Genomic DNA, 53,439 nt, shown 5'->3' with positions numbered 1-53,439 from the left:
TTTTCAGAAGTTTTCAAGGAAACCTTAACAACTTCAACCACTTGCGCTTCAGATCTCTCATCAGCGGGAGGCGAATTCTACAGCGTTACACGCTGCTGTCAACACCTCTTTTTCAACTCCTTGGCGCTTCGATGAACTGAAGCAACCTGCTGCCGAAAACTTCGTAACTCATTGTTTACCAAGGAGTTTTCCGTTTCGACTGCGCCGGAAGTGGGGCGAATTATAGGCTTCCAGAATCTGCCGTCAACCGCTATTTTCACAAAAGTGTCATATCGGTAAAAAAGCCCACAAAACAAAAGGCCGACCCTATGGGTCGGCCTTCTTTACCCTTCTACTTACAAGCTAGGGAAAGCGAACTGCGAAGCTTCATGGCTCGCACGCTGCGGCCAGCGTTGAGTGATGGCCTTGCGACGGGTGTAGAAACGCACACCATCCGGACCGTACGCATGCAGGTCACCGAACAGCGAACGTTTCCAGCCACCAAAGCTGTGGTAAGCCACCGGCACTGGCAACGGTACGTTGACTCCGACCATGCCCACTTCGATCTCGTCGCAGAACAAGCGTGCCGCTTCGCCGTCACGGGTGAAGATGCAGGTGCCGTTGCCATACTCGTGATCGTTGATCAGCTGCATCGCTTCTTCCAGGCTGTTGACCCGTACGACGCACAGCACTGGCCCGAAGATCTCCTCCTTATAGATACGCATTTCTGGCGTGACGTTGTCGAACAGGCAACCGCCCAGGAAGAAACCTTCCTCGTGACCATCAACGGTCAAGCCACGACCATCCACCACCAGTGTCGCACCGGCGGCTACGCCGTCTTCTACATAACCGCTGACCTTGTCGCGCGCCTGGCCAGTCACCAGCGGGCCCATGTCCAGGCCGCAGCTGGTACCTGCACCGATTTTTAGTGCCTTGATCTGCGGCACCAGCTTGGCAACCAACGCATCCGCCACCTGGTCGCCGACGCACACGGCCACCGAGATCGCCATGCAACGCTCGCCGCAAGAACCGTAGGCCGCGCCCATCAGTGCGCTGACGGCGTTGTCCAGGTCTGCATCCGGCATCAGCACCGCGTGGTTCTTCGCCCCGCCCAAGGCCTGCACGCGCTTGCCGCGCTTGGTACCTTCGCTATAGATGTATTCGGCAATCGGCGTAGAACCGACGAAGCTCAGCGCCTTGACTTCCGGTGCTTCGATCAAGGCGTCCACCGCCGTCTTGTCACCGTGCACCACACTCAGCACGCCTTTAGGCAGACCAGCCTCCAGCAGCAATTGCGCGATCAGCAGCGTAGAGCTTGGGTCACGCTCGGACGGCTTGAGGATGAAGCAGTTGCCGCAAACGATCGCCAGCGGGTACATCCACAGCGGCACCATGGCCGGAAAGTTGAACGGCGTGATACCGGCCACAACACCCAACGGCTGGAAGTCGGACCATGCATCGATATTCGGGCCAACGTTGCGGCTGTATTCGCCCTTGAGGATTTCCGGTGCCGCGCAAGCGAACTCGACGTTATCGATACCGCGTTTCAGTTCACCTGCCGCGTCTTCCAGCGTCTTGCCGTGTTCTTCACTGATCAGTTGAGCGATACGCGCTTCGTTCTGCTCCAGCAGTTGCTTGAAGCGGAACATTACTTGGGCACGTTTGGCCGGCGGCGTGTTGCGCCAAGCCGGGAGTGCAGCCTTCGCGGCATCGATAGCGCTCTGGATGGTTTCGCGGGTGGCCAGCGGCAGCTTGTGGATCGCCTGACCGGTGGACGGGTTGAACACATCAACCGCGCGACCGTTCTCGGTGACCAGTTCGCCATTGATCAAATGTGGAATAACGCTCATGGAAGCTCCTGAAAAGTTGTCCACAGGCGCGCCCAAATCGCGCACCCGTTTTTTGTAGGTATATAGAAGAAGAAATCAGTCGATCTTGCCCAGCACTTCGCCGACCGCGTCGAACAGACGATCCAGGTCCTGCGGCTTGCTGTTGAACGTTGGGCCGAACTGCAGGGTGTCGCCGCCGAAACGCACGTAGAAACCTGCTTTCCACAAGGCCATGCCCGCTTCGAACGGGCGCACGATGGCGTCGCCGTCACGTGGCGCGATCTGGATCGCACCCGCCAGGCCAAAGTTACGGATGTCGATGACGTTCTTGGTGCCCTTGAGGCCATGCAGCGCGTTTTCGAAATGCGGTGCGACTTCGGCGACGCTCTGTACCAGGTTTTCCTTTTGCAGCAGGTCGAGTGCCGCCAGGCCCGCTGCGCACGCCACCGGGTGCGCGGAATAGGTATAGCCGTGGGGGAATTCCACCGCGTATTCAGGCGTCGGCTGATTCATGAAGGTCTGGTAGATCTCGGAGCTGGCAATCACCGCGCCCATCGGGATGGCACCGTTGGTGACTTGCTTGGCGATGCACATCAGGTCTGGGGTAACGCCAAAGGTGTCGGCACCGAACATGTTGCCGGTACGGCCGAAACCGGTGATCACTTCGTCAAACACCAGCAGGATGCTGTGCTGATCGCAGATCTCGCGCAGGCGCTTGAGGTAACCCTGTGGCGGCACCAGTACGCCAGCGGAACCGGCCATGGGCTCGACGAATACCGCCGCGATGTTCGAGGCATCGTGCAGTTCGATCAGCTTGAGCAGTTCGTCAGCCAGGGCGATACCGCCCTGCTCCGGCATGCCACGGGAGAACGCATTGCTGGCCAGCAAGGTGTGCGGCAGGTGATCGACGTCCATCATCGCCTGGCCGAAGAGCTTACGGTTGCCATTCACGCCACCGAGGCTGGTGCCGGCGATATTCACGCCGTGATAGCCACGGGCACGGCCGATCATCTTGGTCTTGGTCGACTGGCCTTTGAGGCGCCAGTAGGCTCGCACCATCTTCACTGCCGTGTCGGCGCACTCGGAACCCGAGTCGGTGAAGAACACGTGGTTCAGGTTGCCCGGCGTCAGGTCGGTGATCTTTTCCGCCAGCTGGAACGACAGCGGATGGCCGTACTGAAAGCCTGGCGAGTAGTCGAGGGTACCCAGTTGCTTGGCCACCGCCTCCTGGATTTCCTTGCGGGTGTGCCCGGCGCCGCAGGTCCACAGGCCAGATAGCGAGTCATAGACTTTGCGGCCCTTGTCGTCGATCAGCCAGCTGCCCTCGGCGCCAACGATCAGGCGCGGATCGCGCTGAAAGTTGCGGTTGGCGGTGTACGGCATCCAGTGGGCATCGAGCTTGAGCTGGCTGGCCAGGGATGTCGGGGCGTTTTCAGGCAAGTTCATGGGTGAAACCTCGCAAGGCAATAAGCGCGTAGGGATTAAAAACCACTGTTGCAGCTAAGTTGCCACGGGGATAAAGTCGGTGAAATCCAACTTTTCTAACCTTCAGTCAGCCCTTCACTAAACTATCGAGTAAGCGCATGAGCAGCCGCCGCCCCGATCCACTGGCACAAGTCAGCGACTTCGATATACGCCTGCTGCGGATCTTTCGCAGCGTGGTCGAATGCGGCGGCTTCTCCGCGGCTGAAAGCGTGCTCGGCATTGGTCGATCAGCGATCAGCCAGCAAATGAGTGACCTGGAACAGCGCCTGGGTTTGCGTCTGTGCCAACGCGGGCGCGCCGGATTTTCCCTGACTGAAGAGGGTCGCGAGGTTTATCAGTCGGCGTTGCAACTATTGAGCGCACTGGAAAGTTTCCGCACCGAGGTCAACGGCCTGCACCAACATCTGCGCGGCGAGTTGACCATCGGCCTGACAGACAACCTGGTGACGCTGCCGCACATGCGCATTACCCATGCCCTGGCGCAATTGAAGGAGCGCGGACCGGATGTGCAGATTCAGATCCGGATGATCGCGCCCAACGAAGTGGAGCAAGGCGTTCTCGACGGTCGACTGCACGTCGGTGTGGTGCCACAGGCGAGTGCGCTGTCCGGGCTGGAGTATCAACCGCTCTACAGCGAACGCTCGCTGCTGTATTGCGCGGTGGGCCACCCGCTGTTTTATGTCGATGACAGGCAACTGGACGATGCACGCCTCAACAGCCAGGACGCGATTGCCCCGACCTTCCGTTTGCCGGCGGACATCCAGGCTCATTATCAAGCGCTCAATTGCACCGCCAGCGCATCGGATCGTGAAGGCATGGCCTTTCTGATTCTGACCGGGCGCTATATCGGTTATCTGCCGGATCACTATGCGAGTCTTTGGGTGCAACAGGGACGCTTGCGGGCGCTGAAAGCCAATACGCGTTTTTATGACCTGAGCCTTGCCTCGGTCACGCGTAAGGGGCGTCGTCCGCACCTGGTGCTGGAAAGCTTCCTGGAGAGCTTGGCCGCGACACGCTGACAGGGGTTTTTCTTACCGGGACTTGTCTGGAACCTGTGGGTGCGCTATCAACGTCAAGGCCCGCAACCCCTCTTGATCGGAAGTGCCCATGACCTTTGAAGTCCCAGCTCACAGCGGCAAGCCCGCCAGCCGCATTCGTCAGAAAAACGAAGAGACCATCATCAAGGCCGCCGAGGACGAGTTCGCCCGTCACGGGTTCAAGGGCACCAGCATGAACACCATTGCCCTGAATGCCGGCTTGCCCAAAGCGAACCTGCATTATTACTTCACCAACAAACTCGGTTTGTATGTGGCGGTGCTGAGCAACATCATCGAGTTATGGGACAGCACCTTCAATACCCTGACCGCGCAAGACGACCCCGCCGAAGCCTTGACCCGCTATATCCGCGCGAAGATGGAGTTTTCCCGGCGCCAGCCGCAAGCGTCCCGAATCTTCGCCATGGAGGTCATCAGTGGCGGCGAATGCCTGACCGAATATTTCAACCAGGACTATCGCACCTGGTTCCAGGGCCGTGCCGCGGTGTTCCAGGCGTGGATTGACGCTGGCAAAATGGACCCGGTCGACCCGGTGCACCTGATTTTCCTGCTGTGGGGCAGCACCCAGCATTACGCCGACTTCGCCACGCAGATCTGCCGGGTCAGCGGACGCAGCAAGCTGACCAAGCAGGACATGGAAGACGCCGGCAATAATCTGATCCGTATCATTCTCAAAGGCTGCGGCCTCACACCTTCCCTCTAAGACCACTATGCCTTTTACCCTCAGCGACTTTTGCGAATACCGCGAAGAGATTCGCAAAAGCCGCTTCATCACCTTTGCCGCACCGATCGGCAGCCCCGCCGACGCCCAGGCTTTCATCGCCCAACACAGCGATCCGAACGCTACGCACAATTGCTGGGCGTGGAAGCTCGGTGATCAATACCGCAGTACCGACGACGGCGAGCCTGGCGGCACGGCTGGCCGACCGATTCTGGCGGCCATCGAGGCACAGGATTGCGATCAGGTCGTCGTACTGGTCATTCGCTGGTATGGCGGCATTCAACTGGGCACCGGCGGACTGGCCCGGGCCTATGGCGGCGGTGCCAACAAGTGCCTGCAAGCGGCGCCAAAGGTTGAGTTGATCAGTCGGGTGCCGGTGCGATGCGCTTGTGCGTTCAGTGAGCTGGCGTTGGTCAAGCTGCGTGTCGCGGAACTCGGCGCACTGGTGGTGCAGGAGGATTTCATGGCCAATGGCGTTGAATTGCAATTGGCGGTGGGTGCGGGGCAGATCGCCACATTGCAATCTCTACTCGCCGACTTAAGTCGTGGACGGATTTTGTTGCAGCGCTAGCAAGATCAAAAGATCGCAGCCTGCGGCAGCTCCTACCGGGAGAACGCTATCCCCTGCAGGAGCTGCCGCAGGCTGCGATCTTTTGGAGCATTGCGCTTTTTCACTTAGCCCCTAGTTGCCCACATCTGCTGTGCACCCGCCTGTGGATAACCTGAGCACATACCGCTGTAACCCTTCTGTCATGCGGCTTTGCGGGCTTTGCTCATTTTTCGTCCATTTCCTCTTTAAAATTGCTAAATACAAATAAAAACAATCAGTTAGGTCGGTTTAGCACTTTTAGAAGAAAGCCGCCCCGCGCTTATGCCCACCCTTCGAGCTTGCGCACAAATACTGTGGAACAATCTGTGGATAACCCGTTCATGGCTGGCTCGGCTGCATATCGGGCATGGCTTGCGGACATGTGCTCATTTTTTGATCAAAGGCAGATGCGCAAAACGGGAGCGGATCAACGGCTTTGCACTCAAGTGGTGCCTGGCTCGCGATCAACTCAAACCCGGCACCGAGCGCAATGCCCTGACACACGGATTCCCAGAATATTTCCTGACCTGATGGCCAGAAAATTGCTTTATCCACAGGCATCAATTCAATCGAATCGAGCCTGTCATGCCCACCGCCGATCCAATGCCCCGTCTGCAACTGAGCAACATCAGTAAACGCTACCCCGGCTGCCTGGCCAACGATGCCATCGACCTGACTATCGCCCCCGGTGAAATCCACGCGTTGCTCGGCGAAAACGGTGCCGGCAAAAGCACCTTGATGAAAATCATCTACGGCGTCGTCCATGCCGATGCTGGCGAGATTTTCTGGCATGGCCAGCCCGTGAACCTGCGCAATCCGGCCCAGGCGCGCGAACTGGGGATCGGCATGGTGTTCCAGCACTTCTCGCTGTTCGAAACCCTGAGCGTGGCGCAGAACATCGCACTGGCCATGGGGCCGGCGGCAGGCTCGCCCAGCCAGCTTGAACGCAAGATCGATGAAGTGTCGCAACGCTACGGCATGGCGCTGGAGCCTCAGCGACGGGTGCACAGCCTGTCCATCGGCGAACGGCAACGGGTGGAAATCATTCGCTGCCTGATGCAGGACATCCGCCTGTTGATTCTCGATGAACCGACTTCGGTGCTGACTCCGCAGGAGGCCGAGGACTTGTTCGTGACCCTGCGTCGACTGGCCGCCGAAGGCTGCAGCATTTTGTTCATCAGCCACAAACTCGCCGAAGTGCGCGCGCTTTGCCACAGCGCAACCGTGTTGCGCGGCGGGCGAGTCGCGGGGCATTGCGTGCCGGCCGACTACTCGGATCGGCAACTGGCGTGCCTGATGGTTGGCGAAGCGGCGGAGTTGATCGACGATTACACGAAGGTGGCCGGCAGCGATGTTTTTTTGAACATCCAAGGTTTGTCGTGGCACAACCCGGATCCGTTCGGTTGCTCGCTCAAGGCCATCGACCTTGCCGTGCACAGCGGTGAAATCGTCGGCATCGCCGGTGTCGCCGGCAATGGTCAGGATGAGCTGCTGGCGTTGCTCAGCGGCGAAGAACGACTGCGTCGCAATGAGGCTGCAACCATCAGCTTTGGCGGCGAACCGGTTGCGCATCTACGTGCCGATGCCCGTCGCCAACGCGGACTGGCTTTCGTTCCGGCCGAACGACTGGGGCATGGCGCCGTGCCGGATCTGAGCCTGGCGGACAACGCCCTGCTCAGCGCATTCCAGCACGGTCTGGTGAGCAAGGGGCTGATCCAGCGCAGCAAGGTCCAGGCGCTCGCGCAAGAGATCATTCGCCGCTTCGGGGTCAAGACTTCCGGCCCCCATGCACCGGCCCGCAGCCTGTCAGGCGGTAACTTGCAGAAATTCATTCTGGGCCGGGAAATACTTCAACAACCGAAATTGCTGGTGGCTGCGCACCCGACCTGGGGCGTGGATGTCGGCGCGGCCGCGACCATTCACCGGGCGCTGATTGCTCTGCGCGATGCCGGCGCGGCAATCCTGGTGATTTCCGAAGACCTCGAAGAATTGTTCCAGATCAGCGACCGCCTCGGCGCCTTGTGCAGCGGCCGGTTATCAACGCTCAAGGCCACAGTCGACACTCGCCTGACCGATGTCGGTGGCTGGATGGCCGGCCAGTTCGACGCCCCTCAATTGCCTGCCTACGCCACCCGCTAACGGAGTTCTCATGCTGCTTTCTCTTGAACCGCGTGGCCAGCAATCGAGGCTGATGCTGTGGTGCTCGCCGTTGTTGGCCGCGGTCCTGACCCTGGGCAGTGGCTCATTGCTGTTTATCGCCTTGGGCCACGATCCATTGCTGACTTTGCATACGCTGTTGGTTGCGCCTATCAGTGACCTGTACGGCCTCTCCGAGTGGCTGGTCAAAGCGTTACCGATTCTGCTCTGCGCGCTGGGCCTGGCCGTAGCCTACCAGGCGCGGATCTGGAACATCGGCGCCGAGGGCCAACTGCTGCTCGGCGCCTTGGCCGGCAGCGTGCTGGCGGTGAACTTCATCGAGGTGCAAAGCCGCTGGGCACTGTTCGTGATCCTGCTTGCCGGAACCCTGGCCGGTGCCGCGTGGGCGGGACTGACAGCGTGGTTGCGTACTCGCTTCAACGCCAATGAAATCCTCACCAGCATCATGCTCAACTACATCGCCTTGAACCTGCTGTTGTATTGCGTCCACGGTCCGCTGAAAGATCCGCAGGGTTTCAATTTTCCCCAGTCGGCGATGTTCGGTGACGCCAGCCGCTTGCCACTGTTAATGGAGGACGGCCGAATTCACGCTGGCGTGTACTTCGCCCTGCTCGCCCTGGTGGCGGTGTGGGTGCTGCTGCACAAAAGTTTCGTCGGATTCCAGATCAAAGTGCTTGGGCTGGACAAGCGCGCGGCCGGTTTCGCCGGCTTTCGAGAAAAACGCCTGGTCTGGCTGGTGCTGTTGGTCAGCGGTGGCCTCGCGGGCTTGGCGGGGGCATGTGAGGTGACCGGGCCGATCGGGCAACTGGTACCGCAAGTGTCCCCGGGCTACGGCTACGCGGCGATCACCGTAGCGTTTCTCGGGCGCTTGAACCCGGTTGGCATTCTGGTTTCCAGCTTGTTGATGGCGTTGCTTTACATCGGTGGCGAGAGTGCGCAAATGAGCTTGAACCTGCCGCAAGCGATCACCCAGCTGTTCCAGGGGATGATGCTGTTTTTCCTGCTGGCCTGTGATGTGCTGATTCTCTACCGACCCCGCTTGAACCTGCGCAGGAAACGCCGTGCACCCGCCATCGCCGTACCACAACAAGTAGGGGCCCTGTGATGGATATCGATCTGCTGAGTAACATTTTCTACGCCATGGTTCGCTGCGGTACGCCGCTGTTGCTGGTGGCGCTGGGCGAACTGGTCTGCGAGAAAAGCGGCGTACTCAATCTGGGCCAGGAAGGGATGATGCTGTTTGGCGCGGTGATGGGGTTCATCATCGCGTTCAGCACCGGCAACCTGTGGCTTGGGGTATTACTGGCGATGTTCGCCGGGATGCTGTTGTCATCGTTGTTCGCTCTGGTGGCGCTGGTCTTCAATGCCAACCAGGTCGCCACGGGGCTGGCCCTGACGATTTTCGGCGTGGGGTTGTCGAGCTTTGTCGGCGCGGCGTGGGTTGGCAAACCGCTAACGGGCTTCGAGCCGGTGGCACTCCCTTATTTGAGCCAGATACCACTGATTGGACGGATGCTGTTCGCCCAGGATCTGCTGGTGTACCTGTCATTCGCACTGTTTGCGCTGGTGGCTTGGGTGACGCTGCAAACCCGCGTCGGGCTGATCATCCAGGCGGTCGGGGAAAACCCGGATGCGGCCAGCGCAATGGGTTTGCCGGTGTTGGCCGTGCGCGCATTGGCGGTGTTGTTTGGCGGCGCGATGGCGGGACTTGCCGGCGCCTACCTGTCGCTGGCCTACACACCGATGTGGGCGGAAAACATGAGCGCCGGCCGGGGCTGGATTGCCTTGGCATTGGTGGTATTCGCCAGTTGGCGGGTATGGCGCTTGCTGCTGGGGGCGTACCTGTTCGGACTCGCCAGCATCCTGCACCTGGTGGCGCAGGGACTGGGACTGGCGATTCCATCGAGTTTGCTGGCGATGCTGCCGTATGTGGCGACCATTGTGGTGCTGGTGCTGCTGTCCAGGGACAAGGTGCGCACGCGGTTGTATGCGCCGGTTTCATTGGGGCAGCCGTGGCAGGCCGGGCATTAGTGCTCGGCTGCACCGGCCTCTTCGCGAGCAAGCCCGCTCCCACATAGGCGCGTGCGCCGCTATTAATGTGTCTGGCGCAGTCCCTGTGGGAGCGGGCTTGCCCGCGAAGAAGCCCGCACTGGCAACACTTGAGCAATGCCCCACATCAATTCAAACACCAGAAAAATCACCAGCAGCGAACTCCCACCATGGATCAGGGCATAAGCCCGCGCACCAGGTGGCGATACTGTTTTGAAGTCCACATCGATATTGCTCCATCAATTTCCGGGAGCAACCAGGCTAAAGCCTGGAGTATGCTCCAGGGTCAAGCCCTCGAAGAGACGTGATGATGCGCATCGGGGAATTAGCCCAAGCCAGCGCCGATCCGGACAGTGCCGTCACACGATTGCTGCAAGACAAGCTCAAACTGATCGAAGCGCGCATGGCCCGCATTGCGCGATGAGTTGCAACAACGGCTTGGACAAGATTGTCCATTGAATCCACGTCCCTGAACCTCAAGGAAGCCACACATGTCCAGAACCGCACTGATCATCGGTGCCTCCCGCGGCCTTGGCCTCGGCCTGGTGAAAACCCTGCTTGCCGACGGCTGGCAAGTGACCGCCACCGTGCGCAATCCGCAAAACGCCGAGGCCCTCAAGGCATTGGGCAAGGTGCGGATCGAGAAACTCGACATGGACGATCAGCAAGCAGTGATCATGCTGAGCCAGAAACTCAAGGACGAAGTGTTTGACCTGCTGTTCGTCAACGCCGGGGTGAAAGGCCCTGAGGTGCAGACGCCAAACGGTGGCGCGACCCTGGCCGAAGTTGGCCAACTGTTCTTCACCAACGCCGTGGCGCCGATCAACCTGGCGCAACGCTTTGTTGGGCAAATCCGCCCGGACAGCGGCGTGCTGGCCTTCATGAGCTCGGTGTTGGGCAGCGTGACCATGCCTGACGCGCCGGAACTGGCGCTGTACAAGGCCAGCAAGGCTGCACTCAATTCCATGACCAACAGCTTAGTCACGCAGTTGGGCGACACCAGCCTTACCGTGCTGTCGCTGCATCCGGGCTGGGTGAAAACCGACATGGGCGGTGAAGGCGCTGACATCGATGTGGACACCAGCACACGCGGGCTAATTGACCAGGTGAATGCGTATGCCGGCAAGGGCGGGCATCACTTCATCAACTACAGGGGTGAAACCATTCCCTGGTAACCACTGCCGCCCAGTGTAGGAGCGAGCCTGCTCGCCATGGACGCCAGAGATGACGCGGGCTTTCTGCAGGCCCGCGTTGTCTGGACGTTTTTCGCGAGCATGCTCGCTCCTAAAAGGGTTTTACGTTGTCTGGTCGGACCGGGCTTGCCCGCGACACCGTTTTGATTAAAACTTGGCACCTCGCCTCCCCGGCGACCCTGGATCAGCAGACAGGGCAACACTGAGCTGGCAACCCTGAACCCAACTTTCAGAGGAGCCGGCCAACATGCCTGCGACCCGTACCTGGTTAAAAAATCCCCTCGCCATTTTTACAGCCAACGACCTCGATGCCCGTGGCGGCCTGGTGCTGCAAGACGGTCTGATCGTCGAAGTACTTGGCCTCGGCCAACAGCCCTGCGCACCGTGCAATGAAATATTCGATGCCCGCGAGCATGTGATCCTGCCGGGGCTGATCAACACCCATCACCACTTCTATCAAACCCTGACCCGCGCCTGGGCTCCCGTGGTCAACCAGCCGTTGTTTCCGTGGCTGAAAACCCTGTACCCGGTCTGGGCACGCCTGACTCCGGAAAAACTCGCCCTCGCCACCAAAGTCGCCTTGGCTGAACTGCTGTTGTCCGGTTGCACCACGGCCGCCGACCACCACTACCTGTTCCCCGAAGGCCTGGAAAATGCGATCGATGTACAAGTCGAGAGCGTTCGCGAACTGGGCATGCGCGCCATGCTGACGCGCGGCTCCATGAGCCTGGGTGAAAAGGACGGTGGCCTGCCGCCGCAGCAAACCGTGCAGGAAGGTGAAGTGATCCTGGCCGATAGCCAGCGCTTGATCGCCGAGTACCACGAACGTGGCGAAGGCGCGCAAATCCAGATCGCCCTGGCGCCCTGCTCCCCCTTCTCCGTCACCCCGCAAATCATGTCTGCCAGCGCCGAACTGGCGAACAAACTCGACGTGCGCCTGCACACCCACCTGGCGGAAACCCTCGACGAAGAAGATTTCTGCCTGCAGCGCTTTGGCCTGCGCACCGTCGATTACCTGGACAGCGTCGGCTGGCTCGGACCGCGTACCTGGCTGGCACACGGCATCCACTTCAACCCGGATGAAATCGCCCGCCTTGGCGCCGCCGGCACGGGTATTTGCCATTGCCCGAGCTCGAACATGCGCCTGGCCTCCGGCATCTGCCCGACCATCGAGCTAACCGATGCCGGCGCGTTGCTCGGTCTTGGCGTGGACGGTTCTGCCTCCAACGATGCGTCGAACATGATGCTCGAAACCCGTCAGGCGTTGTACATCCAGCGTCTGCGCTACGGTGCCGAGAAAATCACACCAGAGCGCGTACTGGGCTGGGCGACCAAAGGTTCGGCCAGTTTGCTTGGACGCAGCGACATCGGTGAAATCGCCGTGGGCAAACAAGCTGACCTGGCGCTGTTCAAACTCGACGAGTTGCGCTTCTCCGGCAGCCACGATCCGGTATCGGCACTGCTCTTGTGCGGCGCGGACCGTGCAGACCGAGTGATGGTCGGCGGCAAATGGCGAGTGATCGACGGGCAGGTCGAGGGGCTGGACCTCAAGGGGTTGATTGCCGATCACAGCCAGGCGGCTCGGCAGTTGATCGCGGGCGTCTGACCCAACACCGACCCACTGTAGGAGCTGGCGCAGCCTGCGATCTTTTGATTTTGCTTCTAAAAAACAAGATCAAAAGATCGCAGGCTGCGCCAGCTCCTACAGACCCAACAACGACAACATGATAAACGTCGCAAACAGCACAAAGTGAGTCATCCCTTCGATGGCGTTGGTTTCGCCATCGTTGAGGTTGATCGCACTGACGATCAGGGTGATGAAGATCATCACGGTCTGCACCGGGGTCATGGCCATCTGGAACGGCTGCCCGGTATAGAGCGCCATTGCTTCCATCACCGGCACCGTCAGGATCACCGTCGACAGCGACGCCCCCAACGCGATGTTGACCACCGACTGCATGCGGTTGGCCAACGCCGCACGCAACGCCGTCAGAATTTCCGGTGCGGCCGAGATGGCCGCCACCAGAATCGCCGTGATCACCGGCGGTGCGCCCGTCCCTTCCAGCCCCAGGTCGAGGGTCTTGGACATCACTTCGGCCAGGGCACCGATCACCACCACACCGAACACCAGGATGCCGATCGACAATGCCAGGCTGATCGGTGCCGGCTCCTGCTCCAGCGGTTCCTTCTTGCGGCGTTTTTCCGGGTAGCTGTAGCTGAAAAAGTAACTGTGCGGCCCGACCTGCATCCGCAGGAACAAGGCGTAAAGCACCACCATCGCGCCGATGGTGAACGCCGAATAGAGCTTCCAGTCGCCTTTGGGAATGAACTCCGGCACCACCATCGACACACCCATCGCGGTCAGGATCATCACGCTGTAGCTGCGCGCCGAATCGTCGTTGTAGGACTGTTCGCCATGCTTGAGCCCACCCATCAACGCCGCCAGGCCGAGGATGCCATTGATGTCGAGCATGACGGCTGAGTAAATCGTGTCGCGCACCAGCGTAGCCGACGCTTCGTTGCTCATCATGATCGCCAGGATCACCACTTCCACCAGCACCGCGGCCAAGGTCAGGATCATCGTGCCGTAAGGGTCGCCGACCTTTTCCGCGAGCAGTTCGGCTTGGTGGGCGACACGCATGGAGGCGGCGACGATGAATGCGATCAGCACCAGCCCGCCAGTCAGCGCGACCGCCTGGCCGCTGTGCAGCAACCAGTGCTCCAGCGGGAAAGCCACGAGTGCGGCGATCAAGGCCAGTAGCAGAAAGGTTTCTTGCTTGAGAATCGTGAGCATGTCGGGCCTTTTGCCGAGGAGGTGCGATATGCGACTGACTGCAACGCGGCGATAACGTTTCGTTTCACCTTAGCGCACCAGTGGATGGCGCCTCTTTAAGGTCATGCACTTTTTTCGACCTTGCAGCCCTCATCGCGAGCAGGCTCGCTCCCACAGGTAATCGCGTTTCCAACCATCACACGGTTTCCCTGGCATTTGTTGTCCGGTTGGTCAGGCTTTTGCATTGACCCTCTCCACACACAACAAAAGGGAGTTCGAATTCATGCAAATACGTCCACTGCACACACTGCTGTGCGCCGCCATCGGCCTCGGGATCAACCTCAGCGCCTTTGCCGCTGAGCCACTGAAAGTAGGCTTCGTCTACATCGGTCCTATCGGTGACCACGGCTGGACGTACCAGCATGAACAGGGACGCCAGGCACTGGCGCAACAGCTTGGCGACCGAATCACCACCAACTATGTGGAGAACGTTGCCGAAGGCGCGGACGCCGAGCGAGTGATCCGCAACATGGCCAAGGACAAGTACGACCTGATCTTCACCACCTCCTTCGGCTACATGAACCCGACACTCAAGGTCGCCAAACAGTTTCCCAACGTGACGTTCGAACACGCCACCGGCTACAAGCAGGACAAGAACCTGGGCACCTACCTGGCGCGCACGTATGAAGGTCGCTACGTCGGCGGTTTCCTTGCGGCAAAGATGACCAAAAGCAAAAAGATTGGCTACGTCGCCTCGTTCCCGATCCCGGAAGTGATCCGCGACATCAACGCCATTCAACTGGCCCTGAACAAGTACAACCCGGGCACTGAAATCAAAGTGGTATGGGTGAACTCCTGGTTCGATCCGGGCAAGGAAGCCGATGCCGCCAACGCGCTGATCGACCAGGGCGTGGACGTGGTGTTTCAGCACACCGACAGCCCGGCGCCGATCCAGGCCGCTGAACGTCGCGGCGTGTATGCGGTGGGCTACGCTTCGGACATGGCGCACTTCGGCCCCAAGGCGGTGCTGACCTCCATCGTCAACGACTGGGCGCCGCATTACCTCCAGGCAACCCAAAGCGTGATCGACCACAGCTGGAAAACCCAGGATTACTGGGGTGGCCTCAAGGAAGGCACCGTTGAACTGCCGATCAGCGACCTGGTACCGGCGGCGGTGAAGACTGAAGCGGAGCAGATCATCGCCGACATCAAGAGCGGCACGTTGCAGCCATTTACCGGGCCGATAAAGGACCAGGCCGGGGTCGAGAAAATACCGGCGGGGGTCAGCGCGACGAATACGGAATTGGCGTCGATGAATTATTACGTGGAAGGCATGAAGGCTGACATGCCCAAGTAGTACCCCACCCCGTGTAGGAGCTGCCGCAGGCTGCGATCTTTTGATTTTTTATCAGATCAAGATCAAAAGATCGCAGCCTGCGGCAGCTCCTACAGGGATTTTCAACGCTCTCAGGATTGTGTATGAACAGTCTTCCCATCATCGATATCGCCCCCCTCTACACCGACGACCAAAGCGCCTGGGCAACCGTGGCAACGCAAATCGACCACGCCTGCCGCGAATGGGGCTTTTTCTACATCAAGGGTCACCCGATCAGCGCCGCGCGCATCGACGCCGTACTCGACAGCGCCAAGCGTTTCTTCGCCCTGCCTGCGGCCGAGAAGCTCAAGATCGACATCACCCAGACCCGCCACCATCGCGGCTATGGCGCCATCGCCACCGAACAACTGGACCCGAGTAAACCCAGCGACCTGAAAGAAACGTTCGACATGGGCCTGCACCTGCCGCTCGACCATCCCGAGGTGCTGGCGGAAAAACCGTTGCGCGGCCCCAACCGCCATCCATCGATGCCAGGTTGGGAGGCGCTGATGGAGCAACACTACGTCGACATGCAGGCACTTGCGCAAACCTTGTTGCGGGCAATGACGTTGGCACTCGGCATCGAGCGGGATTTTTTCGACACGCGCTTTCGTGAACCGGTCAGCGTATTGCGCATGATTCACTACCCGCCGCGACACACCGCCACTTCCCGGGAGCAGCAAGGCGCCGGGGCTCACACCGATTACGGCTGTATCACCCTGCTCTACCAGGATGCCGCCGGGGGCTTGCAAGTCAAAAACGTAAAAGGCGAATGGATCGATGCCCCGCCGATCGAAGGGACGTTCGTGGTCAATCTCGGTGACATGATGGCGCGCTGGAGCAACGACCGTTACCTGTCAACGCCGCACAGGGTGATCAGCCCGTTGGGCGTGGATCGTTACTCGATGCCATTCTTTGCCGAGCCGCACCCCGATACCCGCATCGAATGCCTGCCCGGATGCCAGGATGAACAGCAGGCGGCGAAATACCCGGCCACCACTTGCGCCCAGTTCCTACTCTCACGTTTCGCCGATACCTACGCTTATCGACGGGAACAGGAGGCGGTGGAATGAACCGCCTGGTCAGGTTTTATCAATTGTTGCGACGAGCATCTGTAGAATGGCGCCATTGCACCTGATGAGAACAGAATTATGTACGACTGGCTGAACGCCCTGCCCAAGGCCGAACTGCACCTGCACCTGGAAGGTTCGCTGGAACCCGAACTGCTGTTTGCCCTGGCCGAACGCAACAAGATCGCCCTGCCGTGGAGCGATGTCGAAACCCTGCGCAAGGCCTACGCCTTCAATAACCTGCAAGAATTCCTCGACCTGTACTACCAGGGTGCCGACGTGCTGCGCACTTCCCAGGATTTCTACGACCTGACCTGGGCCTATCTCTTGCGCTGCAAGGCGCAGAACGTGATTCACACCGAACCGTTCTTCGACCCGCAGACCCACACCGACCGTGGCATTCCATTCGAAGTGGTGCTCAACGGCATCGCCGCAGCGTTGAAGGACGGTGAGCAACAACTGGGGATCACCAGCGGTTTGATTTTGAGCTTCCTGCGCCATTTGAGCGAAGAGCAGGCGCAGAAGACCCTCGACCAGGCGCTGCCGTTCCGCGATGCGTTTGTCGCCGTGGGCCTGGACAGCTCCGAGATGGGGCACCCACCGAGCAAATTTCAGCGCGTGTTCGACCGCGCCCGTGGCGAAGGTTTCCTGACGGTCGCCCATGCCGGTGAAGAAGGCCCACCCGAGTACATCTGGGAAGCCCTCGACCTGTTGAAAATCCAGCGCATCGACCATGGCGTGCGCGCCATCGAAGACGAGCGCCTGATGCAGCGCATCATCGATGAGCAGATCCCGCTGACCGTGTGCCCACTGTCCAACACCAAGCTCTGTGTGTTTGATCACATGTCGCAGCACAATATTCTCGACATGCTCGAGCGTGGCGTGAAAGTGACCGTGAACTCCGATGACCCGGCGTACTTCGGCGGTTACGTCACCGAAAACTTCCATGCCCTGTATACAGACTTGGGCATGACCCAGGACCAGGCCAAACGCCTGGCGCAGAACAGCCTGGATGCCCGGTTGGTCAAACCCTGATATCGCAGCTCCTACAAGGCCATTTCAAGCTCGGTCTGCCTGGCGAAACGGTGAATTTCTTTCTGCCCGGCGGCGGTAAGCTGCAGGGCACGAGAATCCACGGGCAAGTTCAGCCAACCGGACTGCATGAACAGCTGCAGCAACGCCGCACCCAGGGCACCGCCCAGGTGCGGGCGTCTTTCGCTCCAGTCGGGACACGCACAGGCAACCTTGCCGCTGCGATGGGCCAGCGCCTGAATGAAGACTCCGCGTGACGCCAGCTGTGTCGAGCCCTTGAGGGTGATCGTGACCCGCTGGTCGAACTGCTCGATCCATCCCGCCTCCAGCAGGCGCTGGTATAGATCGGCGGCCAGGGTGCCACCCAAATGGTCCTCACACAGCCGCGCACGCAACAGCGATGAACCCCTCGGCTGAGGTTTGGCCAAGGGGGCGGCACGTTTGAATATGTCCGGGATATCCTGCGGTGTGCTGGCCAGCGTGGCGCTGGCCAGGGCTTCGATCGCGGCACCGATTTCGGGGGCTGCCAGGCGGAAGAAGCGCTTTCGCCCACGGGCTTCAACTTTCAACAGGCCTCCGGCGGACAACCGCCCCAGATGCGCACTCGCCGAAGACGGTGACAGCCCGGCCATCAATGCCAATTCTTCGGTATGTCGCGCCGATCCGTCCATCAAGGCCCACATCATTGCGCTGCGCTTCGGGTCAGCCAGCAACGTGGCTATCTGGCTGATGCAAGGTGCATGTTCCATGTATTCACTCCCTGTTGAATCGTATCGTCCTGCTGCTCAGAGATATCTTGACCCGTCATGTGCTGTCGGCCAAACGTGGAAACTGCCATAAACCGGGCTCGCCCTTGCGACCGACGGTGCGTTCACCAGGCAAGCATCAGTATAGGCCGGTTGACCGCCAGATCCTGCCCCCCGCAAACCGCCGATGCTGATAGTTCCTGAGGGAAATTTCGCTTTTTGCCTGAGACTAATGATCAATACCCGATAATCCCGGAAAATGACTACTCAAGCGTGCGCATCGGCTGGCAAGCATTTCCCGCAAAAGGTTCACCGGCTTACTCAATTGTGCGCGATGGGCGCACAACAAATTCAGCGGTGCGCGCTCACAGAGCAGTTCCGGCATCAGCACTTTCAAGCGCCCCGTTAACACATCGTTGGCCACATCAAGCCAGGATTTGTAGGCGATCCCGGCCCCTGCCAGCGCCCACAGGCGCACGACATCGGCATCGTCACTGAAACGATCGCCACCGACGGTCAGGCCGACCTCGCGCTTGCCGTCATGAAAACTCCAGTGATCGTGAACCCGGCTGCCCAGCATGAACAGCAGGCAATTGTGCTGGGCCAGTTGCTCCAGTTGGCGCGGCTCGCCACGCCGGGCAAGGTATTCGGGCGCGGCACACAGCACTCGACGATTGTGTGGGGCGATGGGTAGCGCCACCAGGCTGGAATCTTCCGGTTCGCCGTAGCGCAGGGCGATGTCCACTGGCTGGCGGAACAGATCGGCGATGCGGTCGCCCAGCAGCAAGCGCACAGTAAGCTTGGGGTGCTCGCGCTGAAACTCATCCAGCCAGGGCAACAGCAGGTTGCGCCCAAAGTCCGATGGCGCGGACAACTGCAAGACGCCGCTGACCTGATCCTGTCCGCTGGCCAACAGGCGCCGGCCTTCATCGAGATGACTCAAGGCCGCCCGGGCGTACTCGAGAAAACCTTCGCCTTCTGCGGTCAGGCGCAGGCTGCGGGTCGAGCGGGCCAGCAGGCGGGCCCCCAGTTGCTGTTCGATGCGCTTCAGCGCTGCGCTCGCCACTGCTGCCGACATGTCCATGCCCCGTGCAGCTGCGGACAGGCTGCCCAGGTCCGCCGCACGGACGAACAACTGCAAATCATCGAACCGCAGCATGTGAGCCTTCATTATCAAAAAAACATTGAAAGAGACTGCTCTTTTAGCGGGTTTTATCTTCCTTAGAAATAGCCAATCATCCATCCCATCGAATCTTAATTCAGAGAGTTATCTGGGAGCCTTCCAATGAAAGCCGTTGCCTACTACGCCTCGTTGCCGATCAGCGATGAAAACGCCCTGCAAGACATCGAACTGCCGGAGCCAGTCGCTGGCCCCCGCGACCTGCTGGTGGAGGTCAAGGCCATCTCGGTGAACCCGGTGGACACCAAGGTCCGGCAGAACGTCCAGCCTGAAGCCGGCGCGGCCAAAGTGCTGGGTTGGGACGTGGCCGGCGTGGTCAAGTCGGTTGGCAGCGAAGTGACATTGTTCAAGGCTGGCGACAAGGTCTTCTACGCCGGCTCCATCGCCCGTGCTGGCGGTAACAGCGAGCTGCACGTGGTTGATGAGCGAATCGTCGGCCATATGCCGAACACCCTGGGTTTCGCCGAGGCCGCCGCCCTGCCGTTGACGGCCATTACCGCGTGGGAGTTGCTGTTCGAGCGCCTGCAGGTGCGCGAAGGCAAGACCGATGAAGGCCAGAGCCTGTTGATCGTCGGTGCGGCCGGCGGCGTCGGTTCGATCCTCACGCAACTGGCCAAACAGCTCACGGGCTTGAAGGTGATCGGTACCGCTTCGCGCCCGCAGACCCAAAGCTGGGTGAAAGCGCTGGGAGCCGATCAGGTGATCGACCACAGCCAGCCACTGGCCCAGGCCCTCAAACAGGCCGGCATCGATCAGGTGACCCATGTCGCCAGCCTGACCCAGACCGATCATCACCTGGATCAACTGGTCGAGGCGTTGGCACCACAAGGCAAGCTGGCACTGATCGACGACCCGAAAAGCCTCGACGTGACCAAGCTCAAGCGCAAGAGCCTGTCACTGCACTGGGAGTTCATGTACACCCGCTCACTGTTCGAAACCGCGGACATGATCGAGCAGCACAAACTGCTCAACCGGGTAGCCGAGCTGATCGACGCCGGCACTCTGAAAACCACGGTCGGCGAACATTTCGGCATCATCAATGCGGCGAACCTGCGGCGTGCCCATGCACTGCTGGAAAGCGGAAAATCCAAGGGCAAGATTGTGCTGGAAGGGTTTTAAGCGACAGCAGGAGCTGCCGAAGGCTGCTCTCGGACTGCGATGTTTTTTGTTACAAACCGTCAGTCCGAGAGTTGAGCCTTGTCACAATAGCGCTCGTATTCGGGTCTACAATCGAAGCCTCTGCGAGAAATCTTTTACTTGAGGAGGTCAGTAATGAAGATCCTGATAAAAGAATTGGCAAAGTCCCAGTGGCAGGTCCGCCTGGATCAACATGCCGTCACCTTCCGCAGCGAAGCCGAAGCCCGCGCCTTCACCAATACTCTTGAAGCGCGCCTGCACGCCCCGCACCAGATACCCGACCGCCAACAGCGCGCTGTTGGCTGAGTCAGTCCTCAGACCTGGGCTTGCACCAACGCCCGGGCATTTTGTAAACGTCGGGTGAGCAGCGCTGCGCTCACCACCAGAATCCCGCACAGGCTGATGACCATGGCCATCGGCATGGCGCTGCCATCGTGCAATACACCGACCAGCGCCGCAGCGCCTGCCGCGACACTGAATTGCAGGCATCCGAGCATGGCCGAGGCACTGCCGGCGCGGGCACCCTGGCCGTTCATCGCGCAGGCCGAGGCATTGGGAAGAATGCAACCGAGGCTGGCGATGCAGACAAATAATGGAATCAGCAGCGGCCAGAGCTGTGCGGTGTGCAGCGCACTGACGGCGAGCAACGCCAGGCCGGCACCGAGGTAGATCCATACTGTGCGTGTCAGCAGGAACGCCGGACCACGCTTGGCCAACAGTCGCGCGTTGACTTGGGCCACGAGGATGAACCCCGCCGCGTTGGCACCGAAGAACCAGCCAAAATGTTCGGCCGGGACGCCGTAGAGCTTGATGAAGATAAACGGCGACCCGGCGATGTAGGAGAACATGCCAGCGATGGCGATACCGCCCGTCAGGGCATGGCCGAGGTATACCGGGTCCTTGAGCAAACGTGCGTACTGGCGCAATGCACCCGCCAAGGGTTGGCGTGGCAAATGGGCGGGCATGCTTTCTGGCAGGCCCAGTGCAACGGCCAGCCCTGCCAGGGCACTGAAACCGGTCAGCGCGAGGAATATCGACTGCCAGCCTGTGGTGTTGACCAGCAAACCGCCGAGCATCGGTGCAAGAATCGGCGCCAACCCCATCACCAGCATCAATTGCGAAAAGACTTTTGCCGAGCCCACCGCATCGCATTTGTCGCTGACCACTGCCCTCGAGATCACCATCCCTGCGCAACCGCCCAGTGCCTGGATGAACCGCGCGCCGATCAGCCACTCCAGGCTCGGTGCATACGCGCACGCCAACGAAGCGGCGGTAAACAGCCCGACCCCGATCAACAACGGCATGCGTCGCCCGAAACGATCAGCCACCGGGCCGTAAGCCAGCTGACCAATGGACAAGCCGAGGAAATACGCGGCCAACGTCAGCTGAACGTGTTTTTCGTCGGTGCCGAAGGCGAGCGCCATTGCCGGGAACGCCGGCAGATAAAAATCGATCGCAAGCGGACCGAAAGCGCTCAAGGCGCCAAGAATCAGGATTGTGCGAAAATTCATCAGGCATCCAATGGGACAGAAGTCGGCAGCCCGACAGTCTAGCCGCGCATGGACGCCTTGAACATTAAGTTAGCTCGCTAACTATTAAAAAATTCAGGCCAGCTTCACGCGGTAGCCTTCTTCACTGATGGCCTCGATCACTTGCTCGGCGCTCAATGCACTTTCTACGCCGACTTCCCTGGCCGCCAGGTCGACCCGCACACTCGCGGCCGGGTCCTTGGCCTGCACAGCCTGGGTGATCGCCTTGACGCAGTGACCGCAGGACATGCCTTCAACGTTGAACACTTGCATGGATGACTCCTTTACTGAGGTGTTTGAATGAGGTGAGCTACAGTCTCGAGCTTGCCACCATGGCAAGGTCAAGTTCCGAAGTAACCTGCCGGGCTGGCAATCGGCTTCGCGCTCGGCCAAGCTGCGTGCATCTACGTCTTGATCCCAGGAGATTCAGCCATGCGCTGGTCAGCTTTCAGCCTGTTAGGCCTGCTCAGCCTTTTCACCGCCACAGCCCCGGTCAATGCCGCCGGTGAGGATTATGGCGTGCTGATCATTTCCCGCGAGCGCCTGGAAGTCGCAACCAGCTGCGAAATCGGTGTGTATATCCAGGACCAGCTGGCGGCGCGGCTGTTCCAGGAGCAAAGCACCTCGTTCAACTTGCCACCGGGCAATGTGTCGCTGCGCTTGAAGTTGCTGCCGGGCCAGGCGCCGGGGTGTAACCCGGGCATGTTGGCGCCGGGTTCGCAAGACATCCAGCTCAGGGCCGGTGATGTGTTGAAGTACCGGATTGCGATGACACAGGATGGGATGTATCTCAAGCGCGCAGGCCTCGGATACTGAAACATCCCCCTGTAGGAGCGAGCATGCTCCGGGCGGCGTTCCGACGAAGGTCGTCAACGATAACGCTGGAAACCTGACACCCCGCGGCGCTCTCGGGTTCATCGCGAGCAGGCTCGCTCCTACAAGGTTGATATCGCACTTTGATCTTGGTGCTTGACCTTGCCAGCATGGCAAGGTTGATCCTGTAGGCAACTACTACAGGGAGCGTGACCGATGTCCGAATCCATTACTTTCGATCTGCCAATTGCCGGCATGACCTGTGCCAGCTGCGCCGGGCGTGTCGAGCGCGCCTTGAGCAAAGTCGTCGGCGCCAGTGCCGTCAGTGTCAACCTGGCCACTGAGCATGCCCGGGTTCAAGCGCCGGTCGACAGTCTCCCGGCCTTGGTGGAGGCCGTGCAAAAAGCCGGTTATAGCGTGCCGCAGCAGCGCCTGGAATTGAGCATCGACGGCATGACTTGCGCCTCCTGTGTCGGCCGGGTCGAACGGGCACTGAGCAAGGTGGCCGGGGTCAAGGGCGTCAGCGTTAACCTGGCCAATGAACGCGCTCATGTGGAACTGTTCGGGCAGGTCGATCCGCAAGCCCTGATCGGTGCCGTGGCCAAGGCCGGTTACGCCGCCAGCGTCTGGCAAGACGATCAGCCACATATCGACACACAGCAAACTCGACTGTACCGCGAGCGCTGGGCCTTGATCGCAGCCATCGCCCTCGCCTTGCCCCTGGTTTTGCCGATGCTGCTGCAACCGTTCGGCGTGCACTGGATGCTTGCGGCCTGGGTGCAGTTTGCCTTGGCCACGCCGGTGCAATTCATCTTTGGCGCACGGTTTTATGTGGCCGCCTGGAAAGCCGTGCGTGCCGGCGCTGGCAACATGGATCTGCTGGTCGCGCTGGGCACCAGTGCCGGTTATGGCTTGAGCGTGTACGAATGGGCCACCGCCGCCGGGCGCATGCCGCACCTGTATTTCGAAGCCTCGGCTGTAGTGATTGCCCTGGTGTTGTTGGGCAAGTACCTGGAAAGCCGCGCCAAACGCCAGACTGCCAGCGCCATTCGCGCCCTGGAAGCGCTTCGCCCGGAGCGGGCGATCCAGGTCGTCGACGGCCGTGAGCAGGAAGTCGCCATCAGTGCCTTGCGCCTCAATGACCTGGTACTGGTTAAACCCGGCGAACGCTTTCCGGTGGACGGTGAAGTGGTCGACGGCCAGAGCCATGCCGACGAAGCGCTGATCAGCGGCGAAAGCCTGCCGGTGCCCAAGCAACCCGGTGACAAGGTCACGGGCGGCGCGATCAATGGTGAAGGTCGCCTGCTGGTACGCACTCAGGCACTTGGCGCGGAAACGGTGCTGGCGCGCATCATTCGACTGGTTGAGGACGCTCAGGCGGCCAAGGCCCCGATCCAGAAACTGGTGGATAAAGTCAGCCAGATCTTCGTGCCGGTTGTGCTGCTGCTGGCACTTGCGACCCTGATTGGCTGGTGGCTGTACGGCGCGCCACTGGAAACCGCGCTGATCAATGCCGTGGCGGTGCTGGTAATCGCCTGCCCTTGTGCCCTGGGCCTGGCCACGCCGACGGCGATCATGGCCGGCACCGGGGTGGCGGCGCGGCATGGGATTCTGATCAAGGACGCCGAAGCGCTGGAACGTGCCCATGAAGTCAGTGCAGTGGTGTTCGACAAAACCGGCACCCTGACCTCTGGCACCCCGCGCATCGCCCACTTGAGCGCCATCGACGGTGACGAAACCGCCCTGTTGCAACTGGCCGGCGCCTTGCAACGTGGCAGTGAGCATCCGCTGGCCAAGGCTGTGCTGGATGAGTGCGCACAACGCGGTCTGATCGTGGCCGATGTCAGCGACAGTCAGTCCCTGACGGGGCGCGGCATTGCCGGTAGTCTTGAGGGCCGTAGGCTGGCGCTGGGTAATCGACGTTTATTGGAAGAAAGCGGATTGCGCCCAGGTGAATTGGCCGATTCTGCAACTGCCTGGGAAGCCGAAGGCCGGACCCTGTCCTGGCTGATCGAGCAAAGCCCTGCACCGCGAGTACTGGGATTGTTCGCTTTCGGTGACACGCTCAAGCCTGGCGCGCTGCAAGCCGTGCAACAACTCAGTGCTCGCCATATCAGCAGCCACTTGCTGACCGGCGACAACCGAGGCAGCGCCAAGGTGGTCGCCGATGCACTGGGCATCACCAACGTACACGCCGAAGTGCTGCCGGCAGATAAAGCCGCCGAAGTCGCCATGCTGAAAAAAACCGGTGTGGTAGCGATGGTCGGCGATGGTATCAACGATGCGCCGGCACTGGCCGCGGCGGATATCGGCATTGCCATGGGAGGCGGTACCGACGTGGCCATGCACGCCGCCGGAATCACCCTGATGCGCGGCGATCCGCGATTGGTACCCGCGGCGCTGGAAATCAGCCGCAAGACCTACGCGAAGATCCGCCAGAATCTGTTCTGGGCCTTTGTCTATAACCTGATCGGCATTCCGCTGGCGGCCTTCGGTTTCCTCAACCCGGTGCTCGCCGGTGCGGCGATGGCGTTGTCGAGTGTGAGCGTGGTGAGCAATGCGCTACTGTTGAAAACCTGGAAACCCGAGGACCTGGAGGACAACCGATGAACATCGGCCAAGCAGCCCGCCATAGTGGCCTGAGCGCAAAGATGATCCGTTACTACGAGTCCATTGGCTTGCTCAAGGCGGCGCATCGCACCGACAGCGGTTATCGGGTCTACAGCAACGACGACCTGCATACGCTGGCGTTCATCAAGCGCTCTCGGGACCTGGGGTTTTCCCTGGAAGAGGTCGGCAAGCTGCTGACCCTCTGGCAGGATCGCCAGCGGGCCAGTGCCGATGTTAAGGCCCTGGCCCGACAGCATATCGACGAGTTGAACCAGAAGATCCGTGAGCTGGGGCAACTGCGCGATACGTTGCAGGATCTGGTCGAGCATTGTCAGGGCGATCATCGGCCGGATTGTCCGATTCTCAAGAGCCTGGAGTCAGGGTGTTGTGCAGAACCGGTGCGTGCCTGACACATTAGTGTTGAGTGTGCTGACGCTTTCGCGGGCAAGCCCGCTCCCACAGGTTTTGTGCCTGAGGCACCATTTGTGACCAACACGATACCCTGTGGGAGCGGGCTTGCCCGCGAAGGCGGACTGCCAGGCGACATCAATCTTGAATCCGCACCCACAAAAAAACCGGCCGAAGCCGGTTTTTTTGTTATCCGATGATCACTGCATCCAAGGCGGAGGCGGCTCTTCGGTTTTGCCCGGTGGCGTGTCGTCTGCGGCACGCGCCGCTTGCTTGCGCTCTTCATCCAGGCGCGCGGCCTCGATCTCGCGCATGATGCCGCCGACGTCGGCCAGCTCTTCCGGCTCGTCGAATTCGCCAGTCAGGACGCTGGCCGGGTGCAAAGTGCCCGCCTCGTACAAAGCCCACATTTCCTTGGCGTACCGGGTCTTTTTCAACTCTGGCGCAAACCGTCCGAAATAGGACGCCATGTTGCCCACGTCCCGCTCCAGCATGCTGAACGCGTGGTTGTTGCCCGCGGCGTCTACCGCTTGCGGCAAGTCGATGATCACCGGGCCGGTCGGGGTCAACAGCACGTTGAACTCGGACAGGTCACCGTGCACCAGGCCGGTACACAGCATCAGCACGATCTGCGAAATCAGGAACGCGTGATACTCGCGCGCCTGGTCCGGTTCCAGCACCACGTCGTTCAGGCGCGGTGCCGCATCACCGTACTCGTCGGCCACCAGTTCCATGAGCAGCACGCCCTCAAGGAAGTCATACGGCTTGGGTACCCGCACACCGGCATTGGCCAGACGAAACAGCGCCGCCACTTCGGCGTTCTGCCAAGCGTCTTCGGTTTCCTTGCGACCGAACTTGGAGCCCTTGGCCATGGCCCGGGCTTGCCTGCTGTTGCGCACCTTGCGGCCTTCCTGATACTCGGCCGCCTGACGAAAACTGCGTTTATTCGCCTCCTTGTAGACTTTCGCGCAACGTAACTGGTTGCCGCAGCGCACCACATAAACAGCTGCTTCTTTACCACTCATGAGTGGGCGCAGCACCTCGTCGACCAGACCGTCCTCGATCAGGGGTTCAATGCGTTTTGGAGTCTTCATCAGCTTTTATTGTGGGTCCTTTATTACCAAACACGCGAAAGTCCTTCGTTATACGGCAATCCATCCATTCGGGGGAGGGGGGGCCGACGTACCGTTCGTGTCATTTTTCAAAACAGCCCTCAATTTCCGCAGGCAACAGCCGAAGTCCTAAGTGACAAAGTGATTTGTCCGACAATCGTTTTTACAACAATAACGATGCCGCATTCAGGGAACAGGGATCCATTACGTTTACGGCTGCCAAAAACCGCGAGTCATCTGCACTGCGTGGGCCTACAAGAAAATCTGGAGCGCGGATGAACATCAAACAGAAACTGACTTGGGCGTTTGCAATCATCGCCTGCTTGCCGGTGGTACTGGTCGCCACCCTCGTCGTGCTGAACTTGCGCAGTGATGCCAAGGACGAATTCGTCGACAACAGCGGTCGCGAAATCCGTCAGGTCAGCAATGCCATGCAACTGTTTTTCGACGGCATCAGCCAGAACGTCGAATACCTGGCCAGGCAACCGCTGATCACGAACTCCGACGACAGCCTCAAGACCTACATGAACGCCAACGCCGCCAGCATTCCCCAAGGGGAAATGGACAAAAAAGTCTTCGGCTTCCTGCAGGACCTGGGCAACGCCCATCCGTCATACGCCTACGCCATCCTCGGCACCGCGGCCGGTGGTTACGTGTCGTGGCCGGACGATGCCAAACTGGCCAACTACGACCCGCGCCAGCGCCCCTGGTACAAGGCCGCCCAGGCCAAACCGGGCAAGCCGTTCCGTACCGAAGCCTATTACTGGGCCGAAAACGATACGTCCTACGTCAGCACCGTGCGCACCATCGACAACAAGCTGGGCACCAACGGTGGCGTGGTCAGCATTGACGTGTCGCTCAAACAGCTCACCGAACTGGTCAAGCAGATCAAGCTCGGCGAAACCGGCTACCTGATGCTGCTGGAAAATTCCGGCACCGTGCTGGTCGACCCGAAACAACCGGAACATAACTTCAAAGCCCTGGGCAGCCTCGGCGAGGGCTACGCGCAACTGGCCAAGGCCGGCAAAGGCCTGGTCGAGGTCGAACTCAATGGCGAGCACTACATGGCCAACGTCTGGCCGTCCGAGCAGTTGGGCTGGACCTTCATCGGCTTGATCAAGCAGAGCGATGTGATGAGCACCGCCACCCAATTGACCTGGTTGATCGCCATCATCGCCGCGGCACTGGCCGTGGTTTTCGCCGTTGTGGGGGCCAGTTTCGCCAGCGTCATCGTGCGACCGATCCGCAGCGTGGCTGACGGCCTGGAAAACATCGCCCAGGGCGAAGGCGACCTGACCAAGAGCCTGCAAATCCGCGGCAGCGATGAAACCGCGCAACTGGCCAACTGGTTTAACCAGTTTTTGACCGCGATTCGCAACCTGATCCAGAGCATCGGTGGAGCCGCGACCAGCATCCTGGCCACCTCCAAGAGCTCGACCCAGGTCTCCAGCGACATGGCCGAAGCCGCTGGGCGCCAGCGTGAGGCGGTGGACATGGTGTCCACGGCATTCCACGAAATGGTCGCCACCGCCAACGAAGTGGCGCGCTCCTGCAGCCAGGCGGCCGAGTCCGCCGACAGCGGTCAGCGCCAGGCCCGCGAAGGCCAGCAACAGATTGACGCGGCCGTCAGCAGTGTCGATCGCCTGAGCCAGGAAATCGAACAGTCGGCGCAGTCGATGCAACAACTGGAACGCGACAGCAATGATATCCAGTCGATCCTGGGGACCATTCGCTCAATCGCCGAGCAAACCAACCTGCTGGCGCTGAACGCGGCCATCGAAGCGGCGCGGGCCGGTGAACAGGGTCGTGGTTTTGCGGTAGTAGCCGATGAGGTACGCGCGCTGGCCAAGCGTACGGCCGACTCCACCGCAGAAATCGACGGGCTGCTGGGCAACCTGGCCAAGCGCACCAGCCAGGTGACCCAGCAGATGCATGCGAGCCTGGAGGTGTCCCAGCAATCGGTGACGCGCATCGGCGAAGCGCGCAACAGTTTCGGGCAGATCCGCGAGTCGGTGGATGTGATCCGCGACATGAACACCCAGATTGCCACGGCGGCGGAACAACAGCATCAAGTGGCCGAAGACATCAACCGGCACATCAGCCAGATCCATGGGGATGCGCAATTGGTGGCGGAACTGGCGAACTCGGCGCGCCTTGATTCCCAGAGCCTGGCCGGGTTGTCGAATGAACTGGATGGGTTGGTGCGCCGCTTCCGTACCTGATATCCCTGACACAACAAATCCAGTGTGGGAGCGGGCTTGCTCGCGAAAGCGTCCTGTCAGTCAGCGATGATGTCGACTGACCCACCGCTTTCGCGAGCAAGCCCGCTCCCACACTGGATCGGAGGTATTACTGTCGGAACAGCTCGCCAGGGGTAAATCCGAACAGGCTCTTGAACGCCGCAATAAACGCTGACGTCGAGTCATACCCACAGGCCAGCGCGGCATTGGTCACGCTGTCGCCCTCCTCCAGCAGACTTAACGACGACAACAGCCGCATGCGCTGGCGCCAACCGCGGAAACTCAACCCGGTTTCCCGCTGAAACAGGCGCATCAGGGTTTTCTCCGATGTACCCAGGCGCTCGGCCCATTCGTGCAGGGTCACATTGCGCTCGGGATTTTCGATCAGCTCGTTGCACAACCCCAGCAATCTTTCATGACGGGGCAACGGCAGGGAAAACCCGACTTCCGGCAACGTCGCCAACTGATCGAGCAATACGCTCACCAGCCGCGCTTGCGGGCTGTCGCCCTGTGGATATTCCACTGGCAGCAGGCAAAAACTCTTGATCAGCTCCCGGGCCAGCGGCGTCACTTCCAGTACCCGGCAACGCCCGTCCGCCCACTCGCAATCTTCGCGACGCACATACAGGCTGCGCATCTCGGCGCGCATCGAGGTCACGACCTGATGATCGAGATCCGCCGGAATCCAGATTCCCCACTGGGGCGGCGCGAAGAAACTGCCCTCGGCGGTGTGCACCCCGAGTACACCACTGATGGCATAGGAAAACTGCACCCAGTCGTGTCGATGGGACGGCGTCCACGACCCGGCATTGAGGCTCTCCACCCGGGCATACAGCGGACGTGGCAGTGTGGTGAGCGGTGGAATGCTGCGTTCCAGGGAAACCTGTCCGTTAGTCGGCATTGAACGGCCTTGTGTTGCGAGATGACTTGATGGGGCGACGTTAGGCCATGCCTCGGATCTATTCAACACTAAACCTGTCTGCAGGAGCCGGCTTGCTGGCGATGGCGTCCGTGAGATCGCCATCGCCAGCAAGCCGGCTCCTGCAGGTATCGTCAACGTTCGATGATGGCGGTTACCCCCTGACCACCGGCGGCGCAGATCGAGATAAGCCCACGCCCCTTTCCCGCCGCATCAAGCAACTTGGCCAGGTTGGCGAGGATGCGCCCGCCCGTGGCTGCAAACGGGTGCCCGGCCGCCAGTGAACTGCCTTTGACATTGAGCTTGCTGCGGTCGATGGACCCCAGCGGTGCGTCGAGGCCCAGCCGGCTTTTGCAGTACTCGGGGTCTTCCCAGGCCTTCAAGGTACAGAGCACTTGCGCGGCGAACGCTTCATGGATTTCGTAGTAATCGAAGTCCTGCAAGGTCAGGCCATTGCGCGCCAGCAACCTTGGCACGGCATACACCGGCGCCATCAACAAGCCCTCGGCGCCATTGACGAAATCCACCGCCGCGGCCTCGCCATCGCGCAGGTAGGCAAGGATCGGCAAGCCACGTGCCTTCGCCCACTCTTCACTGCCCAGCAGCACCAGCGAGGCGCCATCGGTCAGCGGCGTGGAGTTACCGGCAGTCAGGGTGCCTTTGGCGCTTTTTTCGAAAACGGTCTTGAGTGAGGCGAGTTTTTCCAGGGTCAGGTCCGGGCGCAAATTGTTGTCGCGGGTGAGGCCAAGAAACGGCGTCATCAAATCATTTTGCCAACCTTCGGCATAGGACGCGTCAAGATTCTGATGGCTCAGCAGGGTCAGCTGATCCTGCTCTTCGCGAGGAATGTTCCAGGTTTGCGCCATCAACTCGCAATGCTCGCCCATGGACAAACCGGTGCGCGGCTCGCCATTGCGCGGGAACTCCGGAATCAGGTGCCGGGGGCGCAACTGCAGGAAGGGCTTGAGTTTTTCAGCGGTCGTGTTGGCGCGATAGGCTTGCAGCAAAATCTTGCGCAACCCTTCGTTGACGCTGATCGGCGCATCCGAGGTGGTGTCGACGCCACCGGCAATGCCGCAGTCGATTTGTCCCAAGGCAATTTTGTTAGCCACCAGCAGCGCCGCTTCAAGCCCGGTGCCGCAAGCTTGCTGGATGTCGTAGGCCGGGGTAGCGGGCGACAATCGCGAACCGAGCACGCACTCGCGCGTCAGGGCCATGTCCCTCGGTAACTTGAGCACAGCCCCGGTGACCACTTCGCCAAGGCGCAGGCCATGCAGGTTGTAGCGTTCGATCAGGCCTTCGAGCGTGGCTGTGAGCATGGCCTGGTTACTGGCGGTGGCGTACGGCCCGTTGGACCGAGCGAAGGGTATCCGGTTACCGCCGATGATCGCGACGCGACGCAGCTGAGTCATGAAAAGCTTCCTATTCTGTGAAGGCCATTACCCGCAAGCGTAGGCCTTTTCCAGTGAATCGAACGACTGATTGCCATTCATGGTCCACACTTTGAACCTCATCTGCTGGAGCGCGTTCCATGTCCGACCGCTATATCGACTTCGCCAACTCGTCCATCGGCCATCGAATGGTCGCAGCCCTGGGTCTTCCTTCGCCGGTACGCCTGGAGCGCTGGCAAGCGGGCCGATTGCGCCCTGTCGAAGGTGCTTTGCTGATTGGCGGCGGCCCATTGGCGGAAAAGGTCAGTGCCTTCGCCAACCGCCTGACGGACGCGATCTACACCTACGGCACCGATCCCTCGATGGCGGCCGCGTGGATTCCCGGACATGGCCCGAAACTAAAGGCGGTGGTATTCGATGCCACTGATCTTGTGCAAGCCGACCAGCTCAAGCAACTACGCGAATTCTTCCAGCCACTGATGAAAAATCTCGACCACAGTGCGCACCTGGTGATCCTGGGGCGTGACCCGCGGACCTTGAGCGACCCATTCGCCGCCAGCACCCAGCGCGCCCTCGAAGGTTTCAGTCGCTCGCTGGCCAAGGAACTGCGCAGCGGTGGCACCTTGCAGCTGATCCATGTTGGCGAAGGTGCAGAAGATCAACTGGAAGGACCTCTAAGGTTTTTCCTCTCACCGAAAAGCGCCTTCGTATCCGGGCAAGTGATTGGCCTGCAAGCCTGCGACACCCAGGTGACGGACTGGACGCGCCCGCTGGCCGGGCGCAAGGCACTGGTTACCGGCGCTGCGCGTGGCATCGGCGCCGCCATCGCCGAAACCCTGGCCCGTGACGGTGCCGAGGTCATCCTGCTCGACGTGCCTGCGGCCAGGACCGATCTCGACGCCCTCGCCGCACGCCTCGGCGGGCGTGGTATCACCCTGGACATCTGCGCCGAGAATGCCGCGACGGAGTTGGTGGAACAGTTACCCGACGGCATCGACATCGTGGTGCACAACGCCGGCATCACCCGGGACAAAACCCTGGCCAACATGACGCCGGAGTTCTGGGACGCAGTGCTCGCCGTCAACCTCAACGCCCCGCAAGTGCTGACCAAGGCTCTGCTCGACAGCGGCACCCTGCGCGACAATGGCCGGGTGATCCTGCTGGCGTCGATCAGCGGCATCGCGGGCAATCGCGGACAAACCAACTACGCGGCGAGCAAGGCCGGGCTGATTGGCCTGGCACAGGCGTGGGCGCCGCTGTTGCATGGGCGGGGCATCAGCATCAATGCCGTGGCCCCGGGCTTCATCGAAACGCAAATGACCGCGCACATTCCATTCGGCCTGCGCGAAGCCGGGCGACGCATGAGCTCGCTGGGCCAAGGTGGCCTGCCGCAAGACGTCGCCGAAGCAGTGGCCTGGCTCGCGCAACCGGGCACGGGCGCATTCACCGGCCAGGCATTGCGTGTCTGCGGGCAAAGCGTTCTGGGAGCCTAGGCATGATCATCGACTGGCACACACTCAACCGCGAACCCAGCCTGCCGGGGCTGTATTTGCAGGCGGCGACGCGGCGCAAAATCACCGGCACCACCCTGCCCCATTCGGGTTTGCGCTGCTGGCTCGATGTCGACCCAAAGCGCCTGGCGGCCTATCGCAAGGTCTGCGGCTTCGCCGACAACAGCCTGCTGCCACCCACCTACCCGCACATCCTTGCATTCGCCTTGCAGATGCAATTGCTCACCGCCCGGGACTTTCCGTTCCCGCTGCTGGGGCTGATTCACCTGAGCAATCGCATTCGCGTGCTGCGCCCCATGGGCGGGGTCCACCGGGTGCGGGCCAGCGTGTGCGTGGAGAACCTGCAACCCCATGCGAAGGGCGCGACCTTCGATCTGGTGACGACGCTGGATGATCAACTGGGACCGCTCTGGGAGGCGCAAAGCCAGATGCTGTGCCGGGGCGTGAAGCTTGAAGGCGAGCCCGTCGAGGAGGTACTGGCCTCGACGCTGGCACTGACGCAAGTTGCCCAATGGACAGCGCCCGCGGACATCGGCCGGCAATACGCCAAGGTATCGGGCGACTACAACCCTATTCACCTGAGTGCTGCCAGCGCCAAAATGTTCGGTTTTCCATCGGCGATTGCCCATGGTTTATGGAACAAGGCCCGCACCCTGGCCGCCCTCGCCGAGCATCTGCCGGCCGCGAATGTCGAGATCGTGGTGCAATTCAAAAAGCCGGTGCGCCTGCCCAGTGAGGTGACCTTACTGGCCAGCGCCGCAGGTTCCAGCGGGGATCTGCAACTGGTCGGGGCTGGTGATCTGGAGCACATGGTTGGCCACTGGCGGCCGATTGCCTGACCCTGGCGAATGTACCTCGCTCCTACAGGGCAATGCGTTTACCAAGCTACTTAGTGCCTGCCAAACTCCCCCAGCGGCTGCGGGAACAGGTTATTGAGCGTCTCCAGCAACCGCACGTGATAGATCGGCTTGCGAAACAGGTCCAGCACCTGCAACCGCAGCATGTCACTGACATCCTCCATGTCGGCATGCCCGGACATCACGATCACCGGCAAATGCTGGCGCGCCGTGTGCTCGCGCAAGCGCTTGATCAACGACATCCCGCTCTCCTCCGGCATGCGCAGGTCGGTGATGACCAGCGCTATATCCGGATGACGTGTCAGGTGCTGCAGCGCCAGCTTGACCGAGGTCGCGGTGAAACAATTGAAACCTTCACCCTCCAGCAATTCCGCCAGCTCAAGCAACGCATCCTCCTCGTCATCGACCAGAAGCAGTTGTTGGCGCGGCAGTGCAGGAACGTTCATAGACAACACCTGGGATAGACTAAGCGCTGACATTAGAACCCGCCTCGTGCATTAGCAAGTTACCGATGTGCCTTCTCGTATTCACTCACAAGTTGCCCTTGATACCGTTGAATATCGCCGTGAGTTTGTCTCCGATACCCGTACCGAACCCTGCAATCACCACCGCAACCATGGCAGCGACGATGGCGTACTCGATACCCGACGCTCCCTCGGTATCCTTGGCCAGCCCTTTGTAAAAAGCGATTTCGGATTTGACCTTCTGAACCAGCTTGGCGAAAGACATGATGTTCTCCTGGAAGACACCGAGTGTTGCACCGACGCAACATGATTCCCCTGTGCCAGCATCAGCATTGTCGGCATTCCTCCACCAAACAACTGTAAAAACGCATTAACACGAAAGTATTAATCGCTTTGTTGACGTCAAAAAACCTTTTACTTGAGCTGGTCGTCGATTTTTCGGTAGAAAATTTTCTCCGGGTAATGGCGTTTTGCTCTAGCTGCGCTACCTTCCAATAGCGAAATAGTTCCATGTTCATAGCTACCTGATTGCGAAGTTGTCTCGTTGCGGAACGAGTTCTTTGTGCAGCAGGAAAGATGCACCCGGAAAGGAAGCGCCGTCATGAACAGTCGTGTCATTCTTGCCCTAGCGGGTCTGTCCCTGGCGGGTGCGGTCATTGCCGGTTACTGGGGCTTCACCTTGACGCGTGAACCGACCTCCACTCCCGTTGCGCAAGCCGCCATCGCCCCCACGCCCCTCAGCAACCCTGTACCTGTTGTCCAACCAGAAGAGGACACACGCCAACCGATCGTGGTGTTGCTGCATGACATCGCGCCGTTTGTGCAAATCACTGCCGCCGACGTGGTCGTGGAAAAACTGCGAACCGTCCCGGCCGGCAGCCTGACCCGCCTCGATCAAGCCATCGGCCGTACGCCCTGGCGCGCCCTGAGCGCCGGCAGCTGGCTCAACGACGAGAGTTTCGAAGGCGGCGGCAAGTTGGCGCGGATGATTCGGCCCGATGAGCGCGCGCTCGCCGTTGCCGTGGATGAAGTGATCAACGCTGGCGGTCAATTGACCCCGGGGGACTATGTCGACGTGCTGCTGTTCTTGCGCATGGACACCCTTAATCTCCAGCCCTCGGCCCAGCTCGCGGTCCCGGCCTTGCGTGTACTGGCGGTGGGCGAGCAAATGGGCCTGACCAACGACGGCCAGCCCTCCAGCCCGGCCCAGGGCAACGATGAAAAACTGCGGCAGGAGCAACAGCGCGCCAGCGCCCGTACCGTGTTGCTCGCCGTTCCCGAACCACTGGTGAGCCGCTTGATGCTCGCCACCCAGGCCGGGGTACTGCGCCTGGCGGTGCGCAGCGCCGAGGAAAAACGCCTGGCGCGTTACTGGGCCGGTGAACGCGATTCCGCAGACAACCTCGCCAACGCCAATCGCGACTTGATCCAGTTCAACCAGCTGGCCATGACAGCACCGCCCAGACCCCTGGTCGCCAGTAACGCAGTCGCGCCGCGCCGGTCGGGTGTGGAAGTCATCCGCGGCAACGAAACCACGCCAAAGTCCCCCTGAATCGAGCAAGGAAACGCTTTAATGCGCAGACGTAGTACGCCGTTTTTGAACGGCTTGATCTGGGCCACCTTGCTGAGCGGCATGCCGGTGACGACCGTCATGGCTGCCAACGGTAATTGTGCAGCGCTGGGCCCCTTGCCAGCGGTGCTGGAAGTGGGCGAAGGCCTGCAGCAGGAAGTGCAATCGCCCGTGGCAATCACCCGGATCGCAGTGGGTGACCCGAAAATCGCCGACGTGCGAGTCAATGGCAACCAGGCGTTCCTGCTCACCGGCATGGGCGCCGGAGCCACCAGCCTGATGGTCTGGACCGCCTGTGCCAGCGCGCCACGCCAAAGCATGGTGTTCGTCCAGGGTCGGGCGACGGCGGCCATGACCAGCGCCAGACAGTCGCCCTCCGATGACCTGCTGCTGCCATCGCAAGTGCAGACCGACATCCGCTTCGTCGAAGTCAGTCGTACCAAGCTGAAGGAAGCCAGCACTTCGATCTACGGCAAAAGTTCGAATTTCCTGTTCGGCTCTCCCGGTACCGTCCCCAATACTGCAGTGACACCGCGGGTGTTCCCGTTGCGCAACCTTGACCCGCGGATTGCCGTGCCGAGCATTCCGCTGGCCAACGACATGTTCAACATCGTCGCCGGCGGCGGCAACTTCCTGGCCATCATCAATGCCATGGAAAGCAGTGGTTTTGCCTACACCCTGGCGCGACCGAGCCTGGTGGCGATCAGCGGACAAAGTGCAAGTTTCCTGGCGGGCGGTGAAATCCCTATCCCGATTCCCAGCGCCAACAGCAACAGCTACTCCATCGAATACAAGGAATTCGGCATCCGCCTGACGCTCACGCCAACGGTGGTCAGTAACGACCAGATCGCCCTCAAGGTCGCTCCGGAAGTCAGCGAACTGGATTACAACAACGCCGTGACCATCGGCGGCACCACAGTGCCGGCGTTCACCATTCGCCGTACCGACACCAGCATCTCCCTGGCCGATGGCGAAAGCTTCGTCATCAGTGGCCTGATCAGTACACAAAACACCTCGCAGGTGGACAAGTTTCCGGGCCTGGGCGATATCCCGATCCTCGGCGCGTTCTTTCGCAGTTCCTCGATCAATCGCGAAGAACGCGAACTGCTGATGATCGTCACGCCGCACCTGGTGCAGCCGTTGGCGGCGAATGCGCAACTGCCGTCGCTGCCGGGGGAAAAACTGCGCAATTACGACCCCAACTGGTACCGCCTGTACTTCCTCGAAAACGGCGACTTCGATAAACGCAGCGGGCTATCGCAATGAGCCAGAACCTGAGCCAGACCTTCCTCGCGATCACGCGTAACAGCACCGACCTTGAATGGCTGCAAGGCGCGCTCGCGCCCTTGGGCCAAGTGGTCAGCGCCGGTGGCGGCAGCCTCGACGAACTGCTGGCACTGGTGGACGTGACACTGGCCAGCCTGGTGTTCGTGGGCCTGGACCGTGAACATGTGGTGGCCCAGTGCGCACTGATTGAAGGCGCCCTGGAAGCCAAGCCAAGGTTGGCTATCGTCGCGCTGGGCGACGGCATGGACAACCAGCTCGTACTCAACGCCATGCGCGCCGGGGCCCGGGACTTCGTGGCCTACGGCTCGCGCTCCAGTGAAGTCGCCGGGCTGGTACGGCGCCAGAGTAAACGCCTGCCACCGGTGGTGCCCAATACTCACCTGGGCGGCCTCACCGTCCTGTACGGCGTGCAGAGCAATGCCGACGGCGCACTGCTGGCCAACCACATGGCGCAGGTGGTGCAAAAAAGCGGTCAGCAAACGCTGCTGCTCGATCTCGGCCTGCCCCGGGGAGACAGCCTGGCCTTGCTGGGCCTGGAGAGCTCGTTTCATTTCGGCGATGCCCTGCGCAACTTGCGTCGTCTTGACGCCACCCTGATCGACAGCGCTTTCACCCGTTGCGAAGCCGGGCTGCGGATCCTCGCCTATGCCACCCAGGATGAGCCGCTGGAACACACCAGCGCCGCCGAGTTGTACATGTTGCTCAGCGCGCTGCGCCAGCACTTCCAGCACATCGTCGTGAACCTCACCGGCCAGCCCGACAGCGAAGCCTTGCGCACCTTCGTCAGCCATTGCGACAAGCTGCTGTGGTACACCGACCAGAACGTGCTCGACTGCCGCCGCAACCTGGCGGTACTGAATCTGTGGCGCGAAAAAGGCATGAAACTCGATCATGCCAAGCTGCTGGTGGATCGCTACCTGCGCAGCGTCGCGCCAGACTCCGAGGCCTTGAGCAAAAGCTTCGGCATGGAAATCATCGCCACCCTCGCCTACAGCCCCGAGGTCCGTTTGAACGCCAAGAACCAGGGCATCACCCTGTTCGAACTGGCCCCCCGGGAAGTGCTCACCCAAAGCCTGCGCAACCTCGGCGAACGCTTGGCCAAACGCTCCGAAAGCCTGGCCAAGCCCAAGTCCTGGTTCAGCCGTTTGAGAGGTACGCCATGAGCAGCGAAAAACTGTTCGGCGCAACGCACCGCGGGGTGGCCGGCAATACCGACCACGACGGCCTTAAACTGGTGCTGCACCGCTACATCATCGATGCCATCGAGGAGTCCGGGAAAAACCTGCTGGAGGGCTCGCGCCAGGTGCTGGCGCAGTTCGTCATCGACAAAGTGGCCGAATACATCGCGCGCTTGCACCTGGCGATTTCGCGCTACGAGATGGAGCGCCTGGCCGAAGAAATCGTCGACGAACTCACAGGCTTCGGCCCGCTGGAAGTGTTGCTGCGCGATTCGGCCGTCACCGAAATCCTGGTCAACGGCCCGCACCGCGTGTTCATCGAGCGCGATGGCGTCCTGCATCAAAGCGACTTGCGTTTTATCGATGCGCACCATGTCGAGCGCGTCATCCAGCGCATCCTCGCGCCCCTGGGCCGGCGGCTCGACGAGTCTTCGCCGATGGTCGACGCGCGCCTGCCCGACGGCAGCCGGGTCAATGCGATCATTCCACCGATTGCGCTCGACGGCCCATGCCTGTCGATTCGAAAATTCCGCCAGGACATGCTCAACAGCACCGACCTGGTAGCCATGCAAAGCATCGACCAGGCGATCTATGAATTCCTGCAAGAGGCCGTGGGCAAGCGCTGCAACATCCTGATCAGCGGCGGCACCGGCACCGGCAAGACCACGCTGCTGAACATTCTCAGTCAGTTGATCGACCCCCACCAACGGTTGGTGACCATTGAAGACGTCGCTGAACTGCAACTGGGCCACCCTCACGTGGTGCGCCTGGAAACCCGGCCGCCGAATGCCGAAGGCCATGGCGAAGTGAAAGCCAGCGACCTGATTCGCAACGCCCTGCGGATGCGCCCGGACCGGATCATCCTTGGCGAAATCCGCGGTGTCGAAGTGGTCGACGTACTGACCGCGATGAACACCGGCCACGACGGCTCCATGAGCACCGTGCACGCCAACAACGCGCAAGATGCGTTGTTGCGCCTGGAAACCCTGGTCGGCCTGACCGGTCGCAGCATTGCCGAACGGACCTTGCGCCAGATGATCTGTGCGGCGCTGGACGTGGTGATCCAGTTGACGCGCATGCCCGATGGCCGTCGATGCGTCAGCGAAGTGGTCGAGGTAATTGGCATTCGTGAAGACGTGTACGTCACCAATACCCTGTTCCGCCTCGACCGCCGCAGCGGTTTCGGCTTCATGCGCGAGGCAGTCAACCCCGCGGGTGACAAACTGCGCCGCGAATCGGCGCTCTCTTCCTCGGTGTATTGAAGGCCACGGCATGCTCAAACCGCTGCTGCTTATCTTTGTCTGCCTGGCGTTGCTGGGGCTGTCGGCCCGTTTGTTCACTCGCGGGCTACGCGAACCCGGCACCCGTCGCGTGCTGGAACGCCTGAGCCAGGGGCAACCGGAGCGGGTGGTGCGCAAAACATCCTGGACGGGACTGGATCGCGCCTTTTTGCGCGCGGGCCTTGGGCGGCCCACCGAACGCCTGGGTGTGTGGCTGACGCTGTGGGGCTTGGGTGTTCTGCTCGGGTTTATCGGCGGCGGCTGGCCGGGGTTGCTCGCCTTGTTGCTGTTGCCTCCCCTGCTCCTGCGCCTGTATGTCGACTGGCGTTACGAGCGTCGGCTCAAGCGCATGATCGAACTATTGCCCGCATTGCTCGATCACAGCGTGCGCAGCCTGAAGTCAGGGCGCACCCTGGCCGACGCGGTACTGGGCGCCATCGACGCCGCCGAAGAACCGCTGAAAGATGCCTTGGGCCGCGTGAAGCGCCAGGTACACATGGGCATCAGTCTGCCGGACGCCACCTCGGACTTCGCAGAACTCTACGACAAAGACGAACTTCGCCTGTTTGCCCTCGGCTTGAAGGTCAACCACCGCTACGGCGGCAACGCCAGTGAACTGCTGGAAAACCTGATCAAGATCATTCGCGAACGGGAACAGGCTGCTCGCCAACTGAGCGCCATGACCGGTGAAACCCGAGTCACGGCGGTGGTCCTGGCGCTACTGCCGGTCGCGGTGGCCGGCTACTTCCTGGTGTCCAATCCCAAGTATCTGATGACCATGTGGGACGACAGCTCAGGGCAATCGATGCTCTTGGGAGCGCTCGCCCTGCAGGTGTTCGGCTGCCTGGCGCTGTGGCGGATGTTGCGCAGCCTATGAACGCGTCCATGCTGCTGAGCTCGCTATTGTTCCTGCTGGCATCGGGATTGTTCATCTGCGTCATGGTGCAACTGCGTCATCGTGCTCGCCAGGTGGTGCAGCGCCTGGACGGCAAGACGCCGGGCGAAAGCCGCTTGAGCCAATGGCTGCAGGCGCTGGGCACCAGCCGGGTCGGCCAGAAGTCGGTCAAGCTCGACAACGAAACCCAGACGCTGCTCAATTGCCTGGGCTGGCGTACTGCACGGCAACGGGCGCTATTTGCCGCGTTGCAGGTTGGCGTGCCGGTACTGGCGCTGGCGTTGAGTGCATTGGTGCAGGGGCTGTTCTTCCCCCAGGTCATTCACCCGTGGCTGGTCCCGGCGTTCGCCCTGGGTATCGGTTATCTGCTGCCCAAGCGTCTGCTGGCCGCCGCTGCGCACCATCGGCAGAAAAAACTGGCGATGGAAATCTCCACCTTCATTCCGCTGCTGCGCATCCTGTTCGAATCGGGCATGGCCGTGGAGCAATCGTTGCGAGTCTTGAGCAATGAAGGCCAGCAACTGATGCCCACATTGACCCAGGAGTTGCGCCTGGTGCTGGCCCGTGTCGATTCGGGCCTTGAGTTGGGCGATGAACTGCACAAGGTTACCCGCTTGCTGGCGGTCGACGAATTCACTGACACCTGCGTGATCCTGCAACAGCTGGTCCACCAGGGCGGCGGTGCGATGAAGTCGCTGCTGGCGCTCAAGCTGTTGCTCGATGACAAGCGCCTGGCGCGCCTTCAGGAATACATCTCCAAGATGTCCGCAAAAATGTCCGTCGTGATGATGCTGTTCCTCTTCCCGGCGTTGTTGATCGTACTGGCGGGCCCGGGCTTTACCGCCCTCGCCCGGGCTTTTGCTTCTTAGGGGAATCGTGATGAAAGCAATGATTGCGGGTTTCTGTCTGCTGATGCTGGGGGGTTGCGCGAGCAACGGACAGACACCCTGGAGTGCACTGGCCCCCGTCAGTTGCGGAAAATTGAACGCCGAACAACAGCTGTCGCTGAACCTGGCCGATGACATGGCCAACGACGGCAAGTTGCACGCCAGCCTCGCCAACCTGCAGAGCCTGCCGGACAATGTTGCCGACGTGCGCCTGCGCAAGGCCAAGGTGTATCGACTGCTGGACCGCAGTGAAGCCGAGCCGCTGTACCGTAGCCTGCTCGGCGGCTGCCTGGCCGCCGAAGCCGAACACGGCCTGGGCCAACTCGCCGCCGCCCGGGGCGACCATGGCCTGGCCCAGGCGCACTTGCAACGGGCCGCCCGACTGGCGCCCACCGACGAAAAAATCCGTAACGACCTGGGCGTGGTCTACCTCAATCAACTGCGCATCGAAGACGCCAAATTCGAATTCCTCACCGCCATCGAGCTCAAGCAAAGCGACCAACTGGCCGCCGTGAACCTGGTGACCCTGTTGATCTATCAGGACGACTGGAACCGCGCCGCCGAACTGGTCAGCCGCCTTGGCCTGAATCCGGCACAAGTCACCCAGGCCCAGGCCCGCGCCGAGAAACTCAAGTCACCCGGCAAGTCCGGGCCGACCGTCGCCGCTGTTCAGTAGGGAGCACCCTGATGAAACCGACCACCTTGTACTGCCTCGGCTTGCTGGCCTTGCCACTTGCCGCTCACGCCATCGACGCCGGCCCCGCCTCGCCACAACAACAGGAAACCGAAGGCTGGCTGCAACTGCAAAGCAGCAACACCGCCGCCTCCACCAAGCCGCAAACTGCCAGCGCAGCCGAGCGCGAACTGGCAATGCAGCGCTGGCTGAAAAGCTTTCAACATGAGATTCCGCAGTTCTTTGATCAGGATGCGGGAGGGAAGGTGAGTAGCGGTGCGCAGGAATAGCAATTGCGCCTGAACCCATCGCCCCCCTCCCCCGTAGGAGCGAGCATGCTCGCGATGGTCGTTAACGATGACGCGGGAAACCAGATGCCCCGCGGCGCTCTCGAGTTTTTCGCGAGCATGCTCGCTCCTACAGAGGGGGGGTAGCGTTATTGCTGCGGGTCGAGGTTATCCAGCGCCCGATTCACCGCCAGCTCCCCGAGCATGATCACCTGGGCAATCCCCAGCAGCGTGTTGCGCTGCGAGCCCTCCAGGAACGCCGCGAAGTCATTGGCCATGACACTCGCCGATGCAAGGGATTCACAGGCGTGGGCCAGCAGGGTTTCGGTGTCGATATCGGGCGAGATGACGAACATCGTGCTGGGCTTGCGCACGGTGGGTGTCTTGAGCGGATTGAGGTAGTGATCGAGGGCGCGGTCGGCTGCTTCGTGGAGGGTTTTTGAGGTGGGGGATTGGTAGGGTGAAACGTCGTCGGGTGCGGGGGGATTTGGGGTGGGTTTGATCATGGTGAAGCTCCATTCGAAGATCTGGAGTTCGCCGTCACTGCGACCAAGCAAGTAGGTGGCGAACCGTACGCAGGTTGGTCGACCAGGGAATGGAAACCCGGCAGGGCCTAGGCCCTCCCACGCACAGCTCGCCATTAAAGCAAGCACGAAAATGCCGCTTACGCGGCACTGTGCGCCATTCTAAACCCGGGCGACCAAACCCGATCACTGATTTTTTCAGCGACGGACAAAGGCTAGAGATCGCGCTTCCGACGGACAACCTGAAAAGCGTGTCGGATGTTTCCCAGGGACTCGAGGGATCCTGCACAAGATTGGTTGGCTGTCAGGCCGTCTTCGCGGGCAAGCCCGCTCCCACAGGGGATCCAGTACATCTTTCAGATGCAGGTCGGCTGTCAGACAGCCATCGCGAGCAGGCTCGCTCCTACAGGGGGATCCAGTACATCTGTTAGATGCAGGTCGGCTGTCAGGCCGCCTTCGCGAGCAGGCTCGCTCCCACAGTGAATCGGCGTACACCCTCCGCTCTTCACCACTCATCAGGCCGAGCGTTAGCTCGCCTTTAGCTCTTGATCTTGATCTGCCGGCCCCGTCGGGAGGCTGAGTGGAGGTGTTCATCCGAGGAGTGGCGCGCAGCGCCGTTCGACGCAGTCGAACACGCTGCATGTAGGTGCCAGCGAAGCCAACCGGAGGGCAGTGTCCCCGGATGGATACCGGAGCGAAGGAACGCCGAGCCTTAGCGAGGGGCCGGACGCTGGGGCAAGACTTTTTGGTTCCTTTTGTGGCGTTTGACAAAAGGGACTCGCCGTAAGGGCGAAACCATAAGTGGCCGTTACCGCAGGAATGGATATGTACACCCATAAAACCCTACAGCGCAGATCAGCTCGTCGACGCCCGATGCCGCAGCCCCGAATGATTCGGCGTCATCGCCAACGCCAATTGCGTGCGGTTATGCATATGCGTCAACCGCAGCACCTGCGACACGTACAACTTCACCGTGTTCTCGGTAATGCCCAACTCGCAGGCAATCTGATAATTGGTTTTCCCCTTGCCCACCAGCCGCGCCACCTCCAGTTGGCGTGGCGATAGCTGATTGAAGATGGCCGGGATCTCGGTCCGCTCGGTATCGCTGGCATCCCCTCCCGACGCATTCGGTGTACGCCGGACCCGGTCCAGGTCCTGATACAGATCATCAAGGGATTCGGACAGGTATTGCAGCTTCTGATTCAGATGCCCCAACTGCAGCGTCTTGTGCCGCTCCTGCAGTGCCACTTCCTGGCGCTGTACGCCTTCGAGCAATTCACCCAGGTCAATCGGCTTCTGGTAGTAATCGGCAACGCCGGCGCGCAGTGCCTTGATCACATCCTGCTTGTCCGCCTGCCCGGTGAGCATGATGGCTTCGAAGGCCCGGTGTTTGCCACTCAGGCGTTGCAGCTCCTGGACCATTTGAATGCCGTCCAGGCCAGGCATGTGCAAATCGCAGAGGACCAGGCCAATGTCCATGTCTTGTTGGAAACGTTCGATCGCCTGATGGCCGGATTCGCAGGGAACGCAGCGGTAGCCGTTGCTCTCGAGAAATTCGCAAAGTTCTGTGACGATCAAGGACTGATCGTCGACCACAAGGACTTTTATTGCCGAAGTACGCTTGTTCACGTGCAACTCCCTGCAAGGCCAAGGACTGACCGTCCTATTACTGAAACCCCTGTATGAAAGTAGTCGCTCTTTCGCCGCTGTACAAAACTGATCACATGCCGAGCCAGGCCAATGTCAGCACCAGCCCCACCAACAAGAAAGGGGCAAAGGGCTGTTTCGTTGACAGACCGGGCTCCAGATAACACAGGCGACTTCTAAGCCCTTGACTGATATGAAGCCAGACTCTTGGCGCCAGCAGCATCCAACACACACTGGCCAGGCCGGCACCGATAAACACGCCCAGCAGGTGCCGACCATCGGTCGCCAACCCCAGGGCGGTCATGAGTTTGACGTCCCCGCCGCCAAGGCGACGCATCGCATAGCCGGGCAAGGTAAAAGCCATGGCCAGCAACGCAGCCCAGCCGCCCTGCGCGGCTGGTGCGCCGATCCAGGTGGTTCCGCTCCACAGCAGGTACGCCAGCGCCAGTGCCCCCACGCCCAAGGTCAGGCGATTGGCGATGTGCCGTTGCCGGGCATCCTGCGCTGCGCATAGCGTCAGCCAGATCAGTAGGACAAAGCTCTGCATCCGGTAAAAAACGTCCGTTATGGCGGAATGATTCTATGCTGACATTACCTCGTGATGTCAGGGTAGTCGCACTCATGAAAAGCAACCTCCCACGTAAGCAAAAAGGTGCCGTAGCGATTGAATTTGCCTTGGTGTTCGTGATCTTTTTTGCCGTGCTCTACGCGATTGTCACGTATAGCCTGCCGCTGTTGCTGATGCAGTCGTTCAACCAGTCGACCGCCGAAGCCGTGCGCCGTAGCGTGGCCCTGGACCCGAACATGCCCGGCTATGAGGCTGCGCTGAAAAACGTCGTCAAGCTGGAACTGACCCGGCAGTTGGCCTGGATTCCCGCTGGGCTGAATTTCGATGTCACCACCGACACGACCACGACTTATACGGGCGGCGTGTTGAAGGTGGCCATCCACTATCCCTCGCAAAAGTTGAACGCGGTGATTCCGTTTCTGAACCTGCCGGGGATTGGCCCCGTACCGAATTTGCCGGCGACGCTCACCGCCAGTTCGAGCCTGCAATTTTGAGTGCCGGGGATAAACTCTTCGGGCGCCTGCTCAATCGCCACCCGCCGGCACACCAGGAAATCGTGGAGCCCCCGAGCGTACTCAGTGTCGGCCTGCAGATACAGCTCGACGCCCAGGGTCGGGTGTTGCACCTGAGTGGCCCACTGCGGCATCTGCTGGCCCAGCAGGCCCCGGCGGCACAGCTTGTACATCTGCTGGATTTTCTCTTGCCCCATTGCAGCCTCGCCATCGAGGGTCCCCCCGCCGATTGGCGGGGTCAGCTTCTGGACCTGGATTTCTACAGCCTCAGCGGCTCGCCCCTGCACCTGCGTGGCTGGGTCCAGCCAATGGCCGACACCTGGTTGCTGCAGTTGCTGGACATCGGCGACTTGTTGCTTGAACGCCGACAAGCGCGCCTGCGCGAGCAGTGCCAGTTGCTCGCGGCGCAAATCGGTGAACAGTTGCGCCTGTGCAGCCTGACGCGCTTGCCCGACGTGCTGGTGGACCAACTGCAATCGCTGGCCCAACGCTTTCACATCCCCTGCATCGCCCTGGCGTTGCTCGATGAGCAGGAGGGCTGGCAGATTCACCAGCACTATGCCGGCTTTGACACGCCCAGCCTGTGGCACAACGGTCAGCGCCTGGGCACCGGTCTCGACAGTCTGGACGGCTCCACGCCATATCACCTGAACCTGGCCGAGCACCCGCGCCTGCAAGGCACCTTTGGCAACACCGAGGGTTTCGCCGTGCCTTATCACGACGCTCAAGGCGTGGTCGCCTGGTTGCTCTGTGGCTGTTACACGGCCCATCAACAGGCCCCGGACGTCAGCGAGCGCGACTGGCTGCAGTTTGCCGCCGGCCTCGCCGGCCCCTTGCTTGCGCGCTTGCGCGAACACCGCCATCACCTGGAGCTGGAGCGCCTGGAGTCGTTGCAGGCGCTGCTGGGCACCGGCTGGTGGGAAATGTTCAACGACAACGAGGTGCAATTGGCCCCCTCCCTGGCCCGCGCCCTGCACCTTGACCAGGAACGTCTGCCGCTGCAGGACTGGCTCGCCCAAGTGCACCCCGCCGATCGCGAAGAATTGCACAGCCGCCTGCAGGACTTGCAACTCGAGGACATACCCCTGCTGTTGTGCGTGCGCCTGCACCGTGCCGACGGCGACACGCCACCGGCCTGGTATCGCTTGCAAGGCCAGGCCATCGGCGTGGGCCGCCAGCGGCGTCTAGTCGGATTCATGCTCGACATCAGCGACATCAAGAACCAGGAACAACTTGCCGCTGCAGCGCATGCCCGACTGGACAATCTGATCGCCAGTTCACCTGCGGTGATTTACGTGCAGCGCTATGTCGAAGGCGCGCTGCAACCGACCTTTTTCAGCGACAGCCTGCAACCGTTGCTGGGCTGGACGCTCGCTGATTGTGCCGGAGCGGCGTTGGTCGATCGCGTTCACCCCGAGGATCGCGAGCGTTATTTCGAACGCACCCGCCTGCTGTTGCGCGAAGGTTCGGTACGTGCACGTTATCGGCTGCGCGACAGTCGCGGCGATTACCACTGGCTGCTCGACGAAGCCAGGTTGCTGCGTGATGACCTGGGTTTGCCGGTGGAAGCCGTCGGCCTGTGGCTGGACGTCACCGAAGCGACGCGGGCCGCCGAACACGTCAAGCAGAGCGAGGAGCGTTACCGGATGCTGGTGGAGGACTCGCCGGCCATGATCTGCCGTTACCGTCCGGACCTGACCCTGACCTTCGGCAACCGGCCGCTGGCGACCTACCTGGAATGTTCGCCCGAGGGTTTGCCGGGGGTTAACCTGGGCAGCTGGATGTCGGCGCAGCAGCGCGAGTCCTTCCTCCAGCGCCTGAGCCAATTGAGCCCGGAGTTCCCGGTGAGCACGGCGGAAATCAATCTGCAGTTACCCGGCCGGGAACACGCCTGGTGGGTCTGGTCGGATCGCGGAGTGTTCGACGAGCAAGGCCGCTTGGTGGAAGTGCAGGCCGTGGGTCGCGACAACACCGAAGTCCGGCGCGCCCAGCAACAGCTGACCCAAAGCGCGAAAATGGCCACATTGGGCGAGATGGCCACCGGCCTGGCCCATGAAATCAACCAGCCGTTGAACGTGATGCGCATGGCGATCATCAATGTGCTCAAGCGCCTGGGCAATGGCGATCTACAGATCGATTACCTGACCGACAAGCTCAACCGCATCGATGCTCAGGTCCAGCGTGCCGCGCGGGTGGTGGACCACATGCGCGTGTTCGGCCGCCGCTCGGACATCGAACAGCAACCGTTCAACCCGGCCCAGGCTATCGACGGCACCTTGTCGCTATTGGCCGAGGGGATGCGCGGCAAAGGGGTGGAACTGCGGGTCAGCGAGTGCGCTTTTGCGGTTCAGGTACGCGGGTATATCGATCAGCTGGAACAAGTGCTGATCAACTTGATGGTCAACGCCCGGGATGCACTGCTCGGCAAGCGTGAGGCCGACGGTCAATTCAAGCCGTGGATAGCGGTGTATACCGAACGCGATGAGCACGCAGTGCGGCTGTGGGTTGAAGACAACGGCGGCGGCATCGATCCGCGCCTGCTGGAGCGGATTTTCGAGCCTTTCTTCACCACCAAGCCAGTGGGCGTCGGCACTGGGCTGGGGTTGTCGGTGAGCTACGGCATCGTGCAGAACATGGGTGGCACACTCAGCGTCAGAAACTCGGCGGAGGGCGCACGGTTTTGCATCGAGCTGCCGATCGTGCCCGACGATCAGATCACCAGCGATGCGCGCCCGGCGTGACAGCTGAGGTTGGCGCCGACTTCGACCTTGTTCAAGTCGATGCCCAGGCTCGCCAGCAGCGTGTTGATCAGGGTATCCAGCAACGGGCTGAGCACGGTGTTGATCGCATTGACCAGCGCGGTGGTGACGTCGTTCAAGAGGCTGCCCAAGCCACCGATGATGCTGCCCGACAGCCCGTACATGTTCACGCCGAGGTCGCTGACGGTGGTGCTCAGGCTGTTGACGATGTTGTTGGTGGTGTAGGCGAAGAAAAACGGTGGCTGGTTGATTTCCGGAAGGTTGGCGGCGGCAGGTGCGGCATACACGTGAGGCATGTTCGCGCTTTGCGCCACTGGGGTATTGACCTGGAGGCCGATGCCGCCAGTCTGCCGATGGTTGTAGCAGATCGCCGGTAAAAACAGCAGTCGGTTGCAGGTTTGCACGCCGACATAAATGACTTGCAGCGGGTTGACGATATTGGTCGGCGGGACCGTGGCGGATCCAAAAACATCCTCCGGGTTGATCTGTCCGATTTTCAGCCCGATCAGCTTGGTCGTGGTGCTGGTGGTGAGGCTTTTATTTGTCGTGCTCATGCAACTGTAGGCTGTGACATAACTCCAGGCACCGCCTGCTTCCAGGGCGACATCGAGACGTATCGGCGATGGCAGGAGCTTGACTTCCGTGGTGTCACACGGCGCACCCAAGCCGCAGGTCAGCAAATTTTTCAGTTGCAGGCCCAGCAGGTCTTTCAGAAAGTTGGTCAACGACGTGGCAAGGTCCAGTACCGCATTGGCCAGGGGTGTGATGGCGTCCAGTACCGGCAAGTCAATGGACAATAACGTCTTGACCTGGGCGGTTCGAACATAAATGCGGTCAGGCCCCAAAGGTGCCTGGGACGCCTTTTTCGGATTGCCCACGGCCGACAATTGCGGCGGCTGCATCACCTGCACCTGCGCGGTGATCTGCGCCAGGCCTGCGAGGTTGATCGGCAGGGTCGCCACCAGGCCGTTTTGTTTGTTGGCCAACTGCACGACGCCTTCAATCAGGTCGTAAGCCTTGAGGTTCACTGCCAGGGCCGAGATGTCACTGCCACTTTCGACGTGCAGTAAGTCGCCCAGCACCACACGGGTCGCGCCGGCAGCCAGTTTCAGCGCCTTCAGGCTGACGATCGTGGCACTCGCCGCCAGAGTGCCATTGGGGTCCAGAACATTGATGGCGGCCTGGATCAGTTGGCTGACGGTGATGCTGTTGGACAGCACCTGGTCGTAGCCTACGGCGGTCAGGCCGAGGTCGACTTTCAAGCGATTGAGGTAGCTGAGCAGGCTGATGTTGCTGTTGACCAAGCCATTCCAGCCTGCGGCATTGATCGTCACGTTGCCTCCCAGCAGGCCACCGAACAGCAAACTGGTAATGGCTGCCTTGCTGGTATCGAATGTCAGCACGGTGCTGCGGATGGTCAGCGCTGCCAGCGGCGGCGGGAGCGCGGCGACAGCCGTGGCCTTGAGGTTCAGGGTCGAGCCAGCAGGGGCACCGCCAAACAGAGCACCAATGCCGCCCGCAAAACTTTGCGGCACGACGTGGCTGGCGATGACCTGGATCGCTTCACTTTTGCCAGGGTCGACGGAAAATATCCGCAGGCTGTTGGCATCCAGGGTCAGCGCACCGCAGCTAACCGCCAGTGCACGCCCGTCGCTGGGCAGAGTGAAGCCGTTGCGCTGGGCACTGGCGGTGGCATAGCTGGTCGCGGTCGCACCCGTGGAACAATCCCCACCCCGCGTGGCGGCTTCAAGCGCGGCCATGTCGGCGATGCGCTGCAGGTTGCGCTTTTCCAGGTAGAGCCGGCCGCTGTCGATCACCAGCAACATGAACGCCAAGGCCAGCGCCAAGGTAACGGCCGCCATCAAGCCAATGGCTCCTGTTTGTCGGGCTGGGCCGCGAAACTGCATGCGGGGCGACATCGCGCACTCCTTTGCCGGCGCACGGCCGAACGTAACCTCCGTGGGTGTAAGGCAGTGTAGACAAGGGATGGCACGGCTGCTGGCAACTAGCCACCCTCCTGAACAACATCAACCCTGTAGGAGCGAGCATGCTCCTGCAAAGGACCCAGACGAGTAACCACCAGCCTGCCTGGAGCTGGCTCGCCAGCGCCCGCAGGGGGTGTTTATTGGGTATTTTTTATCGGTGGGGTGGGTAGTTCGCCAGAATCCGCGTGATCGTTTCGTGTATCGCATTACTGCGGTCTGTCGGATTCGGCGTGCGGCTGAGCATCTGTTCGTCACTGCCGCGCCAGACCAGCTTGCCGTCCTTACCGTCAAGCAGGTCGATCTGGATCGTCGCGACCTTGTAGGACACCAGGCGGGTTTCGTTGTACATCGGTGCGCCATAGTAGCCGTACCAAGGGTAACCCCAGCCGCCGCCGTAGTTGGTCGTTACCTGTTGCTGGCGATCCTCGACAATCAGGTAAGCCTGCACATTCACATCCCCCCTGGCGCCGGCGCCCGCCTGACGCAGGCCACGCTGTTCGAGCTGATCGGCCACCGACTCGCGCACTCGCTGTTCGGTCAGGTCGCTCTTGATCCTGGGGTCATCGGGGCGATATTGCAGCGCCGGTTCTTTCCAGCTCCAGCTGTGATACGCGGCAAAGTCGCGGCTGGCGTCGAAGTCATGATTGACCTGGTTGGCGGCGCAGGCACTGAGCAGCACGGCCACTGCCAGTAATGCGAGACGGCGGAACATGATGATTCTCCGGTAGAAGACATGAACCTGCGAAATGCTTCTGGACTACAGGAAGCTAACTAGGAGGATACGCCGACATTGCCTTTTCTACAGCCTCCCGTATGGCATCGACACGCTCGCCCTCGCTGCCCCGGTTGCTGGTTTCGGCGCTCGAACTCCAGACCGGTTCACCGTTTTGCGCGTCGTACAGGTCAACGTGAACCACCACGACCTGCTCCTCATAAGTGCGCACCATCGGCACGCTGCCGTACATGCCGTAACCGGGGCCATAACCATAGCGGTTATAGCCGCCGTAACCGCCGTAGTAGCCGTAATCGTCCTGGACCTGACGCAAGCGGGTTTCCAAACGCAGGTCTGCGCTGACGAACAGGTCCGCCGGCCGGTTGTCACGCAGGGGCCGCAGGCCGCGTTGATCCAGCGCACTGCTGACGGCATCGGCGACCTGCGCCGAGTCCGCCCACGCGGTGCCCGGCGGCATTTGCCCGTTGAGCCAGGCCCAGCTGCGATAACGCCCGTAGTCTCGCGGCGGCGCCGGGTAGGCGCTGCGATCAAAAGTACTGGCCGCCTGAGGTGGCGCTGGCGGCAAAGGCCTGGAACTCGCCACGTACGGATTGCTGCCCTGGCAGGCCGCCAGGCCCAGGCAGATCAACAGCAACCCTGCACGACTTTTCATTTCGAACTCCGATCAGACCGGCCGACAGATCCAGTGCAAGTAACGCCCCAGCCCGGCAAAGGCTGGATGGCGCCGATGGGCCAGCTCCATTTCGAGCAGGTCCGACAGCTCGGCGCGGGCCTGGAACTCCACCGGCATGTAATCGTGAAAAACCCGAACCCCACTCTGGCTTTCGACCTGCCACAGCCCCTCAAGTTGCGCTGCCAACTCTCGTGGGTCCAGGGGTTGTTGCGGAGTCAGGCTCTGCTTCTCGCCGGCCATGTCATTCTTGCGCATCTTGCGGAAATGGCCCTTGAGCAAGTTGCGATAAATCAGTGCGTCGCGGTTGTAGAAGGCCAGGGATAGCCAACCATCGGCCTTGGTCAACTGGTGCAGTACCGGCAGGATGGCGTGCGGTTCGGCCAGCCATTCAAGCACGGCATGACACAACACCAGGTCGTAGCGTTCGGTGAGCTGACCCGGCAGTTCCTGCCAGGGCGCCTGGATAAAGGTCGCATTTTGTTCCGCATCGGCAAAGCGCTGGCGGGCGCCCTCGAGCATGGGTTCGGCGGGCTCGGCCAGGGTCACCTGATGACCACGCTGGGCCAGCCACAACGACATGTGACCGAGGCCGGCGCCGATATCCAACACCCGCAGTGGCCGATCCGGCAGGGCTTCGGCCAGATCGGCCTGCAGCACCGCCAGGCGAATCGCACCTTTGGCACCGCCGTAGATTTTTTCGGCGAAACGCGTCGCCAGTTGATCGAAATGACGGTCGCTCATCAGCCGAACCTCCGCTCGCTGTCCGCCAGCTTGCTGCGCACGACGTCATTCATGTCCAGCCCCAGTTCGCTGCACAGCAACAACAGGTAGAGTACGATATCGCCGATTTCCTGCCCGGCATGGGCCAGCTTGTCAGCTGGCAGCTGCCGTGACTGGTCTTCGCTCAGCCACTGGAAAATCTCCACCAGCTCGGACATTTCGACACTCGCGGCCATGGCCAGGTTTTTCGGGCTGTGAAATTGCCGCCAGTCATTGCGATCACGGATGGCGTGCAGGCGTTCAGTCAGTTCAACAAGGTTCATCGGGCTCTCCTGAAGGCGTATAGCTTCGGGGGGATGACGGGGGAAGGCAAGTGCCTGGCAGCGTTGTCGGTCTTTGCACCATAATCATTCGATGGCGTGATTCGTGGCGCCTGTGAAAATTCGCGGCAAGTCGAATCGTCGCACCGCAGATCCTACAGACAGGACGTTCATTTCATGCAGGTAGAAGGTTTTTTCGAATGGCTTGGCCAGGTCCTCGGCTCAATCATCCGCTTCATCGTTGATGGCCTCAGCGGTCTGTTCCAACTGGTGAGTCGCGCGAGCAGCCATTTTGTCGAAGGCTTGTCCGAGGCACTGGGCATGGACACGTCCATCATCAGCATCATCACCCTGATCGTCGGGTTGGTGTTGTTATGGTCGGCCATTCGCGCGTTCATGAACGCCGCGTTTATCATGGGGATCATCTGGTTGATGCTGGGGTTGTGGTTGCTCAGCTGGATCATGCACTGACCCACCCCCCCCCTGTGGGAGATTCTATGGTTGAGGTGAAGCCCTCAACTTGTTTTCGGTTGGTATTCGCTCTGTCCCTTTAGCAGAGCGAATACGATCCGAGCGAGCTTGCGAGCCAACATCACCAGGGCTTGAGTGGTGCTGAAACCCCGATTTCTTTGTTCTTGGTAAAACCCTTTCCAGGCTTCGGTTCGACTCGCCGACATAGCCGCATTGTGCAGAAGGCGGCGGGCTTCTGGATCGCCT

At 60.8% G+C, this 53,439-nt stretch carries 50 protein-coding genes and 3 pseudogenes; 32 read left to right on the top strand and 21 right to left on the bottom strand.

Annotation, left to right across the window (positions count from 1 at the left end; all coding sequences use genetic code 11):
- Positions 1 to 335 precede the first annotated feature (335 nt).
- Positions 336 to 1,829, bottom strand: coding sequence for a CoA-acylating methylmalonate-semialdehyde dehydrogenase (locus tag CGA21_RS27025; protein WP_188265436.1), 1,494 nt, complete (start codon positions 1,827 to 1,829; stop codon positions 336 to 338).
- A gap of 75 nt (positions 1,830 to 1,904) precedes the next feature.
- Positions 1,905 to 3,254, bottom strand: coding sequence for an aspartate aminotransferase family protein (locus CGA21_RS27020; RefSeq protein WP_188265435.1), 1,350 nt, complete (start codon positions 3,252 to 3,254; stop codon positions 1,905 to 1,907).
- A gap of 137 nt (positions 3,255 to 3,391) precedes the next feature.
- Here CGA21_RS27020 and CGA21_RS27015 point away from each other — a divergent pair, with 137 nt between their 5' ends.
- The 9 genes and pseudogenes from CGA21_RS27015 to CGA21_RS26980 all read left to right on the top strand — a co-directional run bounded on the left by CGA21_RS27015 (position 3,392) and on the right by CGA21_RS26980 (position 12,663).
- The gene (locus CGA21_RS27015; protein ID WP_110753155.1) at positions 3,392 to 4,312 is read left to right on the top strand and encodes a LysR family transcriptional regulator; all 921 of its coding nucleotides are present in this window, start codon (positions 3,392 to 3,394) and stop codon (positions 4,310 to 4,312) included.
- Between the two features lie 88 nt (positions 4,313 to 4,400).
- The gene (locus tag CGA21_RS27010) at positions 4,401 to 5,051 is read left to right on the top strand and encodes a TetR/AcrR family transcriptional regulator (RefSeq protein ID WP_020796325.1); all 651 of its coding nucleotides are present in this window, start codon (positions 4,401 to 4,403) and stop codon (positions 5,049 to 5,051) included.
- 7 nt (positions 5,052 to 5,058) lie between these two features.
- Positions 5,059 to 5,640 (top strand): IMPACT family protein, encoded by a 582-nt coding sequence (locus CGA21_RS27005; RefSeq protein WP_188265434.1) that lies wholly within the window; start codon positions 5,059 to 5,061, stop codon positions 5,638 to 5,640.
- A gap of 603 nt (positions 5,641 to 6,243) precedes the next feature.
- On the top strand, positions 6,244 to 7,797 hold the full coding sequence (locus CGA21_RS27000; protein ID WP_188265433.1) for an ABC transporter ATP-binding protein: 1,554 nt from the start codon (positions 6,244 to 6,246) through the stop codon (positions 7,795 to 7,797).
- A 10-nt stretch (positions 7,798 to 7,807) separates the two neighbouring features.
- The gene (locus tag CGA21_RS26995; RefSeq protein ID WP_110753162.1) at positions 7,808 to 8,920 is read left to right on the top strand and encodes an ABC transporter permease; all 1,113 of its coding nucleotides are present in this window, start codon (positions 7,808 to 7,810) and stop codon (positions 8,918 to 8,920) included.
- Complete coding sequence (locus CGA21_RS26990) at positions 8,920 to 9,846, top strand: ABC transporter permease (protein ID WP_110753164.1); 927 nt, start codon at positions 8,920 to 8,922, stop codon at positions 9,844 to 9,846. Before CGA21_RS26995 ends, CGA21_RS26990 begins: the two co-directional genes overlap by 1 nt.
- Before the next feature lie 355 nt (positions 9,847 to 10,201).
- A pseudogene (locus tag CGA21_RS30050) lies at positions 10,202 to 10,337 on the top strand (MerR family transcriptional regulator); the annotation flags it as partial.
- Positions 10,338 to 10,355: 18 nt separating this feature from the next.
- Positions 10,356 to 11,039: an SDR family oxidoreductase gene (locus CGA21_RS26985; protein WP_188265432.1), complete on the top strand. Its 684-nt coding sequence runs from the start codon at positions 10,356 to 10,358 to the stop codon at positions 11,037 to 11,039.
- 265 nt (positions 11,040 to 11,304) lie between these two features.
- On the top strand, positions 11,305 to 12,663 hold the full coding sequence (locus CGA21_RS26980) for an 8-oxoguanine deaminase (RefSeq protein ID WP_188265431.1): 1,359 nt from the start codon (positions 11,305 to 11,307) through the stop codon (positions 12,661 to 12,663).
- Positions 12,664 to 12,759: 96 nt separating this feature from the next.
- On the opposite strand, the gene CGA21_RS26975 is transcribed toward CGA21_RS26980, so the two are convergent.
- Positions 12,760 to 13,851 (bottom strand): calcium:proton antiporter, encoded by a 1,092-nt coding sequence (locus CGA21_RS26975; protein ID WP_110753173.1) that lies wholly within the window; start codon positions 13,849 to 13,851, stop codon positions 12,760 to 12,762.
- A gap of 262 nt (positions 13,852 to 14,113) precedes the next feature.
- Between CGA21_RS26975 and CGA21_RS26970 the strand changes: the two genes are divergently transcribed.
- The 3 genes from CGA21_RS26970 to CGA21_RS26960 all read left to right on the top strand — a co-directional run bounded on the left by CGA21_RS26970 (position 14,114) and on the right by CGA21_RS26960 (position 17,310).
- Positions 14,114 to 15,187, top strand: a complete 1,074-nt coding sequence (locus tag CGA21_RS26970; protein WP_188265430.1) for a BMP family ABC transporter substrate-binding protein — start codon at positions 14,114 to 14,116, stop codon at positions 15,185 to 15,187.
- Positions 15,188 to 15,309: 122 nt separating this feature from the next.
- The gene (locus CGA21_RS26965; protein WP_188265429.1) at positions 15,310 to 16,278 is read left to right on the top strand and encodes a 2-oxoglutarate and iron-dependent oxygenase domain-containing protein; all 969 of its coding nucleotides are present in this window, start codon (positions 15,310 to 15,312) and stop codon (positions 16,276 to 16,278) included.
- Between the two features lie 78 nt (positions 16,279 to 16,356).
- Complete coding sequence (locus tag CGA21_RS26960) at positions 16,357 to 17,310, top strand: adenosine deaminase (protein ID WP_020796340.1); 954 nt, start codon at positions 16,357 to 16,359, stop codon at positions 17,308 to 17,310.
- 11 nt (positions 17,311 to 17,321) lie between these two features.
- On the opposite strand, the gene CGA21_RS26955 is transcribed toward CGA21_RS26960, so the two are convergent.
- Both CGA21_RS26955 and CGA21_RS26950 read right to left on the bottom strand, forming a co-directional pair.
- Positions 17,322 to 18,056, bottom strand: a complete 735-nt coding sequence (locus CGA21_RS26955) for an ArsR/SmtB family transcription factor (protein WP_188265428.1) — start codon at positions 18,054 to 18,056, stop codon at positions 17,322 to 17,324.
- Between the two features lie 226 nt (positions 18,057 to 18,282).
- On the bottom strand, positions 18,283 to 19,212 hold the full coding sequence (locus tag CGA21_RS26950; protein WP_188265427.1) for a LysR family transcriptional regulator: 930 nt from the start codon (positions 19,210 to 19,212) through the stop codon (positions 18,283 to 18,285).
- Positions 19,213 to 19,338: 126 nt separating this feature from the next.
- Between CGA21_RS26950 and CGA21_RS26945 the strand changes: the two genes are divergently transcribed.
- Both CGA21_RS26945 and CGA21_RS26940 read left to right on the top strand, forming a co-directional pair.
- Positions 19,339 to 20,352: a zinc-binding alcohol dehydrogenase family protein gene (locus CGA21_RS26945; RefSeq protein WP_110753184.1), complete on the top strand. Its 1,014-nt coding sequence runs from the start codon at positions 19,339 to 19,341 to the stop codon at positions 20,350 to 20,352.
- 153 nt (positions 20,353 to 20,505) lie between these two features.
- Complete coding sequence (locus CGA21_RS26940) at positions 20,506 to 20,676, top strand: hypothetical protein (RefSeq protein WP_008066222.1); 171 nt, start codon at positions 20,506 to 20,508, stop codon at positions 20,674 to 20,676.
- 8 nt (positions 20,677 to 20,684) lie between these two features.
- On the opposite strand, the gene CGA21_RS26935 is transcribed toward CGA21_RS26940, so the two are convergent.
- Both CGA21_RS26935 and CGA21_RS26930 read right to left on the bottom strand, forming a co-directional pair.
- Positions 20,685 to 21,881: a multidrug effflux MFS transporter gene (locus tag CGA21_RS26935; protein ID WP_110753186.1), complete on the bottom strand. Its 1,197-nt coding sequence runs from the start codon at positions 21,879 to 21,881 to the stop codon at positions 20,685 to 20,687.
- A 93-nt stretch (positions 21,882 to 21,974) separates the two neighbouring features.
- The gene (locus tag CGA21_RS26930; RefSeq protein WP_110753188.1) at positions 21,975 to 22,172 is read right to left on the bottom strand and encodes a cation transporter; all 198 of its coding nucleotides are present in this window, start codon (positions 22,170 to 22,172) and stop codon (positions 21,975 to 21,977) included.
- 159 nt (positions 22,173 to 22,331) lie between these two features.
- On the opposite strand from CGA21_RS26930, the gene CGA21_RS26925 reads away from it, so the two are divergent.
- The 3 genes from CGA21_RS26925 to cueR all read left to right on the top strand — a co-directional run bounded on the left by CGA21_RS26925 (position 22,332) and on the right by cueR (position 25,732).
- The gene (locus CGA21_RS26925) at positions 22,332 to 22,715 is read left to right on the top strand and encodes a hypothetical protein (protein WP_110753190.1); all 384 of its coding nucleotides are present in this window, start codon (positions 22,332 to 22,334) and stop codon (positions 22,713 to 22,715) included.
- 213 nt (positions 22,716 to 22,928) lie between these two features.
- On the top strand, positions 22,929 to 25,322 hold the full coding sequence (locus CGA21_RS26920) for a heavy metal translocating P-type ATPase (protein ID WP_188265426.1): 2,394 nt from the start codon (positions 22,929 to 22,931) through the stop codon (positions 25,320 to 25,322).
- Complete coding sequence (gene cueR / locus CGA21_RS26915) at positions 25,319 to 25,732, top strand: Cu(I)-responsive transcriptional regulator (RefSeq protein ID WP_110753194.1); 414 nt, start codon at positions 25,319 to 25,321, stop codon at positions 25,730 to 25,732. The genes CGA21_RS26920 and cueR overlap by 4 nt, the downstream gene beginning before the upstream one ends.
- Positions 25,733 to 25,930: 198 nt before the next feature.
- On the opposite strand, the gene CGA21_RS26910 is transcribed toward cueR, so the two are convergent.
- A complete protein-coding gene (locus CGA21_RS26910; protein ID WP_020796349.1) occupies positions 25,931 to 26,824 on the bottom strand; it encodes a PA4780 family RIO1-like protein kinase in 894 nt (297 codons plus the stop codon).
- A gap of 293 nt (positions 26,825 to 27,117) precedes the next feature.
- On the opposite strand from CGA21_RS26910, the pseudogene CGA21_RS30510 reads away from it, so the two are divergent.
- Positions 27,118 to 28,206, top strand: a pseudogene (locus CGA21_RS30510) (cache domain-containing protein); the annotation flags it as partial.
- 90 nt (positions 28,207 to 28,296) lie between these two features.
- Positions 28,297 to 29,064: a methyl-accepting chemotaxis protein gene (locus tag CGA21_RS30505; RefSeq protein WP_404821821.1), complete on the top strand. Its 768-nt coding sequence runs from the start codon at positions 28,297 to 28,299 to the stop codon at positions 29,062 to 29,064.
- Positions 29,065 to 29,191: 127 nt separating this feature from the next.
- On the opposite strand, the gene CGA21_RS26900 is transcribed toward CGA21_RS30505, so the two are convergent.
- Positions 29,192 to 29,983: an AraC family transcriptional regulator gene (locus CGA21_RS26900; protein WP_188265425.1), complete on the bottom strand. Its 792-nt coding sequence runs from the start codon at positions 29,981 to 29,983 to the stop codon at positions 29,192 to 29,194.
- A gap of 152 nt (positions 29,984 to 30,135) precedes the next feature.
- Positions 30,136 to 31,413: an acetyl-CoA C-acetyltransferase gene (locus CGA21_RS26895; protein WP_110753200.1), complete on the bottom strand. Its 1,278-nt coding sequence runs from the start codon at positions 31,411 to 31,413 to the stop codon at positions 30,136 to 30,138.
- Positions 31,414 to 31,532: 119 nt separating this feature from the next.
- Between CGA21_RS26895 and CGA21_RS26890 the strand changes: the two genes are divergently transcribed.
- Both CGA21_RS26890 and CGA21_RS26885 read left to right on the top strand, forming a co-directional pair.
- Complete coding sequence (locus CGA21_RS26890) at positions 31,533 to 32,885, top strand: 3-oxoacyl-ACP reductase (protein ID WP_188265424.1); 1,353 nt, start codon at positions 31,533 to 31,535, stop codon at positions 32,883 to 32,885.
- A 2-nt stretch (positions 32,886 to 32,887) separates the two neighbouring features.
- Positions 32,888 to 33,742, top strand: a complete 855-nt coding sequence (locus CGA21_RS26885) for a MaoC family dehydratase (protein WP_188265423.1) — start codon at positions 32,888 to 32,890, stop codon at positions 33,740 to 33,742.
- A gap of 50 nt (positions 33,743 to 33,792) precedes the next feature.
- On the opposite strand, the gene CGA21_RS26880 is transcribed toward CGA21_RS26885, so the two are convergent.
- Together CGA21_RS26880 and CGA21_RS26875 are read right to left on the bottom strand one after the other, a co-directional pair.
- Positions 33,793 to 34,206 carry a response regulator gene (locus CGA21_RS26880; protein WP_110753207.1) on the bottom strand — a complete coding sequence of 138 codons (414 nt, stop codon included), beginning with the start codon at positions 34,204 to 34,206 and terminating at the stop codon, positions 33,793 to 33,795.
- A gap of 85 nt (positions 34,207 to 34,291) precedes the next feature.
- A complete protein-coding gene (locus CGA21_RS26875) occupies positions 34,292 to 34,489 on the bottom strand; it encodes a Flp family type IVb pilin (RefSeq protein WP_110753209.1) in 198 nt (65 codons plus the stop codon).
- A 336-nt stretch (positions 34,490 to 34,825) separates the two neighbouring features.
- Here CGA21_RS26875 and cpaB point away from each other — a divergent pair, with 336 nt between their 5' ends.
- The 8 genes from cpaB to CGA21_RS26835 are packed head-to-tail and all read left to right on the top strand — an operon-like array spanning position 34,826 to position 42,284.
- Positions 34,826 to 35,776 carry a Flp pilus assembly protein CpaB gene (gene cpaB, locus CGA21_RS26870; protein ID WP_188265422.1) on the top strand — a complete coding sequence of 317 codons (951 nt, stop codon included), beginning with the start codon at positions 34,826 to 34,828 and terminating at the stop codon, positions 35,774 to 35,776.
- Positions 35,777 to 35,797: 21 nt separating this feature from the next.
- On the top strand, positions 35,798 to 37,060 hold the full coding sequence (locus tag CGA21_RS26865; RefSeq protein WP_188265421.1) for a type II and III secretion system protein family protein: 1,263 nt from the start codon (positions 35,798 to 35,800) through the stop codon (positions 37,058 to 37,060).
- On the top strand, positions 37,057 to 38,244 hold the full coding sequence (locus CGA21_RS26860; RefSeq protein ID WP_110753216.1) for a CpaE family protein: 1,188 nt from the start codon (positions 37,057 to 37,059) through the stop codon (positions 38,242 to 38,244). The genes CGA21_RS26865 and CGA21_RS26860 overlap by 4 nt, the downstream gene beginning before the upstream one ends.
- A complete protein-coding gene (locus CGA21_RS26855; RefSeq protein WP_110753218.1) occupies positions 38,241 to 39,521 on the top strand; it encodes a CpaF family protein in 1,281 nt (426 codons plus the stop codon). The genes CGA21_RS26860 and CGA21_RS26855 overlap by 4 nt, the downstream gene beginning before the upstream one ends.
- 10 nt (positions 39,522 to 39,531) lie before the next feature.
- Entirely contained in the window at positions 39,532 to 40,416 is an 885-nt protein-coding gene (locus tag CGA21_RS26850) for a type II secretion system F family protein (RefSeq protein ID WP_188265420.1), read from the top strand.
- Positions 40,413 to 41,303: a type II secretion system F family protein gene (locus CGA21_RS26845; protein ID WP_110753222.1), complete on the top strand. Its 891-nt coding sequence runs from the start codon at positions 40,413 to 40,415 to the stop codon at positions 41,301 to 41,303. Before CGA21_RS26850 ends, CGA21_RS26845 begins: the two co-directional genes overlap by 4 nt.
- 10 nt (positions 41,304 to 41,313) lie before the next feature.
- The gene (locus CGA21_RS26840; RefSeq protein WP_188265419.1) at positions 41,314 to 41,997 is read left to right on the top strand and encodes a tetratricopeptide repeat protein; all 684 of its coding nucleotides are present in this window, start codon (positions 41,314 to 41,316) and stop codon (positions 41,995 to 41,997) included.
- Between the two features lie 11 nt (positions 41,998 to 42,008).
- Complete coding sequence (locus CGA21_RS26835; protein ID WP_188265418.1) at positions 42,009 to 42,284, top strand: DUF3613 domain-containing protein; 276 nt, start codon at positions 42,009 to 42,011, stop codon at positions 42,282 to 42,284.
- A 146-nt stretch (positions 42,285 to 42,430) separates the two neighbouring features.
- Here the strand turns inward: CGA21_RS26835 and CGA21_RS26830 are convergent, their stop codons facing one another.
- The 3 genes from CGA21_RS26830 to CGA21_RS26820 form a co-directional block, all read right to left on the bottom strand.
- A complete protein-coding gene (locus CGA21_RS26830; protein WP_188265417.1) occupies positions 42,431 to 42,787 on the bottom strand; it encodes a DUF6124 family protein in 357 nt (118 codons plus the stop codon).
- A gap of 873 nt (positions 42,788 to 43,660) precedes the next feature.
- The gene (locus CGA21_RS26825; protein ID WP_020797535.1) at positions 43,661 to 44,434 is read right to left on the bottom strand and encodes a response regulator transcription factor; all 774 of its coding nucleotides are present in this window, start codon (positions 44,432 to 44,434) and stop codon (positions 43,661 to 43,663) included.
- 91 nt (positions 44,435 to 44,525) lie between these two features.
- Positions 44,526 to 44,999, bottom strand: coding sequence for a prepilin peptidase (locus CGA21_RS26820; RefSeq protein ID WP_188265416.1), 474 nt, complete (start codon positions 44,997 to 44,999; stop codon positions 44,526 to 44,528).
- Positions 45,000 to 45,073: 74 nt separating this feature from the next.
- Here CGA21_RS26820 and CGA21_RS26815 point away from each other — a divergent pair, with 74 nt between their 5' ends.
- Together CGA21_RS26815 and CGA21_RS26810 are read left to right on the top strand one after the other, a co-directional pair.
- On the top strand, positions 45,074 to 45,514 hold the full coding sequence (locus CGA21_RS26815) for a TadE/TadG family type IV pilus assembly protein (protein WP_188265415.1): 441 nt from the start codon (positions 45,074 to 45,076) through the stop codon (positions 45,512 to 45,514).
- Positions 45,511 to 48,273: an ATP-binding protein gene (locus CGA21_RS26810; RefSeq protein ID WP_188265414.1), complete on the top strand. Its 2,763-nt coding sequence runs from the start codon at positions 45,511 to 45,513 to the stop codon at positions 48,271 to 48,273. Before CGA21_RS26815 ends, CGA21_RS26810 begins: the two co-directional genes overlap by 4 nt.
- Here CGA21_RS26810 and CGA21_RS26805 read toward each other — a convergent pair.
- The 5 genes from CGA21_RS26805 to CGA21_RS26785 all read right to left on the bottom strand — a co-directional run bounded on the left by CGA21_RS26805 (position 48,243) and on the right by CGA21_RS26785 (position 52,725).
- Positions 48,243 to 50,210 (bottom strand): pilus assembly protein TadG-related protein, encoded by a 1,968-nt coding sequence (locus CGA21_RS26805; protein WP_188265413.1) that lies wholly within the window; start codon positions 50,208 to 50,210, stop codon positions 48,243 to 48,245. The two genes, CGA21_RS26810 and CGA21_RS26805, sit on opposite strands and share 31 nt — an antisense overlap.
- Positions 50,211 to 50,427: 217 nt before the next feature.
- Positions 50,428 to 50,988, bottom strand: a complete 561-nt coding sequence (locus tag CGA21_RS26800; RefSeq protein WP_110753238.1) for a DUF4136 domain-containing protein — start codon at positions 50,986 to 50,988, stop codon at positions 50,428 to 50,430.
- Between the two features lie 55 nt (positions 50,989 to 51,043).
- Entirely contained in the window at positions 51,044 to 51,661 is a 618-nt protein-coding gene (locus CGA21_RS26795) for a DUF4136 domain-containing protein (RefSeq protein ID WP_188265412.1), read from the bottom strand.
- A 12-nt stretch (positions 51,662 to 51,673) separates the two neighbouring features.
- The gene (locus CGA21_RS26790) at positions 51,674 to 52,423 is read right to left on the bottom strand and encodes a methyltransferase domain-containing protein (RefSeq protein WP_020797543.1); all 750 of its coding nucleotides are present in this window, start codon (positions 52,421 to 52,423) and stop codon (positions 51,674 to 51,676) included.
- Entirely contained in the window at positions 52,423 to 52,725 is a 303-nt protein-coding gene (locus CGA21_RS26785; protein ID WP_020797544.1) for a MazG-like family protein, read from the bottom strand. Before CGA21_RS26785 ends, CGA21_RS26790 begins: the two co-directional genes overlap by 1 nt.
- A 174-nt stretch (positions 52,726 to 52,899) precedes the next feature.
- Here CGA21_RS26785 and CGA21_RS26780 point away from each other — a divergent pair, with 174 nt between their 5' ends.
- Positions 52,900 to 53,193 carry a hypothetical protein gene (locus CGA21_RS26780; RefSeq protein WP_020797545.1) on the top strand — a complete coding sequence of 98 codons (294 nt, stop codon included), beginning with the start codon at positions 52,900 to 52,902 and terminating at the stop codon, positions 53,191 to 53,193.
- 44 nt (positions 53,194 to 53,237) lie between these two features.
- Here CGA21_RS26780 and CGA21_RS30045 read toward each other — a convergent pair.
- A pseudogene (locus CGA21_RS30045) lies at positions 53,238 to 53,439 on the bottom strand (IS110 family transposase); the annotation flags it as partial.

This window comes from Pseudomonas sp. PSB11 (genome assembly GCF_014596605.1).
GTDB lineage: Bacteria > Pseudomonadota > Gammaproteobacteria > Pseudomonadales > Pseudomonadaceae > Aquipseudomonas > Aquipseudomonas umsongensis.
This window is presented reverse-complemented; position numbering and strand designations above follow the sequence as displayed.

Coding starts and splice junctions, on each gene's coding strand:
- CGA21_RS26850 (WP_188265420.1), top strand. CDS start 39,532: ATGCTCAAACCGCTGCTGCTTATCTTTGTCTGCCTGGCGTTGCTGGGG.
- CGA21_RS26785 (WP_020797544.1), bottom strand. CDS start 52,725: ATGAACCTTGTTGAACTGACTGAACGCCTGCACGCCATCCGTGATCGC.
- CGA21_RS30505 (WP_404821821.1), top strand. CDS start 28,297: ATGGCCGAAGCCGCTGGGCGCCAGCGTGAGGCGGTGGACATGGTGTCC.
- CGA21_RS27020 (WP_188265435.1), bottom strand. CDS start 3,254: ATGAACTTGCCTGAAAACGCCCCGACATCCCTGGCCAGCCAGCTCAAG.
- CGA21_RS26900 (WP_188265425.1), bottom strand. CDS start 29,983: ATGCCGACTAACGGACAGGTTTCCCTGGAACGCAGCATTCCACCGCTC.
- CGA21_RS26860 (WP_110753216.1), top strand. CDS start 37,057: ATGAGCCAGAACCTGAGCCAGACCTTCCTCGCGATCACGCGTAACAGC.
- CGA21_RS26960 (WP_020796340.1), top strand. CDS start 16,357: ATGTACGACTGGCTGAACGCCCTGCCCAAGGCCGAACTGCACCTGCAC.
- CGA21_RS26885 (WP_188265423.1), top strand. CDS start 32,888: ATGATCATCGACTGGCACACACTCAACCGCGAACCCAGCCTGCCGGGG.
- CGA21_RS26920 (WP_188265426.1), top strand. CDS start 22,929: ATGTCCGAATCCATTACTTTCGATCTGCCAATTGCCGGCATGACCTGT.
- CGA21_RS26910 (WP_020796349.1), bottom strand. CDS start 26,824: ATGAAGACTCCAAAACGCATTGAACCCCTGATCGAGGACGGTCTGGTC.
- CGA21_RS26875 (WP_110753209.1), bottom strand. CDS start 34,489: ATGTCTTTCGCCAAGCTGGTTCAGAAGGTCAAATCCGAAATCGCTTTT.
- CGA21_RS26795 (WP_188265412.1), bottom strand. CDS start 51,661: ATGAAAAGTCGTGCAGGGTTGCTGTTGATCTGCCTGGGCCTGGCGGCC.
- CGA21_RS26790 (WP_020797543.1), bottom strand. CDS start 52,423: ATGAGCGACCGTCATTTCGATCAACTGGCGACGCGTTTCGCCGAAAAA.
- CGA21_RS26895 (WP_110753200.1), bottom strand. CDS start 31,413: ATGACTCAGCTGCGTCGCGTCGCGATCATCGGCGGTAACCGGATACCC.
- CGA21_RS27015 (WP_110753155.1), top strand. CDS start 3,392: ATGAGCAGCCGCCGCCCCGATCCACTGGCACAAGTCAGCGACTTCGAT.
- CGA21_RS27025 (WP_188265436.1), bottom strand. CDS start 1,829: ATGAGCGTTATTCCACATTTGATCAATGGCGAACTGGTCACCGAGAAC.
- CGA21_RS27005 (WP_188265434.1), top strand. CDS start 5,059: ATGCCTTTTACCCTCAGCGACTTTTGCGAATACCGCGAAGAGATTCGC.
- CGA21_RS26965 (WP_188265429.1), top strand. CDS start 15,310: ATGAACAGTCTTCCCATCATCGATATCGCCCCCCTCTACACCGACGAC.
- CGA21_RS26855 (WP_110753218.1), top strand. CDS start 38,241: ATGAGCAGCGAAAAACTGTTCGGCGCAACGCACCGCGGGGTGGCCGGC.
- CGA21_RS27000 (WP_188265433.1), top strand. CDS start 6,244: ATGCCCACCGCCGATCCAATGCCCCGTCTGCAACTGAGCAACATCAGT.
- CGA21_RS26815 (WP_188265415.1), top strand. CDS start 45,074: ATGAAAAGCAACCTCCCACGTAAGCAAAAAGGTGCCGTAGCGATTGAA.
- cpaB (WP_188265422.1), top strand. CDS start 34,826: ATGAACAGTCGTGTCATTCTTGCCCTAGCGGGTCTGTCCCTGGCGGGT.
- CGA21_RS26835 (WP_188265418.1), top strand. CDS start 42,009: ATGAAACCGACCACCTTGTACTGCCTCGGCTTGCTGGCCTTGCCACTT.
- CGA21_RS26845 (WP_110753222.1), top strand. CDS start 40,413: ATGAACGCGTCCATGCTGCTGAGCTCGCTATTGTTCCTGCTGGCATCG.
- CGA21_RS26950 (WP_188265427.1), bottom strand. CDS start 19,212: ATGCTGCGGTTCGATGATTTGCAGTTGTTCGTCCGTGCGGCGGACCTG.
- CGA21_RS26995 (WP_110753162.1), top strand. CDS start 7,808: ATGCTGCTTTCTCTTGAACCGCGTGGCCAGCAATCGAGGCTGATGCTG.
- CGA21_RS26805 (WP_188265413.1), bottom strand. CDS start 50,210: ATGTCGCCCCGCATGCAGTTTCGCGGCCCAGCCCGACAAACAGGAGCC.
- CGA21_RS26980 (WP_188265431.1), top strand. CDS start 11,305: ATGCCTGCGACCCGTACCTGGTTAAAAAATCCCCTCGCCATTTTTACA.
- CGA21_RS26890 (WP_188265424.1), top strand. CDS start 31,533: ATGTCCGACCGCTATATCGACTTCGCCAACTCGTCCATCGGCCATCGA.
- CGA21_RS26830 (WP_188265417.1), bottom strand. CDS start 42,787: ATGATCAAACCCACCCCAAATCCCCCCGCACCCGACGACGTTTCACCC.
- CGA21_RS26840 (WP_188265419.1), top strand. CDS start 41,314: ATGAAAGCAATGATTGCGGGTTTCTGTCTGCTGATGCTGGGGGGTTGC.
- CGA21_RS26975 (WP_110753173.1), bottom strand. CDS start 13,851: ATGCTCACGATTCTCAAGCAAGAAACCTTTCTGCTACTGGCCTTGATC.
- CGA21_RS26880 (WP_110753207.1), bottom strand. CDS start 34,206: ATGAACGTTCCTGCACTGCCGCGCCAACAACTGCTTCTGGTCGATGAC.
- CGA21_RS26930 (WP_110753188.1), bottom strand. CDS start 22,172: ATGCAAGTGTTCAACGTTGAAGGCATGTCCTGCGGTCACTGCGTCAAG.
- cueR (WP_110753194.1), top strand. CDS start 25,319: ATGAACATCGGCCAAGCAGCCCGCCATAGTGGCCTGAGCGCAAAGATG.
- CGA21_RS26990 (WP_110753164.1), top strand. CDS start 8,920: ATGGATATCGATCTGCTGAGTAACATTTTCTACGCCATGGTTCGCTGC.
- CGA21_RS26820 (WP_188265416.1), bottom strand. CDS start 44,999: ATGCAGAGCTTTGTCCTACTGATCTGGCTGACGCTATGCGCAGCGCAG.
- CGA21_RS26780 (WP_020797545.1), top strand. CDS start 52,900: ATGCAGGTAGAAGGTTTTTTCGAATGGCTTGGCCAGGTCCTCGGCTCA.
- CGA21_RS27010 (WP_020796325.1), top strand. CDS start 4,401: ATGACCTTTGAAGTCCCAGCTCACAGCGGCAAGCCCGCCAGCCGCATT.
- CGA21_RS26940 (WP_008066222.1), top strand. CDS start 20,506: ATGAAGATCCTGATAAAAGAATTGGCAAAGTCCCAGTGGCAGGTCCGC.
- CGA21_RS26935 (WP_110753186.1), bottom strand. CDS start 21,881: ATGAATTTTCGCACAATCCTGATTCTTGGCGCCTTGAGCGCTTTCGGT.
- CGA21_RS26865 (WP_188265421.1), top strand. CDS start 35,798: ATGCGCAGACGTAGTACGCCGTTTTTGAACGGCTTGATCTGGGCCACC.
- CGA21_RS26945 (WP_110753184.1), top strand. CDS start 19,339: ATGAAAGCCGTTGCCTACTACGCCTCGTTGCCGATCAGCGATGAAAAC.
- CGA21_RS26925 (WP_110753190.1), top strand. CDS start 22,332: ATGCGCTGGTCAGCTTTCAGCCTGTTAGGCCTGCTCAGCCTTTTCACC.
- CGA21_RS26970 (WP_188265430.1), top strand. CDS start 14,114: ATGCAAATACGTCCACTGCACACACTGCTGTGCGCCGCCATCGGCCTC.
- CGA21_RS26800 (WP_110753238.1), bottom strand. CDS start 50,988: ATGTTCCGCCGTCTCGCATTACTGGCAGTGGCCGTGCTGCTCAGTGCC.
- CGA21_RS26955 (WP_188265428.1), bottom strand. CDS start 18,056: ATGGAACATGCACCTTGCATCAGCCAGATAGCCACGTTGCTGGCTGAC.
- CGA21_RS26985 (WP_188265432.1), top strand. CDS start 10,356: ATGTCCAGAACCGCACTGATCATCGGTGCCTCCCGCGGCCTTGGCCTC.